This is a genomic window from Virgibacillus senegalensis, assembly GCF_000821245.2.
Lineage (GTDB): Bacteria > Bacillota > Bacilli > Bacillales > Amphibacillaceae > Sediminibacillus > Sediminibacillus senegalensis.
On record NZ_LN611423.1, the window covers coordinates 323,912 to 381,582 of the forward strand.

Below are 57,671 nucleotides of genomic sequence, written 5' to 3' on the forward strand. Positions count from 1 at the left end.
CATTCCAGATGGTGCCCAAGTTTCTTCCCCAGAATGTTTCTCAGGGGTTTTCATTTCCGGCTTTTGTTGGTCCCCTTCTATTTCCGGCCAACCATAATTATTCCCAGCTTCGATCTTATTGATTTCATCATGAGCATTGTTTCCATGCTCTGTTGCATATAATGTACCCTGGTCATCCCAAGCCAAACCTTGCGGGTTCCGGTGTCCCCAGCTATAAATGACGGAATGAGAATCAGGATTATCAGCGGGAATACTGCCATCCTGATTAATCCGCAGAATACTTCCTGCTAAACTTTTTAGGTTTTGAGCAGCACTTTGATTGGTAGCATCCCCCACCGTGACATATAACCTATCATCCGGCCCGATTTCGATTCTCCCGCCGTGATGAACTTGTCCTCCCGGGATTTTGTCGAGTAGTATATCCGTCTCTTTCCAGCCGTCTGCTTCTTCTTTGATCTTGGCTACCCGTTGATACACCTCTTGCCCGCTTGAGTAGGAATAATAAACAAAAGCTACTCTATCCTCTGAGAAAGAGTCCGGAAATGCAATTCCAAGTAAGCCGGCTTCAGGCTGTTCGGCCAAAGCTTCTTTCAGGTCGACTGGTTTTCTGGCTGCCCGTCCATCCCCCGGTAAAATCTCCACGATGGCTCCAGTTCGTTCACTTATAAAAATGCTGTCTTCCCATTTCACGATTTCCCATGGCTCTTCCAGTTCTGTAGCAATTGTCTCTACCTGTTGGCTGTCAGAAGATGGCTCGGCTGATTGATTATCCTGTGATGGTTTATTTTCAGGTCTGGCGGAATCTGAACAAGCTGCAGTTACAGCAACCAGGAAGAAAACCACTCCTGTTAACGTTGCTTTTTTCACGTCTATATCACCCCTTGAATGCAGTTGATCGTCTCCTCTTTTGTTCGACCCTTCCCGCCATTAACCCTTCCGGAAACCTGAAAAACCCTTCTATAAGGAAAGGGGTTCAGACAGCCATTTTCGGGAGCAGCATCGGACTTCTCGAGACTCCTCTATTGTTTGCGAAGAGTCTTTCCTTTCACTGACCCCTGCTTTCCGCCAGACCTGCGCCTTTTTTACGCATAAAAAAACAGCGGCTGAAGAGGAGGCCACTGAAAAAGTCCTTTTAATCTAAAGTGGCTGTTAACGCTCGTTGTTGATTCCGCGAATCGCTTGTCGGTGGATGCTTGCCGCGGGCACGGCCTCAGCTAACTTGGTCAAGAAGATCACTGACCAAGTGGATCTTCGGCTCGCGCTGTTCCCGCAGGCGTCACCACCGAACGCTCATCGTGGGATTACCAAGGGCCAATCGAAAAACGAATCGTTAAACTAATGAAGGAATAGAGGGCACAAATCATTGAAATTAGATAAAAAGCGGTCTGTATGGAAATTAAATTCCATACAGACCGCTTTTTTTAAATTCTACTTTTCAAAGACCTTCAGTTTTTCAGTGGCCTCCTGAAGAGCCGCTGTTTTTCCAGTCTTTTATTAAACGGTTTTTTTCTTTTTAGCCGCTTTTTCACGTTCGTTTTTGTTAAGGATTTTTTTACGAAGACGAATGGATTCCGGTGTTACCTCGCAATATTCGTCATCGTTCAAATACTCAATTGCTTCCTCAAGGGTTAGCGTACGTGTTTTACGGATAGTTGCTGTCTGATCCTTCGTTGCTGAACGAACGTTGGTCAGATGTTTCTCTTTTGTAATGTTGACAGTCAAGTCGTTGTCACGGTTGTGCTCGCCAACTATCATCCCTGCATATACATCGGTTCCGGGTTCTACGAAAATCGTTCCCCGGTCTTCCAGACCCATGATGCCGTAGGTGGAAGCTTTGCCGTTTTCCAATGCTACCAGTACACCCTGGCGTCTGCCGCCGACTTGTCCCGGAAGGACAGGCTCATAGGAATCAAAGGTGTGGTTGATGATGCCATATCCTCTCGTTTGCGTCATAAACTCTGTTGCATAACCAATCAATCCACGGGAAGGAACCTTAAATTCCATACGGACTTGTCCATTTCCGTGATTGGCCATATCCAGCATTTCACCTTTACGGGAACCAAGCGATTCCATGACAGCACCCTGATGTTCTTCTGGTACGTCGACTTGAACTCGTTCAACCGGTTCACACGGAACACCGTCAATTTCACGAATGATTACTTGCGGTTTCGAAAGCTGTAACTCATAGCCTTCCCGACGCATGTTTTCAATCAGGATCGATAAATGCAATTCACCACGCCCTGATACGGTCCAGGCATCTGGTGATTCTGTTTGTTCAACGCGCAAGCTGACGTCTGTTTCCAATTGAGTTAATAAGCGTTCTTCGATTCTTCTGGACGTAATATATTTCCCTTCCTTACCAGCAAAAGGACTATTGTTGACTACGAAGGTCATCTGCAAGGTTGGCTCGTCAATACGCGGAATCGGCAAGGCTTCCTGCTGATCCTGTGGACAGACGGTTTCTCCGACGTTAATGTCTTCCATCCCTGCCAGCGCGATAATGTCTCCAGCCTTCGCTTCTTCAATCTCAATCCGTTTCAACCCGATAAAGCCAAACAGCTTGGTCACGCGGAATGATTTAACGGAACCATCTTTTTTCATCAGTGCAACCTGCTGGCCAACTTTAATCGATCCGCGGAAAACACGGCCGACACCGATTCTTCCCAAGTAATCGTTATAGTCAAGAAGCGTTACTTGGAATTGCAACCCTTCATCAGAATTGTCGATTGGGGCCGGGATATGTTCCAAAATGGTGGAGAAAACAGGCTCCATCGTTTCTTCCTGTTCTTCCGGTTCATTACCGGAAGTCCCGTTCAATGCGGAAGCATAGACAACCGGGAACTCCAACTGGTCATCATCTGCGCCAAGTTCAATAAACAAATCCAGCACTTCATCAATGACTTCTGCCGGACGAGCATTCGGACGGTCAATTTTATTAAGGACAACAACCGGAGTCAGTTTTTGCTCCAGTGCTTTTTTCAATACAAAACGTGTTTGCGGCATACAACCTTCATATGCATCGACGACAAGCAATACACCATCGACCATTTTCATGATCCGCTCTACTTCTCCACCGAAGTCAGCGTGACCAGGTGTGTCCAAGATATTGATACGAGTATCTTTATAATTAATAGCTGTGTTTTTAGCTAAAATCGTTATTCCACGTTCTTTTTCCAAATCGTTTGAATCCATTGCACGTTCATCGACCTGTTCATTCTCACGGAAGGTTCCAGAATACTTCAACAGCTGGTCCACTAACGTCGTTTTCCCATGGTCAACGTGGGCAATGATGGCAATATTGCGAAGATCTTCTCTTAATTGCATAATGAATATACTCTCCTCTTTTGTATCGAATTCAACATTCCGACTACAACCAATCTATTGTAACACAAACAACAAGAAGATGGTATACCATTCCCTTTTTGCCACGTAAATAAAAGTATTAACTATAATTTTTGATATTATAAATAGATAGAGAACAACGCCCCACCGCTTTTGGAGGTACCGACCGTTATCCGTCCACCAGAGCGTTCGATGATCGCCCTGGAAATAGCCAAGCCCAAGCCTGTTTCGCCGCCCTCTCCTTTGACAAAACGATGGAACAGCTGCGGCATTAAGTCTTTCGGTACGCCGGGGCCGTCATCGGCTATTCTGATAATGACGTTTTCCGCTTTTTCCACACTGATGGTAACAACAGAATCAGCGTGCCTGATAGCATTAGCCACAATATTCATGGTCGCCTGCAGCAGCTTTTCTTTATCTGCCGTGAGCACGGCATCTTCTACCCTTGCCGTCTCCAGTTTCACGTTCTTCTCATTAGCCAGCGGAATTGCTCTCTCCACCGTTAGTGTGACTAATTCAGCAGCTTTTATGTTTTCTTCCTGGTAAATGTTTTCTTCACTATCCAACTTGGCCAGTAAAATCATTTCGTTTATGATCTTTTTTAATCTGCCGATCTCTGCCACCATCACATCAAGTCCCCGTTCCGATTCTTCCCGTTCGAATATACCGTCCCTGATCCCCTCGGCATAACCCTGGATGGTCATTAATGGGGTCTTCAGCTCATGGCTGGCATTCTGGAAAAATTGCCGCTGGGAGTGAATGTATCGTTCGAGTTCCTGAGCCATTTCCATGACACTTTCTTCCACTTCTTTTATTTCACCGCTTGCATTCACCGACTGAATCTCATGGAACTGGCGTTTTTCGATTTTTTTTACTTGGTCCTTCAGTCTTGTCAACGGTGTAACCAAACGGTTGGTCAGATAATAACTCAACAACACCGCTACCAGAATACCGATAGCAAATACAACGAGCAAGGTCCGGATAAAATTCCGCTGAACCGCCTGCAAATCATTGATCGGCGTCACCAGAATCAGTTCCCAGGCCGGATAGCGAGGAGAAAAACTCATCCTGGAAACTACATAACGATTGTTTCCCGCTTTCCACAACGGCTGTTCATTTTTCGATAAATCATAATTATTCACCCAGTTCTCTGCTACTTCACGGGGCAAATTGGTAATAATCATATCTTCTGATCCACCACTTCGGTAATAAAAGATGCCCTGCAGCTTCAAATCCTCCAACAGTCCCGATAACTGCTGCATATTGAGACTAGGTGATTCATTGATCATACTTGTAATGATCCTGCCGTTTTTCTCAAGCTGCGCTTGTTCATTGTGGATCAGTAAATTCAGGATAAGAGAATAAATGGTAAACGCAGCAACAGACATGATTACAACCAATAAAGTTGTGAAGGCAATATTAAGTTGGGATTGGAGCTTCATTTTGATTCCTCTTTCTCGATCTTTAACCGATAACCATATCCCCAAACCGTTTCAACCGGAAGTCCGTCCATCTTTTTCCGCAGCCGTTTAATCAAATCATCTACGGCACGGTCGCTGCCAAAGTAATCCTCTCCCCATACTTTGGTCAGCAATTCTTCCCTTGAAAAGGCGCGGTTTTGGTTGGTAATGAAGATATTTAATATTTCAAATTCTTTAGCGGTTATTTCCACCTCTTCCCCTTCCCATACGACCAGTCTTTCCACAGGGTATAAAACCAGACCGCCTGCATGAAGTGCTTCTTTTTTATCATTGGCTTTTTCCGGACGAATGCTGTCTACACGTTTGAATAGTCGTTTGACCCGGGCAACCATCTCTCTCGGACTGAACGGCTTGGTTAAATAATCATCTCCGCCTAATTCCAATCCCAGGATTTTATCCAATTCTTCATCCTTTGCTGAAATAATGATAATCGGTACTTCACTTTCCTGCCGGATGGTTTTGCATAATTCATATCCATCAATTCCCGGAAGCATGATATCGAGAATCCACATATCTGGCGGATCGTTTTTCCATATCGTCAATGCTTCCTCTCCACTTTCCACTTCTGTTACCTGGTAGCCATCTTTTCTTAAATAAGCAGATACGATGTTACGAATGTTTTTATCATCTTCCACTACCACAATGCTGTGCTTCATCCGAACCGCCTCCTTACTCGTTATATTGTCACATCTATCAGTCGATTGTCGATTCTCCTTTCATCATTCCACACTTTTTACACAATTTTACCAAAGGACTGCCGGAACCACTGCTTACAATAGGAAATGTAGACACAAAAGCAATATCCTTAACAAATAAATAGTACAGAGAAAGGTGTGATTTTACATGCACGAAAATGAACATCACCATAAGCATGAGTATGATCACGAACACGACCAAGAAAATGAAAAACAGCTATACATGGAAAAAGAACAAACGGTGAATATCCAGCCAGAAAAACCAGCAGGCAAACAGCCCCATAGTCACAATTCAAGCAAAAAAGGATATCTTATCAGCGGCATCACTGGCGGATTGATTGTCGCCATTATAGGTTTGTTATTAATCTATACCAATATTCTACCATTACAAGCCTTAAATTCTGAAAGCCAGAATGCCGATACGCAAACAGGCTCGGCATCCGCTGACAATGACAATATCACCTTGACGACAAACACGTCGGACGATCCGGAGGTGGAAAGCGCCCTTGAAAAATCTGCGTCAGCTGTTGTCGGAGTTTCCAACTTGCAGAAAACAACGGCAAATTTCTGGGAACAGCCTGATGACACACAAGAAGCCGGGACTGGTTCGGGCGTCATCTATAAGAAAGAAAACGGCAAGGCTTACGTGGTTACCAACAACCACGTTATTGAAGGGGCAAGCGAAGTAGAAGTGTACTTACAAGACGGCAGCACAGTCAACGCCAAGATTCTTGGAAGTGATGAATTGAGCGACTTGGCTGTCTTGGAAATCGACGGCAGCAAGGTCGATACAGTCGCCACCCTTGGGTCATCCGCTAACCTCAATGTAGGAGAAACCGCGATTGCCATCGGTAATCCGCTTGGCATGGAATTTGCCGGATCTGTAACCAAAGGAATCATCAGCGGGTTGGAGAGATCGGTTGAAATAGATTCTAATCAGGATGGGGTAGCAGATTGGACGACAGAAGTTATTCAAACCGACGCTGCCATCAACCCGGGCAACAGCGGCGGAGCACTAGTGAATGGAAGCGGGGAATTAATCGGCATCAACTCGATGAAAATTGCCCAAGGAGCAGTAGAAGGAATTGGGTTTGCCATTCCGATTGATACAGCCAAGCCAATCATCGAACAGCTTGAAACAGAAGGTTCCGTCTCCCGCCCATTTGTTGGAATAAGTGCCATGGATTTGGCCACTGTACCGGAGCAACATAAACAGGATACGCTGCATCTGTCTGAAGATATAGAAGAAGGAATCGTCGTTGCACAGGTACAAACTGGATCCCCTGCAGAAAAGGCAGGTTTGAAGAAATACGACGTCATCACGCATGTTAACGACCAAACAATCGGTTCCATGCTTGATTTGAAAAAATATCTCTATGATGAAACAGAAGTCGGCGACAAGGTGAATATCATCTATTACCGAGACGGCAAAAAGCAGCGTACTTCCGTAGCATTAACACAGCAGGACCAACAAGCCTGATCACAAGACAAACAAATCTCGGTGGCCACCTCCCCCGAACGCCGAGATTTTATATAGATTCCCCAGTCTGCTTGCTCAGGCTGGAATGCAAAAACATAATGATCCTCCTCTTCTTTTGAAAAAGCGGCATCTGCATAAAAGCAAATGCCGCTTTTTTATCTTTGTTGACTTTCCATTCGCTTAAGAACCGCAGTCAAAATGCCGAGACAAACAGCGATAAGCACAAACAGCAGAACAAACTGGAAAATCACCAATAGAAAAATACTTTCAACACGACCCGCAAGCCATTGCCCACCATAGTAGAAGGATATAAATGCTGCTGCAGCTGCCATCAAAAACAAGACAACAATCCCTGTGACCGCAAGTGGATGGGAACGCCGAATGGTTCCTCTATGTTTCATGAATAGATATACCAAACTGAGAACAAACAGCAACAATAAAAACAGGCTGCTCACGATGCAATCCCTCCGCAATTAAAATCCTTCGAATATTTTTCCCTTCGTTTCCGGGCCTCAAACCATCCACTTTCCTGTAACTTTGATACAATATAAGAAGAAGCAGGGGGGAGCATGATGGAAATCAACCACATTACGGACGATCAGGAAGCACCGATGGATTTACTTTTGCTGGCGGATCCAAACCAACAGCTGGTAGAGCAATACCTACAAAGCGGCCGCTGTTATACGGCCAATCAAAAGGATAGTATAATCGGCGTTTATATACTGGTGGAAAAGTCACCGGGAACGGCCGAAATTGCCAACATTGCTGTTCACCCGGACCGGCAAAACGAGGGGATCGGAAGAAAGCTGATCGACCATGCAATCGCCGAGTCCGAAAATCTTGGTTTTACCCAAATAGAAATCGGGACTGGAAATTCGAGCATTGGACAGCTCGCTCTTTATCAAAAGTGCGGTTTTCAATTGCAATCGATCATCCATAACTTTTTCACGGACCATTATGACCAACCGATTGAAGAAAACGGGATTATTTGCAAGGATATGATCCGTTTATCAAAGAAATTAGTACCAAGAGGATAAAACCAAGGGGGAAGGGTACATGGAAGTCGTAGTTGCAATCGAGGAAAGGATTTCGCGTGAGGAACTGGCCGGAGTGTTTGCCTCTTCGGGTATCAACCGTCCCTATCAGGACTTGGAACGTATGGATAAAATGATTGAACAAGCAGATTTGCTCGTTACCGCACGAAACAATGGCAAGTTGATTGGCATTGCCAGAGCCCTGACAGATTTTTGTTATTGCTGCTATTTGTCCGATTTGGCTGTCGACAAGGATTATCAGCACCAAGGCATCGGCAGACAGTTGATAGCACTAATTCAAAAAGCAATCGGCGAAGAGACCGCTTTGATATTACTATCCGCGCCCCCAGCCATGGAATACTATCCGAAAGCAGGATTTCAAAAAGCAAGCAACGCCTTTCTCATCCCACGGAAAAAATAAAAAGGAAAAGCCATTCCAGGGAAGAGGAATGGCTTTTCCTTTTTGATTCAGTTTGTTTCGTTTATTTCTGGCGAAAAAGCGAGGTTCGAACGAAATCCGCCGCTTTGCGCGGCAATGTCGAACCACTCCCTTTGCGGGGGCGCAGTTCCTACGTTGCTTCCGGGTGTTCTTCGCTCTTCTCTGCCCTACTAGTCGTAAAGGATGGAGTTGACTTCGTTTTCGTCGAGGTAGTCTTCGTATTTTTCGTGAACTGGGTTTACGCCGCTGAAATTCCCATGGATATCGGCTGTCAGGAAGTTTTCGATTTCTTCCGTAGCACTAACAAGCTCGTCGGAGTTGAAAAACATATCCTCGTAATCCTTTTCCGTGTCATAAAAGTCGGACGGGCTTTCGGATGAGCCATATTTGGCGACCCGCTGCCAGGAATCCTCTGCATCAAAGATGGTGGATTCTTCTTCCTCAACCTCTGTCTCCATTTCATTGACACTCGGATGGATGACATCCTCTTCTGCGGGCCGATCAGTGGAAATGTCTTCTTCGGCATGCTCCAGGCACCGGCTTGTCGTCGGCATTGCTTCCAGTCGTTCAAATGGAATTTCTTTTCCGCAAACTTCACACATGCCATACCGGCCTGCCTGAATGTTAGCCAGGGCATGATTGATATCCTTCATTTCCCGCTCTGCATGATCATTCAGGGCTATATCCTTTTCCCGTTCAAAAAGCTCTGATCCATGGTCGCCGGGATGGTTATCATAATTTGATAAATCTCCCATTGATTCCTTGATCAATTCATACTGTGTTCCATAATGATCCTCTAGATGGTCGGCCAAGTGTTTCTTGCGTTCAGACAACATCTTTTCACACTTTTGCAGCTGTTGTTGCGTCAGCACCATTATCGCCTCCTGCTATGAAAGACCATGCAGAACATTCTTAGTATATCCGAAAACAATCCCCCCACCGATTAAGATTATGGAAATTAGGGACTGACCCCCAACGATCTACCACGCTACTGTGGTATAGTGGTGAGCAGCATGTCGACGTGGGGAATGCCGTCGTCAAGGTAGACTTCTGATATTTCTTTGAATCCAAAGGAAGCATAAAAGTGGCGCAGGTATTCCTGTCCCTGGATTTTAATCGTTGTTTCCTGCCATTCTTCGGTAATATGGGAAATGGCTTTTTGCAAGAGCTGCTTGGCATAACCACTTCCCCGGTATGATTTATGTACCAACACTCTCCCGATGGAAGCATATTCATAAACCGTTCCCTTTGGGAGCAGTCGTGCATAGGCTACAATGCTTTCCCCATCCTTGCAAAACAAATGAACTGCTTGATAATCGTGCCCATCCAATTCAGGATATGGACAGTGCTGTTCCACGACAAACACATCGATCCTTGTGCGAATAATTGTATAAAGTTCTTCTGTGTCCAGCTCTTCGAATGATTTGCTGATCCAGTCCATCAAAGTCCTCCCTTGTTTAGCATGCTGCGAAGCAGCAAAGTATATGTGTACTGTACAGTAATACTTTCACCAATAAAAACACATTTGTAAAGCTTGATGGTTAAGAAAACATAAAGAAAATCCCTTACTGAGAATCAGCAGGGATTTTCCTTCGGATCGCATTACAAATCGTCAAACCCATTGTCGGTGTAATTTACTTTTGTATATTGACGGGACTTCTGCTCAAAGAAGTCTGATTTGCCCAAATCCACTTCCTCATACGCTTTAATCCACCGAAGCGGATTTTTGTCTATTTCCGGATAAGGCTTTTCATATCCGAGCTGCTTGCAGCGTGTATTCCCATAAAATTTGATGTAGTTTTCCACATCCTGCAAGAGAATACCATCAATTTTGTTACCGATTATATGCCGCGCCCATTCCGTTTCCAGCTGTACAGCTTGCTTGAAAGTATCGTAAACAAAGGTTTCCAGTTCCTTTGTGTTGTACTCCGGATGCTCAGCAAGTACTTCTTTGAAAATCCGGACAAACAAATCGACATGCAGTTGTTCGTCACGATTGATGTAATTGATCATCGTGGAAGTAGCCACCATCTTCTGGTTCCTTGCCAAATGATAGAAAAAGGCAAAACCCGAATAAAAGAACAATCCTTCCAAAATCACATCAAAGACCACCGATTTCAGCAGATTATCGACCGTCGGTTCCTCGGCGAAAGCCCGATAACCGTCCGTGATAAAGTCATTACGCTTTTCCAGGATCGGTTCGGTCCGCCAAAACTCGAATACTTCGTCTTGCTCTTGTTTGGACACAAGGCTGGATAATACATACGAATACGAATGATTATGAATAACCTCTTGCTGGGCAAGGATAATCATCAATGCATTCAAACTTGAATCGGTCAAATAGTCGGCCACCTTGCCCGCATAATCCGTTTGAATACTATCCAGCAGCGCCAACAACCCGATGATTTTCAAAAAAGCATCCTTTTCATCTTCAGACAATCCCGGAAATTGCCGCATGTCCTGAGACATGTTGATTTCGAATGGTGTCCAAAAATTTGAAAGCATCTTCTTGTATTTAGGATACGCCCACGCGAAACGTACATCATCCCAATTCAGTATATTGGAGCTTTTTCCATTAATAATGCTGGTTGAATTGTTCGGCGCTGTCTTGTCCATGATATTTCGTTTATTCAATGATACAACCATCGTCATTCCCCTCCCTTTAGCTTGAACATGATTCACAGTCAATCAATTCAGATGAAGTCGAACGTAAATAATAAGTCGTTTTAAGACCAGATTCCCAGGCGTCCAAGTGAAGGCTCAGCAATTCTTTGGCCTGAATCGTGTTGGGAACGTATATGTTGAAGGATACACTCTGGTCAATATGCTTCTGTCTTGCTGCGTTCTGCCTGATGCTCCAGTGCTGGTCGATAAAGTAAGCCGATTTATAATACCACGTGGTTTCGGCGTTCAAGTCCGGTGCAGTAACCGGGATCTTGTAATCCTTTTTCTCCTCGGCATAAAACTTTTGGAAAATCGGATCAATACTTGCCGTACTACCCGCGATAAGGGAAGTCGATGAATTCGGTGCGACTGCCATTAAATAGCTGTTGCGGATTCCGTGTACCTGTACCTCTTCCTTTAACAAGGACCAATCATGATTTGACTCCATATCAGCCGTATAACCCTTATTCTCAAAGTACTTGCCGGTTTGCCAGTCCGAGCCCGGAAATGCCGCAAAGGCACCCTTCTCTTTTGCCAGCTCCATACTTGCCCGGATGGTCAGAAAAGCAATCTTTTCATATAACTCGTCTGCGTAGGCAACCGCTTCTTCGCTTTCCCATCGAATACCTTTCAAGGCCAGGAGATGATGCCATCCAAACGTTCCCAGCCCTACTGCCCGGTATTTTTGATTGGTTAGCTGCGCCTGTAAAACCGGAATGGTATTCAAATCAATCACATTATCGAGCATTCTGACCTGGATGGGAATCAACCGTTCCAGCACATCTTCGGTTACAGCCTTGCCCAAATTTACTGATGACAAATTACAGACTACAAAGTCTCCAGGCTGTTTATTGATAACGATTTTTCCGTCCACTGTCTGCTGCTCTTCCATCACAGTCGGACTCTGATTTTGCGTGATTTCGGTACAAAGATTACTCGAATAAATCATGCCCAGGTGGCTGTTCGGATTTTGGCGGTTGACCTCATCCCGATAAAACATGAAAGGACCACCCGTTTCGAGCTGACTTTTCAAAATTCGTTTCATCAATTCAATGGCAGGGACTTCCTGCTTGCTAAGATGTGGATTGTTGACACATTCCCAATACTTTTTCCTGAAGCTTCCCTCGCCTCTCGATTCGTCAAAATAATCCTCAAGTGAATACCCCATTACCGCCCTTACTTCGTGCGGATCGAACAGGTACCAGCTTTCTCTTTTTTCCACTTGCTCCATAAAGAGATCCGGAAGGCATATACCTGTGAACAAATCATGGGTCCGGTACCGCTCATCTCCATTGTTCAACTTCGCATCCAGAAAAGACGAAATATCTTTATGCCAAATATCGAGATAGACACATATTGCTCCCTTGCGCTGGCCGAGCTGGTCGACACTTACCGCCGTGTTGTTCAACTGTTTCATCCATGGGAGAACACCGGAGGAAGCACCGCTAAAGCCTTTGATTGCACTTCCCCGGCTCCGGATTTTCCCTAGATAAACCCCGATTCCGCCGCCGTTCTTCGACAGATTGGCAATATCGGTATTGCTGTCGAAAATGCCCTGCAGACTATCATCGACTGTATCGATAAAACAACTGGACAGTTGGCCGTAGCTTTTTCCGGCATTGGAAAGGGTTGGTGTCGCAACGGTCATGTATAAGTTACTCAATGCCCAATATGATTCTTTGATCCGATTTATTCGTTCAGCTGCCGGTTCATTTTTCATCAAGGTCATGCAAATAATCATAAACCGTTCCTGAGGCAGCTCATACACCTTCCCGTGGTAATCCTTGGCGATATAGCGGTCTGCCAGTGTCCGTAATCCAATGTAGGTGAACAGCTTGTCTTTCTCTGGATCGATAGCTTGTTCGAGTTCCTTTATCTCTTGCTCACTGTACGTCTCAAGCAAAAAGCGATCATAAATACCGATATCGGTCAAATGACGGATAAGATCGACAAACGGGCCGTAATGTCTCGACGGATCATGTCCCCTGTTCGCAGCCGCCTCCTGATACAACTGCTGCAAATATAATGCAGCTGCTGCATAGGTCCAATCCGGGGCATTTTCGTCAAGATTAGCCAATGCCTCCAAAATCAGCTGGTGGATCCATTCATCATCCGGCAGCCACGGTTTTTGCTCCAAAACTTTGTCGCCGTGTTTAAACAAGGCTGGAATATCCAAATCCGGAAAGCGGTCGGCTATCCCCTTCGCCATCTCTTTTTTCCAATCGTTCCGTTTGATTTCTGTTTCAATCATTGCTTGCTCCTCCTTTATAATCCACTAGAATCGGGCGGAAGGTCGCAGTGATTCTTTCCGTGAAAGAGCTTGTCCTGATGACTGTTGCTGTATGTATGCCCTGCCTCCGGTAAAAGAACGTTTTAGCGCATTAAAAAACCGCCCATGAGACATGGACGGATTGAAAACGACAGCCACAAAATGGCATGAGAACAGCCACTTCTTCCCTATCGTTTTCACTCCCCAGTCCCCGAAGAAATGAAACGCTACAAGAAAAGGCAGGTCTCCTGACTTGTGCTTCTCCCTACTAGAGCCCTTCCCAAACCGGCGCCGTTAAGCAAATCGGTTTAGTGGAACTTCTCGTTCGTCCACACTTACAGTTGCGGGGACAGTTCCGGTTTTTCACCGGATTCCCTTTTAAGACAAAGGTGTCACCTAATCTTGCATAGAATCAATATATAGTATTAATTTTAAAATAAAACAACAATATATTGTGTTAATTAAACTTTATCATAATCCTTTTTTTCTTGCAATCCAAATTATCGGCCGGTTTATGATTGCTTCATGGATAAAGCCTGTCGTCATGCGGGAAAATGCAGATTTTAAATTTTTTTGTCGATGTATCTGCATTTCTTGAAAAGGAATTTTGGCTTTTTTATCGAATTGTGTTAAGGATAAAAGACAGAAAGGAAGGATGTTCATGGTCCTGACAAAAGAAACAGTCGTTGGTTTTATCGGTAGCGGCGTTATGGGGAAAAGCATGGCTGCCAACCTGCTTGATGCCGGTTATCAATTGAATATATATACACGGACAAAAGCGAAGGCCGCTGAACTTGTAGAAGCCGGGGCCGTCTGGAAGGAAAGTACTGCTGACCTTGCAGCCGAGTCAAATGTAATCATTACCATGGTCGGCTACCCGTCTGATGTAGAAGAAGTTTATTTTGGTGCCCACGGGATTTTAGCTCACGCCAAGGCAGGCAGCTTCGTCATCGATATGACTACTTCCAAACCAAAGCTTGCTGAAAGAATCAGCAGAGAGGCGGCTGTAAAAGGAATGGAGGCAGTGGATGCACCTGTCTCGGGTGGGGACATCGGGGCAAAAAACGGGACACTCGCCATCATGGTCGGCGGGTCTGAAGATACTTTCCAAGAATTAAAACCGATATTGGAGATACTTGGCAGCAATATCGTCCACCAAGGCCCCGCCGGATCCGGTCAGCATACAAAAATGAGCAACCAAATTACGATTGCTTCCAATATGATCGGGGTTTGTGAGGCGATCACCTACGCGGAAAAGGCTGGCCTGAATCCGGAACGAGTGTTAAGCAGTATCTCTACAGGAGCGGCAGGAAGCTGGTCGTTAAGCAACCTTGCTCCACGGATGATTGCCGGCGATTACGATCCGGGTTTTTATGTCAAACACTTTATTAAAGATATGAAGATCGCGCTCGAGTCTGCACAGGAGATGGGACTGCTTACCCCTGGATTGGAACTCTCGTTGTCTCTGTATCAAAAACTTGCCGAGTCAGGCGGTGAAGATTACGGAACCCACGCTTTGATTAAATTGTTCAGAGCTCAATAAAAAAGCAGTCCACCGCTTTCATGCGGGTGGACTGCTTCTATTCTTTTTCCCGTTTTTCCCGCTTTTCGATTTCCCTGTTCACGATAAAAGCCAAATCGTCATTTCCGAATAACTGCAACACGTTCAAAACAGTGGAGTCCGGTATATGTTCTGATTCCAGTTTCGGAACTAATAACTCCAAGGTCTTTTCCAATTCTTTATTATTGCTCTGAGCTGGATAGGCTTCACGATAAAGCTCTTCAGGCTGAAGATCGTTATTGATACACCATTGGGCAAAAACAAGGATCATCATGTTCTCATCCTGGCGATATTGCTCGATTATTTTTTCTTCCATCTCTTTCTTGTCCATCTCCGTCACCTCATTCCTTTTGAAACAAAAACAGCCACATAAAGCTCAATGCCTGTTGCAATTCTTCCGGTAAACTGGTTGCCTCTTTTTCAGATACACCCTTTTTATAGACGGGTTTACCACCGGTGGTCTTCCAGCCGATCTCCTCTTCCACGAGTCTTTTTAACTCCCACGGCATCATGGTATTACAAATGACCTTCTCTCCATATAATCGGGGATAACTGTTATTTCGAGGACCAGCTGTGGGACCCAACAAACCGATGCATACTTTTCCACCTGTTTTTAATACTCTATCTAACTCCTGCAATGCATGCAACGGATTCTCGGCCCATTCCAAAACATTGATTCCCATAATTCCGTCGAAACGTTCGTCCGCAAAAGAGAGATGGACGATGTCTCCCTGGACGAAGGATAACTGATTGCCGTCAACAAGCTGTTCTGCCTTAGCAATCATCTCTACTGATAAATCCATACCAATCACGTTGTATCCGGCTCGCATCAGTTTATAGGAACCATAACCATCGCCACAGCCAACATCCAAAACGGAAGCACCTGCATCCAAATATCGATCAAAAAATGGAATAATTTCCTTTCTGCTGCCTTCATCCCACATGGCTTTGCTGTTTTGATTCCAAAAAGATGCCCGGCCGTCCCATTGTTTCCCGGCTGCCTGATGCCAATCAAACGTCTTATCCTCCATTATTGGTCCTCCTCCGCCTTCACAGAATTTCTTATTCCACGAAACATATTTCTATTTTATCGCGTTTGCCCGATAAAGAAAACTTGCTGATTAGCGAGGCTGAAAGGACAGGTTAGTAGCCGGATTTATAGCCTCTTCCCTTAGACTTGCCCATAAAAAAAGTGCATCAGAAGATGCACTTTTTTGTGTGGTCCATTATAAAGGTTGAACATTAGCTGCTTGCGGTCCGCGGTCGCCCTCGACGATGTCAAACTCGACATCTTGACCTTCGTCCAACGTTTTAAAGCCCTCTGTCTGGATAGCAGAGAAGTGTACGAATACATCATCACCGTCTTCTCTCTCGATGAATCCAAAACCTTTATCGGCGTTAAACCATTTTACTTTTCCTGTCATGGAAAGACCTCCTTCTTACAAAAATGCAGGGTGCAAAAATCACTTTTCCCTTACATCTCTTTATTGTGAAAGAAATGGGAAAGAAATATTCAAATCCCATTTTCATTATTTTTCATTTCCACTTTTCCTTTCTTTTAAACCCTATGATTCCTAATGATTACTTTTAAAAACAAGTTGCTGTGAAATGTTTTTACATTTTACCTGCAAGTGACCATTCTAAACGGAAGATGTTGTGAATTTAATGGTAATAACCCTTGTTATTCAATAAAATCTGATAAAGCAAAATCAATTTCTGAACTAATGTACATTTCAATTTCCATAATCATTCAATAGTTTTGAGAAGATAGTAAGGAGTCCTTTTGTGATAGTCACTTGTTGCTACCACTTCCAGGTTTCTTTTGTTCTCCTGGTTCACTCATCATAAATTTCAAATTGTACATTCATACATATAAAAATGGGTTCAATTATCCACGCTTGTCCATTTCGAAATTCTTCATCCCACATAAGATGTACTATCCGTAAAAAGGTGGTGATAAGTATGGGATACCAAAAGCACAAGAAACACAAGAAACACAAAAAGCACAAAGTAAAGGTTATTTGTAAAAAATGTATCTTTAAAGACTAAAACTCTTGGTAATGTTTAAACTTATAACAAGGTAAGGGGAAAAAATACCCTTACCTTTTTTGTGTCTACAACACTTAGGTACCCCCTTCTTTGCTGCCACCAGTTCACCTCCAGCCGATAAATAATTAAAGTCGTCTCCAGGAATCGATTTCCAGTATGCAATTAGATCACGATATCCAACCAAAAGTCAGTTTTTAGGATAAATCTGGTTGCAAATCAATTATTACCAGCAACAGTGGGTTGAGTTTAGAGGTTAATCCGTGATAGAATTACGTCTGGCAAGAGTATAAACGAATAATTCACCTTAAACATTTATATCTTGCAAATATGAATTGATAGGTGGTAACAAAATGGAAAATCAAGAAAAGTACCAAGTATTGTTGTATTATAACTACGTGACAATCGATGATCCTGAGACTTACGCAGCCGAACATCTCAAGTATTGTAAAGAACTTGGATTGAAAGGTCGTATTTTGGTAGCCGAAGAAGGTATTAACGGCACGGTCTCTGGAACAGTGGAACAAACCAATAAATATATGGACGATATGCACGCTGATCCACGTTTTGCCGACATGGTCTTCAAAGTGGATGAATCTGACGGCCACGCGTTCAAAAAAATGCATGTGCGTCCGCGTCCGGAGCTTGTTACCCTTCGCCTGGAGGATGACATTAACCCGAATGAAACAACCGGTCAATATTTGAGCCCGCAAGAGTTTTATGAAGCGATGCGAGATGAAAATACGGTGGTATTGGATGCACGGAATGATTATGAGTATGACCTCGGTCATTTCCGCGGCGCTATCCGTCCCGATATTGAAACATTCCGGGAACTACCTGAATGGGTGAAAGAAAATAAAGACAAGTTGGAAGGCAAAAAAGTCCTTACCTACTGTACCGGCGGTATCCGTTGTGAAAAATTCTCCGGATGGCTGGTAAAAGAAGGCTTTGAGGATGTCGGCCAATTGCACGGCGGAATCGTTACCTATGGTAAAGATCCGGAAGTACAAGGCGAGCTATGGGACGGTCAGCTTTACGTATTTGACGAACGAATTTCCGTACCAGTCAACCGCAAAGAACATGTAGTGGTAGGAAAAGATTTCTTTGACGGTCAGCCATGCGAACGCTATGTAAACTGTGCAAACCCTGAATGTAACCGCCAGTTCCTTTGCTCGGAAGAAAATGAACACAAGTACATGCGCGGATGTACACACGAATGCCGTGTATCTCCACGAAATATGTATGTAGAAGAGCACAATTTATCCGAAGAGGAAATCCAAGCAAGACTGGAAAGAATCGAACGTGAAGATGGAGTAGCCCATCAATAATAGATTTTTTAAGACGGCCTTTTCGGCCGTCTTTTTTGTATGCTAAAAGGCGATAAATTGTCGGAACATGGACAAGTCCGTTATTTACTCCCTATGTTCCTCATGAACCCGGTTTTCTTTTTACATATTGAGCATTCCTTATCAGATTGGCAAAGGTTTATGCTATCCTACAATAAAGGAGGCGTCTACGGATGAATATATATGATTTTTCTGCCACTTCGATTACTGGCGAAGACATCTCACTGGAGCATTACAAGGGACAAGCAATGCTGATTGTCAATACTGCAAGTAAGTGCGGCTTCACTCCTCAGTATCAAGGGCTGCAGCAGTTGTATGATACCTATCGGAACCAAGGGTTTGTCATATTGGGATTTCCAAGCAACCAATTCATGAATCAAGAACCCGGAGACGAGAAAGCCATCCAGGACTTTTGCCAGATGAATTATGGGGTCACCTTCCCGATGTTCAGCAAGCTTGATGTCAAAGGAAAAAACGCCCATCCGCTATTTACCTATCTAAGTGAGCAAGCCCCCGGCGTCCTTTCCGGACAGATCAAATGGAACTTCACCAAGTTTTTAATCGATAAAAATGGGAATGTCATCAAACGGTATGCCCCATCGACCAAACCGGAAAGCATCGAATCTGATATCCAACAGCTTCTCACTTCCTAAAAAAGCTGCGATCCCCCCCTGAGGGAGTAATCGCAGCTTTTGAATTATTGATCCTTTTCTTTTTCTTCTTCGGTTTCAATATCTTTATAGGAAGTCGTTTTCTTTCTGTCCGCTTTTTCATCTTTTTCAACTAAATCGACTGGAAAGTCTTCCTGCGGTTCGGCAAACGTATCGCGTTCGTCCTGTTTTTTCTTCGACTCCTTGAACTTTATTTCTTCTTTCTGGTCCGGGAGCAAACTACCCCGTTCACGTTCTGACTTGTCCATCACAACCATCCTCCTCTTTGTTAGAAATCTTACTTAACTGTTCCCTTCACAGGGAGGATGACAAACCTTTTTCTAATCAATCAACATTTAACGTGGTGGCTTCGCTCCGTGTTTCCTTTATCTCCTGCGAAACAGCGGAAGTTCGAACGAAAACCGCCGCTTTGCGCGGCAATGTCGAACCACCCCCTTTGCGGGGGCGCAGTTCCGTACGTTGCTCTCGGGTGTCCTCCGCTTTTCTATCTATCAATATGCTTTGGCCCAGTAGACTAGTTCTTTTGCTGGTTTTTGGCAGCATACGCAGGTGTCAGCGACTTTTTCTTGTTCAAATGGGATACAGCGGGAGGTGGCGGTGGTTTCTTCTTTTATCTGATCCTCGCATTGCTGGTCTCCGCACCACATCGCTTTGATAAAGCCTGGGTTTTGGTCAAGGTTCTGTTTGAACTCTTCCATGTTTTTGGCAATGCTCGTTTTCTCTTCCCGATGCTGCTTAGCTTTCTCAAACAAGCTTTGGTGAATATCCTCGAGCAGTTCCGGAATCACGACTTCAAGCTCATCGATTGGCGTAAACTGTTTTTCTCCGGTATCTCTGCGAACCAGTACGGCTTGCCCTTTTTCGATGTCTTTCGGTCCGATTTCCAAGCGGATTGGAACACCCTTCATTTCGTATTCATTAAACTTCCAGCCAGGCATTTTATCACTGGCATCGATATCGACCCTGGCGATTCCGCTAAGCTGTTCTTTCAATTGATAAGCTTTATCGAGCACCCCTTCTTTATGTTGAGCGATTGGTACGATCATCACTTGTTTGGAAGCAATCCGCGGTGGTACTACCAAACCTCTGTTATCACCGTGAACCATGATCATCGCTCCGATAGATCTAGTTGTGAACCCCCATGAGGTTTGATGAACAGGCTGCAATTCACCTGCTTCATCGGTATACCGAATATCGAATGCTTCGGCAAATCCGGTTCCTAAATGGTGGGAGGTACCAGCCTGCAGCGCTTTTCCATCATGCATAAGGCTTTCGATCGTCAATGTATAAGCTGCCCCTGCAAATTTTTCTTTTTCTGTTTTCTTCCCTTTCAAGACCGGAATTGCCATATAGTCCTCAAATACACTGGCATATACATCAAGCATTTGCCTTGTTTCCTTGGCCGCATCCTCATGTGATGCATGACAGGTGTGCCCTTCCTGCCAAAGGAATTCTAGCGAACGTAAGAATGGCCTGGTGGTTTTCTCCCAACGGACTACGTTGCTCCATTGATTGTACAGCTTGGGAAGATCCCGGTAGGAATGAATAATTTTCGAATAATGCTCAGCAAAAAGCACCTCAGAGGTCGGACGGACAACCAGCCGTTCCTGTAATTCTTCATCCCCGCCATGCGTTACCCAGGCTACCTCCGGCGCAAATCCCTCAATGTGGTCTTTTTCCTTCTGCAGCATGCTTTCTGGAATAAATAAAGGAAAATACATGTTTTCGTGTCCCGTTTCTTTAATTTTTGCATCGAGGATATCCCGAATATTTTCCCAAATCGCATAACCCTCTGGTCGGATGATCATCGAACCTCTGACTGGACCATAATCGACTAGATCAGCCTGTTTTACGACGTCGGTGTACCATTGTGCAAAATCCTCTTCCATTGCGGTGACTTTTTCAACAAATTGCTTATTTTTCTTGGCCATATGCAACCACCTTTTCTATTCATCATTTTATATTTGTCCTTACATAAATAAACCCGTCTGACTATCTTCTGCTTTCATTGATCAAAATCAAAAACAGAAAGGTATATCCCAACCCTAATCCCAAATAAAATACAAAAAACCCCGATCCCTGTAAAAGGGACCGAGGTTTGGTGGTACCACCCTTGTTCGCAGGCTACCCTGCGCACTCTTTTTGATAACGGATGTCTCCGCTTGTATCTTTATCGATACCGGGCTCGGAGGCAGGTTCCTGGACAGCCGCATGGAAATTCTCACCAACCATTTCCTCTCTGAAAACCGCTTATCTCAGTACTAATCCTCGTCATCGCTTTTTTTACAAATTCAAATGTATAAATACTATATGGATTTACCGGCCCCTTGTCAAGTTGTCCCCGTTTGGGAAGCCGAAAATCAGGCTCCGTGTGGTATATTCAATACAACGACGCCGATTACAATCGCAGTCACCCCAACCAGCGTTTGAACGGAAAACTGTTCTTTCCAAAAAATAATGCCAATCATCACCGTCATAACCGTACCGATGCCTGCCCACATAGCATACGTAAGCCCCATCGGCAGGCTTTTCAATGCCAATGCCAGAAAGTAAAACGATGCACCATAGCTCGCGATTGCCGTTACAGCAGGGATTACCTTCGTAAATCCTGCTGACATTTTAAGCATGGAACTACCGATTATTTCGCTGATAATCGCTCCTGCCAATAGTAAATATGCCATCCTGCATACCTCCTGCCTACTAGATGATGGTATCTTCCTAAAAAAACACGGAAACTCAAAACGTTTCTATCGTTTACTCAGCCAAAAAGGAAAGAATAAAAGCACCTATCTTTTATTCTCCGGAATCAGTCCGTAAAGTAAAATATCGACTATTTGGGACAAAGCCTCTGCCACGGTAATATTATTTTTATTAAAGAAATGCTGGTCTAATGTCGTATTGATTGCTTCAACCAATACTTTCATAATAACGGAAACGGAATAGTCAGAAGAGATTTCTCCTGTTTCCATCCCCTGTTCAATCAATTGCTGCAAATCCTCCCAGTCTTCTTGGAGTGCTTCGTCAATCTTCACCCATAAATCGGGATAATACCGTTTCATTTCATCCAGTACCGGCCGATCGTAGATTTGGTGATATTCAGGAAGCACTTGCATGAGCTGCTTGATTTTATCGATGAATGGAATAGCATCATCTGCTAGCAATTGATTCGTCTTCTGATCTGTCTCTTCTAAAATATTGTCTACAATGGTTTGGACAATCTCTTCTTTCGAGGAAAAATGTTCATAAACGGTTTTTTTACTAATCCCAAGTTGATTGGTGATATCATCAACCGTGAAACGCATCCCGCTTTTCTGTATTTCCTCGACAACCTGCTTGATAATTCTCTCTTTCACAATAGGTCCCCTTCTAAGCCATTTCCACTGAGTAAATCACGGAAACTCATTTAGTTTTTCTGGTTTCCATTCTATAGCAGGCCTTATTATTTGTCAATCTAGCGCTTTTTTATACTAAACCACTACCTGACCGCCATATCTCTCGGCAACCTGTTCGGCCATTTCAGGGATAAGTTTTAGATTCCACTCTGCCTTACGATTATCCGCTATTTCCAGTGAAATCCTGCCGTGCTTTGGCCAATAGGTGACTTCCAGAACTCCTTTCTGTCTGCCCTTCTTCGTGTGCCAATGGTAACAACCTTTCTTCGTACTTAAGGTGGTTCTTTGGGTAATGGTCAAAGCGAAGTGCTCGATCAATTCTTCGATTTCCTCGCACAAAAGCTCTTCATCCATAGGCTTTACCTTGCTCACATCACTATCAACTATTTCATACGTGATCATGGAACCCCTCCTCTATATGGTTACCTTATCATAAATTGAAGTACATTTCCTTTTCTTGGCTGATATGGAAAATGCTTTTCCAACTTACTCTTCTATCGCATAATGAAAAGACATAAAAACCGTGCATCCTTCAAGGTCTGGATGCACGGCATTCGGTCATTATTGGGAATTAGGAAAGGTTTTTTAACAGGTTGGCCATTTCAATGGCTGAAACGGCAGCTTCTGCCCCTTTGTTGCCGGCTTTGGTTCCGGCTCTTTCGATTGCTTGTTCGATGGTGTCGGTCGTAAGCACGCCAAATATGACTGGCAAATCTTCCTGCATGGATACATTCGCCACTCCTTTTGATACTTCACTGCTTACATAATCAAAGTGTGGCGTGGAACCTCTAATCACTGTACCTAACGCGATAACCGCATCGTATTTCTTAGATGCAGCCATTTTTTTCGTAACAAGGGGAATTTCAAAAGCGCCTGGAACCCAAGCGATCGATACATTTTCTTCCAGTACTCCATGTCTTCTCAATGCATCCTGTGCACCGCTTAATAATTTGTTCGTGATGAATTCGTTGAACCTTCCAACTACGATTCCAATCTTTAAGTCTGTACCTACCAGGTTTCCTTCATAAATGTTTGTCATTATTATATCCTCCTTAAGATCAGTTGCTACTGTGAAAATTAAATAAATGATCCAGCTTCGCTTTTTTCGTTTGCAAGTATTTTTCGTTGTTCTTATTTGATTCTATTTGAATGGCTTCTCTCTCTGTCACTTCCAAGCCATAATCGTTCAACCCGGAAATTTTTCTTGGGTTATTGGTCAAGAGCCGAAGCTTTCGGACTCCAAGATCCTTTAACATTTGTGCGCTTACTGCATAGTCGCGCAGGTCTGCCGGAAAGCCAAGCTGATGGTTTGCTTCGACAGTATCAAAACCTTGTTCCTGCAGCTTGTATGCTTTCAACTTATTCAGCAAGCCTATGCCTCTGCCTTCCTGACGCATATAAATCAAGACGCCTTTTCCTGCTTCCTCGATTTGTTGCAAGGCCCGTTCAAGCTGCGGGCCGCAATCGCAGCGTTGGGAACCAAAAACATCACCGGTTAAGCATTCTGAGTGGATGCGAACAAGAACCGGCTCGTCCGGTTGAATCTCCCCTTTATACAAGGCAAGATGCTCTTTGCCGGTAAACTTTTCCGTAAAAGCAGCCAATTTAAATTCCCCATAGGCTGTCGGTAGATTGATCGTTATTTCTTTGTTGATCAATACATCATTTACTTTGCGGTAGGTAATTAAGTCTTTTATCGATATCAGGGATAAGTCAAATTGTGCTGCCATCTCCTCCAGCTCCGTCAGCCTTGCCATGGTGCCATCGGGGTTCATGATTTCGCAGATAACACCTGCAGGTTTCGAACCGGCAAGCCTGGCCAGATCGACCGCTGCCTCTGTATGACCGGGACGTTCCAGGACCCCTGCCCGTTTTGCCACCAATGGGAATACGTGGCCCGGACGTTTAAAGGAAGCAGCCTCTGTTTCCTCATCGATCAATTTTTGAATGGTCAATGCGCGATCGTAAGCACTTATTCCAGTATCGGTTTCCTCGTGGTCGACACTGATGGTAAACGCCGTACCAAAGTTATCACTGTTTTCTTCGACCATAGCCGGCAGGTGCAGTTTGTCGGCCAGCTCTTTGTCCATGGGAGTGCAGATAAGCCCTCTGCCTTCCTTAGCCATGAAATTGATGGACTCGGGGGTGGCATGCTCGGCAAGCATAACGAGGTCGCCCTCATTTTCCCGGTCTTCATCGTCTACCACAATGATCATTTTTCCAGCCTGCAAGTCTTCTAGTGCTTGTTTTATTGTTTGGAACATAGCTAGTCCTCCTAATCTAAAAAACCAAATTGCTCTAATTTTTCCGTCGTGATATTCGCGGAAGATCCTGCAGCGGGCTGATATTTTGCCGTCAACAGGCGATCGATATACTTTGCGAGTACATCGTATTCAATGTTCACGGTTTCTCCTGTCTGTTTTTCAGCGAGAATCGTCGCCCGTTGGGTTTCAGGAATCAAAGATATCGTAAAACCGGAAGCATGCACGGCGAATACGGTCAAAGAAGTGCCGTCCACTGAAATCGAGCCCTTTTCCGAAAGGTAAGGAAGACCTTCTTCCGGGACTTCAATGGTTATATATAAGGCATTTGCCTCTCGCCACTGTTTCACGATTGTCCCGACAGCATCCACATGGCCGGAGACAAAATGGCCTCCAAACCGATCACGGGCTCGCATTGCCCGCTCCAGATTCACATAGGATCCAGTGGTCACTCCGGACAAAGAGGAGGTGCGGAATGTTTCGGGGATGACATCTACTGTAAAGCCATCCTCTTGATAAGACGTTACCGTCAGACATACTCCGTTTACGGAAATACTGTCACCAATACTTACGTCTTCTGTTACCGTGACAGCCGCTATACTCATGGTCAGCGACTCCCGCTTACGCTGGATTGATGTAACTTTTCCCTTTTCTTCCACAATGCCGGTAAACAATTACTCCGCCTCCTTTTTCGGTGTGGCAATGATCTTGAGATCGCTGCCGATCCGTTCGACTGATGTAAAGTCAAGCTGCTTTGCTTGTCCCATTCGCTCCGGCGAAATGCCGCCAACCGCTGGAAAAGCATCACTTCCACTAAGCAGAAGCGGCGCTATATACCAATGGCACTCGTCGAACAGTCCAGCTTTTACAAAAGATCCATGAAGGGTGCTTCCACCTTCCACATAGACCGACTGAATCCGTTGCTCACCCAGTAATGTTAATACGGAGATGAGTTCTATTTTCTCGGTATCCAGCTGCCAAACTTTCACGTGTGGTTTTGCCAGCTTGGACTGCTTTGTATCCGCAGTTGATCCGCATATGATCCAGGTGGGCGCTTCCGGGCTAGTTAGTAGATTGCTGTCGGCAAGGATGCGCAAATCATTGTCCAGCACGATCCGAACCGGCTGTTTACCGCCTTCTGGCAGTCTGACTGTCAAATGTGGGTCATCAGCCAAGACCGTTCCAATTCCGACAAGTACAGCATCGTGAAGATCACGCTGCCGATGAACGTCCTCTCGTGCTTCTTCCGATGTTATCCAGCGGCTGTCCCCGGTACTTGTAGCAGTTTTTCCATCAAGGGTCATTGCCGCTTTCAAGGTAACAAATGGAAGCTTCTCCCTGATTTGCTTGAAGAACCGGCGATTCAGGTGGATAGCCCTTTCCTCTCTTAAGCCAACCTCGACCTCGATTCCTGCCTGGCGCAGTTTCTCTGCTCCACGACCGGCCACTTCCGGATTAGGATCCAAACAAGCAATATAAACCTTCGCTAATTGATGTTCGATGATTAAATCTGCACACGGCGGTGTTCTGCCATGATGGGAGCACGGTTCCAGGGTCACGTACATGACTGCCCCCGCTGCCGCTTCCCCAGCTTGTCTCAAAGCATGGACCTCGGCATGGCCACTACCTGCCTGTAAGTGGCTCCCCATCCCGATAACTCTACCGTCCTTCACGACTACAGCACCGACAGAAGGATTCGGGCTGGTTTGGCCGAGAGTTACTTCTGCCAACGCCAATGCTGTATCCATATACGTTTCATTCGATGCCAAATCTTTCACCCTCTCGTTTCCTGAGGCCTGCAATTCCTTTGCCACGGTTTTAATTTTATATTGGCGATTTTCTTCGTTTGCATTCTAGCTCAAAATTACTTAACACTTTTCAGTTAAACTTTTTACTGCCTGAAGATACAAAAAAGCCCCGGTGGTTGCCGGGGCTTATCATTCAATAACGGGAAGCTGAGACGGTCCCAAAGAATACGGCAAAGAAATGCAGCGGCATGCTTATGCCCCGCAGCTTCCTTCCGCACCTTAAACACACGTCACAACAGTGCTTATTCACTTCCTTTTCCCATCCAGACTTTAACTGTCGGCTTTGGAATCTCACCAAATCCACCGCTGCTTGCGCAAGCGGGTCACGGACTGAGGACAAACAATGTCCATCACCGTCGGTCGGGAATTACACCCTGCCCCAAAGGAATTTTTTATTAAGTTAAGGTCATCATAGCATGATTCAAAAAAAATTGCATCCGACAAAGCTTATCCAAAAATATCCGAACAAAGCTCTTAAAATAGAAGGTCTCTTCCCTTCCTGCCTTTAAGACAAACAAAAAGACAGCAGGTTCCATGAATGGGTTCTGCTGTCTTGACTTCAATTTTTCTTTATTGATTGTACGGTTTCTGCATCGGCATCTTCCCCGATAATTTTCACTTCTCTTTCCAGAAATACCCCGAATTTTTCTTTCACTGTTTTTTGTACCAGTTCGATCACCGAAATATATTCGGTCGCCGTCGCATTGTTTTTGTTGACGATAAATCCTGCATGCTTCGTCGAAACTTCAGCGCCTCCCACTCCTTTGCCTTGCAGCTCACTGTCCTGGATCAACTTGCCGGCAAAATAGCCTGGCGGGCGTTTGAAAACACTGCCGCACGAAGGATATTCGAGAGGTTGCTTGGATTCCCTTTTATACGTCAGATCGTCCATCACCGCTTTAATTTCTTGATAATTACCCGGTTCAAGCTTGAACTGGGCTTCTAACACGATATATCCTTTATCAGGTATGTTGCTAGTGCGGTATTCAAGATCGAGATCTTCAGCCGCAAGCGTCAATAATTCTCCCTCTGGATTGACGACAACCGCTTTTTCCAAAACATCCTTGATTTCCCCGCCGTAAGCGCCTGCATTCATAAACAAAGCGCCTCCTACTGTTCCGGGAATCCCGCAAGCAAATTCCAAACCAGTCAATTGCTCCTTTAATGCACGGCGCGATACCTCGATGATGGCAGCCCCGCTCTGGGCATAAATGGTCTGATCGTCCACCCTGATTTCCTGAAAGCGTTTCTGGCTCATCACGATTCCGCGAATCCCGCCATCCTTCACAATCATGTTAGAGCCATTCCCCAGAAGGGTGAATGGAATATTGTTCCGTTTGGCCAGCTTGACAAGCTGCTGAACCTCGGAAAATGTTTCCGGCGTAACCAGAATATCCGCTTTTCCGCCAAGCCGGGTGTACGTGTGGTTTTTCAGTAATTCATCCAGCATTATATTTTCTTCAGACGTTATATGGGCTATTTCCTGATAAACATGTTGGATATTTATCAAATTAAATCATTCCTTTAAAATTCCTCTTCGTTGATGGGACTAACAATACAAAATCCCTTTATTCCATAACTTCCATTATAACAGTTGCCCTTGCCAGCGCCAATACCGACTTTGCAAGCCATACATTAATCCATTAAAATTTTATGTCTCCACTCCTGCATTGGTGTCTGACCAACCATTACTCCCTATCACCTACCCGCTGATCAACCAGTCAAACATCGGCCAGTTTTTGTTCTCCCATTAAACACAACGTTAAAGCGAGCAAAAAACAACCTTTCAAACGCTAGTATTGATAGTTACGCTTCAGCTTCAATCCCCTTCATAATAAAGCTGATGATATTATCTACTTCCTGCTCCTCATCCCACTCTGCGTCTGGATTCAAGATAAAGCGGGTAATGATGAAGCCTAATATGGGAGAGACAATACATCGGACCATCGTTTTAAGCGGCATTTGCTTCAGCCTTCCTGCTTTCTGGAACCCTGTAATCGTCTCCTTAATCTTCGGGTAAACCTGTTCGAGAAAGGATTCCTCTACGGTCTTCTTTATTTCAGGATGAAAAGCAAACTCCTGCAGCACGATCCGCAGAATCGCCACATTCTGTCTGGCAAAATCCAGCCGGTTATAAATGAATACGCTTAGTAAGTCTTCAAAACCATCAAACTCCCGATTAAATATATGTTCAACCATGTTACTGGCAAACACAGGGACAGCAAACTTTAAAACGCCTGGTTTCACAATCGCCAACAATAAATCTTTTTTGGCCGGGTAATGGCGAAAAATCGTTCCTTCCGCTACCCCGGCGCGTTTGGCGATTTCACTTGTGGCTGTTGCCGCATACCCTTTTTCAGCGAATATTTCGATTGCGGCAGCCAGTATGTGTGCTTGCTTTTCGGTTAATCGGATTTCCTGATCATCCACTTTCAATAATTCGTGTAAATACGATTCCTGCATATACGGACCCCCGCCTCATGATTATTTTCGGTATGCTCTAAGTGTACTAAGATTTAAAAGAATAAATAATAGAGAAAAGCCGAGAATGACATACATATCTACCTGTACATCTGGCAATCCGTTTCCTTTGATCATGATTTCCTTGAGAGCATCGGCACCATAAGAAATCGGCATGATATATTCCAAATAAGCTACCCAGTCAGGTGCGTTTTCCAGACTAAACAAGCCGGAGAAAAACGCTTGCGGTACGATGACAAGCGGGATGAATTGAATTAGCTGAAATTCGTTTTTGGCAAAGGAAGACAACAGAATGCCAAGCGTCAGTGCACTCAAAGAAAGCAGCATGGTAATCAGGATAACATGCCACAAAGATCCGTTGAGTGGAATTCCCAAAACATAAACGGCATATAACGCGACGATGAACGATTGAATCACTGCGAAGAAACCGAAACCGCTGATGTATCCGACAATGATCTCCCATCCCTTTAGAGGCATGGCAAACATCCGCTCCATTGTACCCTGGGACCTTTCTCTTAAAAAAGAAATACCGCCTACTAAAAAAACGAAGAAAAACGCAAAGAATCCAATTAGCACCGGTCCTGTATAGTCAAATGTTGTTTCTGCCAAGTCTTCGTACAAGTAATCAATGGAAATTTCCGCAGCCGGTCCATTCGTTTGAGATGCCAATACCTGTTGCAGACCCATTTTAACCGCCTCTGTTTGATTGGGTTTGCTGTTGTCTGCTATGATATGGATACTATTTTCTTCTACACTAAGAATGGCATCGATTTCCGAATCGGCAAGCTTCTGCTCTGGATCGTCCACATCCACTATTTCCAATTCGCTCTTTTCTATCACTTCTTCCAGCTGCTCAGGAACATCTTCCAGCGCAAGCTTCGGTTGATAAGTCTCCTGGTCGAGTACCAGCCAAGTCAAGGTCAATATCAACAAAGGAGCTGCAATCATCAATGCGAGCGAACGCTTATCGCGCTTAAATTGACGGAGAATCCGGACAAATATTGCCTTTATTCTCATATTCTCTCCCTCCCATACACCAAGAAAGCCTGCTCAATCGAATCTGTACCGGTTTCCTGTTTTAACGTGTCAGGAGAACCATGCGCCATAATATGTCCGTCCCTTAGCAAGCCTAGCTGGTCACATCGGTCCGCTTCGTCCATCACATGGGTGGTCACAATAATGGTGGTCCCTTGCTGTTTTAAATCGGCAAACTTGGCCCAGATTTTATTGCGCAATACCGGGTCAATTCCAACCGTTGGTTCATCAAGTATCAACAGCCTCGGGTGATGGATTAATGCAGCCGCCAAGGATAAGCGCCGCTTCATGCCTCCGGAGAATCCTTGCACTACTTTTTGTTTGCTGTCTAATAAATCTACATCTGCAAGAACTTGTTCGATGCGGATAGCTGCCTGCTTTTTGGGAACGCCGTAAACGGAGGCGAAAAAAGCAAGATTTTCCTGAGCAGTCAACTCGTGATAGAGCGCATCGGCCTGGGCCATATAACCTATAGAGCCCATCGTTTGCAAAGAAGGCATCCTTGTCCCGGATACATACACTTCCCCTTTGTCAGGGGTTAACGTACCAACAATAGATTTTACTAGAGTCGTTTTTCCAGATCCTGAAGGTCCAAGCAACCCAAAAATTTCTCCAGTTTGTATTGAAAGGTCGACATTCAGCAAAACCTTTTGTTTTCCGAATGCATGTGTTACTTGCTGCAATTCCACGATTTCCATTTTCTCCACCCCTTCTGGTGAGTGATTACTCACTTACATACTATGGGATTCTCCATCCGTTTACAACATTTACTTCTCAAGTAGGACCGAAAGCACCCTATCAATTTTAACTTCCCATGCATTTTGGTATAATAGAATCACCAACAAAGAAGTAATTAATATCTTTTTCACATCATTCCCATTTATGGAAAGGAAAGTGAATTATTTTGGAATGGCATTACGAGGAAGGAATGGAAATCAAAGATTTTCTTACCCTTAACAGACCAATATTTGAGAAAAAACTGCTAAATGAAGCAGTGAATGTCCGCGATAAGATTGAAGAAATCCGTGTTATCGGTAATATCAACCTTTTGGATAACGCCCTCAAGATTGTCCTCTATGTCGTAGAAGACAAAAAAGATGAAGTGGTGGCATTTGCAAAACAGGAAGGAATTGCATGGGCCAATTATTCCTTGACACTGGCATTCAAACTCGAATGGGTGCAGGCCATCCGCAGAACCTTGTGGGTTGCCTTACAAGAATATGAAATACAAGCTGGATTAGAAGTGAACCGGGAACGATTCTACTACACGGAGAGCAAAATCAATGCATTGATTGACGAATTCCTAAACGGCTTTTTCATCAGTTACTCCAAATATAAAGACGAATTGATTGAAGCTCAACGTGAATTGGTCGCAAATCTCTCTGTTCCGATCATACCGGTTACGCCGAATGTATGTATTTTACCCTTGATAGGAGAAATTGACTTTTCCCGTCTCAACACAATTGAAGAAAAAGTATTAATGGAAATCGGCAGACTGCGCATTCGTACGCTTATTATGGATTTGTCAGGGATATTGCAAATGGAAGGCGAGATTGCACCAAACTTTTTGAAGCTTTTGGACGGCATCAGCATGATGGGTTGTACACCTGTTATTACAGGACTTCGCCCGGAAACCGTTCGGAAGATGATGGAATTAAACTTAGTTTTCGAACGCAAAGCAGAAATTAAAGGAACTTTACAGCAGGCGCTAGATGAGTATTTGGTAAGTACTATTACTTGAGTACATATCCAGATGTCTGGTTAGCAGGTCTTTTAAATCAGAGGGGTACCCAATCAATTGCATCATTGATTGGGTACCCCTTTAGTTTTCCCTATTAGAATTTCATAACAATCTTTTCCATCTTGCAACTTTAATCCCGAAAGACTATCTATTTTCCCATCAGGGCAGTCAGTAACGCTTTTTGCGCATGGAGCCGATTTTCCGCCTGTTGGAAAACGACAGACTGTTTTCCGTCGATTATTTCCGCTGTTACTTCTTCCCCGCGATGGGCAGGAAGACAATGCATAAAAACGGCATCAGGATGGGCTAGATCAAGTAAATCCTTGTTTACCTGGTAATCGGCAAAAGCTAATTCACGTACCGATTGCTCACTTTCCTGCCCCATACTTGCCCAGACATCCGTATAAACGACGTCCGCCTGGTCAACAGCAGCTTGAACATCCGAGGTGACTTCAATCTTACTTCCACTATGTTTTGCGATCGATTGGGCATTTTGGATGACAGGTGTTTCCGGCTGATATTTATCCGGGGCAGCTACACTAACATTCATCCCCATGATTGCGCCACCTAGCATCAAGGAATGGGCCATGTTGTTACCGTCACCGATATAAGCGAGTTTGACGCCATCGAGACCACCTTTGACCTCCTCTATAGTCTGCATGTCTGCCAACACCTGGCACGGATGATAGCTGTCGGTCAATCCGTTGATGACTGGAATCGAAGCATTTTCAGCCAGTTCCTCGACTACTTGCTGAGAAAAAGTACGGATCATGATACCGTCCAGATAACCAGACAATATTTTTGCTGTATCCGAAATCGGTTCTCCTCTGCCGATTTGGATGTCATCCGAACTTAAAAACAATCCCATTCCGCCTAATTGATACATGCCTACTTCAAAGGAGACGCGGGTACGGGTGGAGGACTTTTCAAAAATCATTCCCAGGGTTTTGCCCTGTAAGGGCTTTTCTTCCTTCCCCTGTTGACGTTGCTTCTTCAAATAAGCAGCCAATTCTAGCAAATAATTGATTTCCGGTTTGCTGTAATCAGCAAGCGTTAAAAAATCCCTTCCCGCCAGCCGCTGCTGCATGCTGATTTCTTTCGTCAATCCCATCCTTCACACACGCTCCTTTGCTCTGTTTACCCCTTCACTCATCAAGAGATATTCCTCGATTGCATTCGGTGCTTCGCTGGTTTGAGCAGAAGCTTTCAAATATGCTGTCAACGTTTCGGCGGAAGTAATGCATAGCGTATCGGTTTTCAAGGCATCTTCTCGAAGCTTTCTATGACTGTCAGCTTCCGAGCCCTGCTGCAGATCGCAGACCAATGCAAACGTATTGTCCAAGCATTTGTTTCCAGCATCGGATGGTGAAAGAACCTCGCTGACCGTAATATCCTGGCTTTCAAGCATTTCAGTTGTATCCTGATCAGCGATGATCGTCACCGGTAGCCTATCCAGTAAGGATAGCAATGCAGCAGGCAATCTGCCGATGTCACTTCCCAGGGATAAATATATTTGCTGATCGCCTTCAAGCTCCAGCAGATAGTTTTCCTTCCAACCAAACGCTTTGGCCATTGCCGATTCCACCGTCAAGCCGAGGCCAATCGCTTCCCCCGTGGACTTCATCTCTGGTCCGAGAAATGGATCGACACCTGGCAGCTTATTGGTAGAAAAGACCGGCACCTTTACGGCATAGTAACCGACAGGCTGATGAAGGCCTGTGTTCCAACCCATTTCTGCCAGTTTTTCGCCCATTTGCACACGTGTAGCCAAGTCGATCAGCGGAACACCTGTCACCTTGCTGGCGATCGGTACCGTCCGGGAAGCCCGAGGGTTTACCTCGAGTACATAAAGATCCTGGCGGTCCTCGCTAATGACAAATTGAATGTTGATGATCCCTTTCACATTCAATGCTGCAGAGATTCTTTTTGTATATTGTTCGATCGTCTTCTGCTGCGTATTTGTCAAACATGGTGCCGGGAACACAGCGGTACTGTCTCCGGAATGGACCCCCGCTTTTTCCACATGCTCGAAAATTCCCGGAATCAGTACATCTTCTCCGTCGCATACCGCATCGATTTCCACCTCGTATCCGGGGATGAAGCGATCGATCAGTAACGGAAAAATCCGCGAGTCCGGTGCTTCCTGTTTCAAGCTGTCAATATAGCTGAGCAGTTGACTGCGATCCTGGATCACGACCATTCCGCGGCCGCCGATCACATAAGAAGGGCGAAGCAAAACAGGATAACCGATGCGGGCGGCGATTTCCTCCGCATCTTGTGTGTCCATCACCGTTTCACCAGGTATGTGCGGAATCTCAAGCCGCTGTAACAAACGGTAAAATTGGTCCCTGTCTTCTACGGTTTCAATCGCAGCCAGTGAGGTACCGTAAATTTTCACCCCTGCTTTTTCCAATCCTTCCGCCAGGTTAACGGCTGTTTGACCGCCGAATTGCACCATTACCCCATCAGCCTCTTCTTTCTCCAATACATGAAGAACATCTTCCTCTGTCAATGGTTCAAAATAAAGATGGTCTGCTGTATTGAAGTCGGTACTGACAGTTTCCGGATTATTATTGATGACTATCGCCTTGATGTCCTGCTCCTGCAAGGACATGGCTGCATGGACTGAGCAATAATCAAATTCCACTCCTTGGCCGATCCGAATTGGACCTGAACCGAGTACTGCCACTTTCTTATGGCCGTTGATTGCTTCTACCTCATCGCTCTCTCTCCAGGAACTATAATAGTAAGGCGTCTCGGCTGAAAATTCAGCAGCACAAGTGTCCACCATTTTATAAGCCGGGGTTAATCCAAGCTCTACAAAGCGTTGATGTACTTCCAGCTGGCTTATTTGATAAATGTCGGCTAGCAGCCGGTCGGAAAACCCGTAATACTTCAATCTGCTCAGCTTCTCCTTATCCAAAGACTCCCAACTCTGTTTGCGAAGGTCGATTTCCGTTTGGATCATCATTTCCATTTCATTTAAAAAGTAGTTATTGATTTCGGTCAATTGATGAATTTTTTCTACCGAGTATCCACGACGGAAAGCTTCTCCAATCACAAATATCCGCTCGTCTGTTGCCTCGACAAGCGCTGATTCGATTGCAGCATCCGACCATTCGGCATGCGCCGGCCAAGCCAAATATTCTGTTCCGATTTCAAGCGAACGGATGGCTTTGTTCAAAGCAGCCGGAAAATTTCTGGCAAGAGCCATGACTTCCCCTGTTGCTTTCATCTGCGTACCAAGCAGCCGGTTCGAATCGGCAAATTTATCAAATGGCCAACGCGGAATTTTTACCGCAATATAGTCGATGGCCGGTTCAAAGCTGGCATAAGTGTGTCCGGTAATCGGATTGATTACTTCATCCAGCTGATAACCCAATGCCAGCTTGGCAGCAATACGGGCTATCGGGTAACCGGTGGCTTTGGAAGCTAGTGCACTGGATCGGCTGACTCTCGGATTAACCTCGATGATTACGTACTCATCACTGTCCGGGTTAAGGGCAAATTGAATATTACAGCCACCGACGACTCCCAATTCCCGGATTACTTTGCAGGAGGTAGAACGAAGGAGCTGGTATTGCCGATCGTTCAACGTTTGTGAAGGAGCAACGACGATACTGTCGCCGGTATGGACGCCTACAGGGTCGATATTCTCCATATTGCAGACAATAATGCAGGTATCATTGGCATCCCGCATTACTTCATACTCGACTTCTTTCCATCCTTTCACACTTTGATCCACCTGGACTTGGCCGATAGGGCTGGCATGCAGACCATTTCGAACAATTGCCTTCAGTTCGATTTCATTGTTGGCAATTCCTCCTCCTCCGCCTCCTAACGTATAGGCGGGACGGATAATCATCGGATAACCAGCAGTATCTGCAAACGCAACTGCTTCTTCCACGGAGCTGGTGGTAATGCTTTCCGGGACGGGTTCGTCGATCGACTTCATCATCGATTTGAACATTTCCCGATCTTCTCCCTTTTGGATAGTGTCGAGCGGTGTTCCGAGCAATTCCACCCCGTATTTTTCCAACGCTCCGGATTGCGATAAGGAGACTGCCAGATTCAGTCCTGTCTGTCCCCCCAATGTCGGCAGAATACCATCCGGTCTTTCTTTTTCGATAATTGCTGTCAAAGAAGCACAAGTCAGCGGTTCGAGATACACATGGTCGGCAATGTTATGATCGGTCATAATTGTAGCCGGGTTGTTGTTGACCAGCACCACTTCAATCCCCTCTTCTTTTAAAGCGAGACAAGCCTGGGTACCAGCATAATCAAACTCGGCAGCCTGACCGATGACAATAGGTCCCGAGCCGATAACCAGAACTTTTTTGATATGCGAAAACTTAGGCATGCTGTTTCTCTCCCTTGTTCGAAATCATCTGCAGAAAGTCTTGAAAAATTTCATAAGTATCAATCGGGCCAGGATGGGCTTCCGGATGAAATTGGACGGTCAAAACAGGCTTATGGCGATGAATGAGCCCTTCAACCGACCGATCATTGACATTGATATGGGAAACTTCCCATTCCGAGAGTTTGATCGAGTTCTCATCGACCACATAACCGTGGTTTTGCGAAGTGATAAACACTTTTCCTGTAAGCAAATCCTTGACCGGATGATTGCTGCCCCGATGTCCATAAGGAAGACGTTCTGTTTTTCCACCATAAGCCAGGGCTATCAGTTGATGTCCTAAGCAAATCCCCAACGTAGGATATGTCTCTGTTAGCTGTTTGATATTAGAACGTAATCCTGCTAAGTCTTCCGGATCTCCAGGACCGTTGGACAATACCACTCCATCAGGATTCAGATTGTTCACGACCGCCGGATCGGTATCATAAGGGACTACTGTCACGTTGCAGCCAAGCTCCGTCAATGTTTTCGTGATGGAATGTTTATAACCATAATCAAACAACACGATGTGTTTGCTTTCGTTCTGGTTAAAGGAAGCAGTTTTCTTTGCTGCTATTTTGATCATTCTGTTGACCGACACCTGTTTGACGATTTCCGGATCGACTTTTTTGTTTACCGGTAAATCCTCTGGTTCCGTGGTGATCTTACCATATACCACTCCGCTTTCACGGATGATCCGGGTAAGGGACCTAGTGTCGATATCATACAAGGTTGGTACCTTATACTGCTCCACCATTTCCTTAATCGTATATTTCGCCTGATAATGTTCTGGCGCCTGACAAGCGGAGGATATCACCAGTCCAGCCAGAGCTGGTTTGAAGCTTTCGTGATCTATGTCGTTTACTCCATAATTCCCAATTAGCGGATATGTCATGGTAACAATCTGACCTGCATAAGAAGGATCCGTCATCACTTCCTGATAGCCTGTCATGGCTGTGTTAAATACCAATTCCCCTTCTACGGCCATTTCTGTGCCCAGCCATTTCCCTTCCAATACATCTCCCGTACTCAGTACAAGGTAGCCTGGTGTTTCAATCATTGTTCCACTCCTCTCATGGCTTATTAATATTTATTCACTTAAAAGTATATTTATCCATAAAGGTTGAAAAATTCGGCCTGCTTCCATGTGTCTGGAGCAAGCCGTCACCTAAAATTTTTATAAAGGCTGTTTTCGTAAAGACTGTGGTTCTCATGAAAGATACAATCTGCGAACTAATTTCGGGTGACTACACTACATTTTATCCTTGCTGCGGAAATACCCTGCGCTTTCCGCGGGCGGCTGGTGAGCTTCCTCGAGCTAAAGCTCTGCGGGATCTCACCGAGGCCTTTCCTCCCGCTGGAGTCATCGGGTATTTCCTCCGCCCATAAACACCTTCTTGTTTCTAACCGAAGATACTCCCAAGGAATCCTTCAGGCAGGGAAGAAGCTGATTCATGCAGTTCCTTGGCTGCAGCGTCCCAACAGAAAGCGAGTGTTTTTCCGTAGCAAGGAAGGACTAGCACTACCTGTTATAGCTTGAAAACAGTAAAGTTTGAGAAAAGAGCCTTTATAAAAAATAGATTGCTAGCTTATTAACTGTTTATGTTCTTCGATCCATTCCATGTTTATTTGGAAGAGCTGGCTTGCTGTGGCCATCTGTTCCTTCACCCGTGATTGTGCTGTACCGCCAACGACATTTCTGGCATTGACGACAGCCTTAGGGGCCAAAACCTCGTATATGTCCTCTTCGATTAGGGAGGAAAACTGCTGAAACTCTTCTAGTGATAAATCCAGCAGGAATTTATGTTGGTTGATACTATACAAAACTGTCTGCCCGACAACAGCGTGTGACTCCCGAAAGGCCATTCCCTTTCCAACTAAATAATCTGCCAGATCGGTGGCATTGGAATAATCCTTTTCCACGGCTTTATACATGTTGTCTGCTTTGACATTCATCGTTTCAATCATTGGAGCAAAAAGTGCCAGCGCCCCTTTAAGGGTTTCAACCGTGTCAAACATTCCTTCCTTGTCTTCCTGCATATCTTTATTATAAGCAAGCGGCAAGCCCTTCAAGGTTGTCAGCATACCCATCAAGTGTCCATACACTCGGCCCGTTTTGCCTCTGACCAGTTCAGCGACATCCGGATTTTTCTTTTGCGGCATCATGCTGCTTCCTGTGCAAAAGGCATCATCCAGTTCGATGAAATTGAATTCAGCACTCGACCATTGGACAAGCTCCTCACACAGTCTGGACAAATGAGTGGAAATTAGTGATGAATTGGCCAAAAATTCAACGACAAAATCCCGGTCACTTACGGCGTCCAGACTATTTTCACAAACTCCGTCAAAATGAAGTTTATCGGCAACATACTGACGGTCGATCGGAAAAGTCGTTCCAGCCAGCGCCCCGGCACCGAGCGGTGATTGATTGACACGTTTCCAGCTGTCGGATAGTCGTTCCATATCCCGCTGAAACATAAACACGTAAGCCATCATATGGTGGGCAAATAAAACAGGCTGGGCGCGCTGCAAATGGGTATAACCCGGAAGCACCGTTTCTAAATTAGCTTCCGCCTGTTTGTGCAATGCCTTTTGCACATCCAGCAGCAGCTGACTGATTGTCACCAATTCCTCACGCAAATACAAGCGCATATCCAGGGCGACCTGGTCGTTCCTGCTTCTGCCGGTATGAAGCATGCCCCCGACAGGTCCGATTTCGTCGATCAGCAGTTTTTCTATATTCATATGAATATCTTCGTTTTCTTCACTAAGCACCGCTTCACCAGATGCAATTTTGTCCCTTACGGTTTTGAGGCCATCTGTTATGGCTGCGGCATCTTCTTCCGATACAATCCCGCACACCTTCAACATTTCTACATGGGCAAGGCTCCCTTGTACGTCATGTACTGCAAGTTTCTTATCAAAATGAATAGATGCTGTATATTCATCGACTAGTTCATTTGTCGGCTTGGTGAACCGTCCGCCCCATAGTTTCATTGTTTAACAGCTTCCTTTACATCGACGACCACGTTTTCAACGGAAGAGTCCGTTACTGCTTTGGTTTGGTTGACTGCGGCATGGACTTTTGTTGGCAGTCCCCAAAGCTTGATAAAGCCTAGTGCAGCATCATGATCAAAAGAGTCTTCCGGGTTATATGTTGCCAGGTCAAAATCGTAAAGCGATTGTGCAGATTCTCTGCCGATGACCTGTGCTTGGCCTTTGTATAGTTTTACCTTCACTGTTCCAGAAACATGGTCCTGGGTTTGTTCAATAAATGCTTGCAACGCTTTGGTCAACGGGGAATACCATAAACCGTCATACACGGTCTGAGCCAGCTTCTGTTCCACCGTCGGTTTGAATTGAGCCACTTCACGAGGCAGTGTCAATGCTTCCAATTCTTGATGGGCGGCAATCAGTGTCAAAGCAGCAGGGGCTTCATAGATTTCCCTTGATTTGATTCCGACCAACCGATTTTCGACATGGTCGATACGTCCCACACCATGCTTACCGGCGATTTGATTCAACTGCAAAATCAACTGGGAAAATTCCATTTCCTCTCCATCAAGCGATACCGGTTTTCCCTGCTCGAAGGTGATCTGGACGACCTGCGGCTGGTCAGGTGCATCGACTGGATCTGTGGTTAAATCATAAGCGCCTTTTGGCGGTTCGGCCCACGGGTCTTCCAATATGCCACATTCATTGCTCCGTCCCCACAAATTCTGGTCGACGCTGTATGGGTTATCGATATCGACAGGCACAGAAATACCATTTTCCTCCGCATAGGCAATTTCCTCATCTCTCGACATAGCCCATTCCCGTACTGGTGCGACAATTTTTAAATCCGGATTCAGGGCGGTGAAGGCTATATCGAATCTTACCTGATCGTTTCCTTTACCAGTACAGCCATGCGCTACCGCGACAGCCCCTTCTTTTTCGGCAATTCCTACCAGCACCTTGGCAATCAAAGGCCGGGATAATGCGGAAATCAATGGATATTTGCTTTCATACAATAGATTCGCCTGTAGTGCAGGGAGGACATATTCATCTGCAAAAAGTGATTTAGCGTCCACTACATAGGATTTTATTGCTCCAACATCGAGCGCTTTGTTTTTAACAAAGTCCAAATCCTTTCCTTCTCCAACATCTAAGGCGACAGCAATCACATCAAAGTTATATTTATCCTGAAGCCATTTGATAGCGACAGAAGTATCAAGACCACCTGAGTATGCCAAAACAATCTTTTCTTTTTTCATTTTATTAACGCTCCCCTTCTGCTTATTATCTATTAAAAGATAGAACATGTTTTGTTGTGTATGAATTATTATGCACTATTTGGTATATTAATTCAAGAGAAAATGATCAGTTTTTTTAGAAAAATATAATCACTCTTCTACTTCAGCCACCAAACTGCCCTGTTTTCACCATTTAACATCGATCCATACTGTAATTTTATGATAGGCATTCACAGTTGTGATGGTAGCCCACCGCCCAATTTCCTTCGTTACAGGATGCATATTCTGCACTCGTTTATGCGTTTATACATACATATCTATACAAAAAGCCGAAACTGTTTGTAACTTTTGTCACTCGACGACGTCTACATAAAAAACTAAAGGGTGGTCAAAAAATGAATAAGAGGTATTCGCTTGTATTGATACTCTGTTTTGTCATGCTGCTGGCAGCTTGCAGCAACGGCTCCCAAGAAAGCGCTGACACCTCTATGGAAATGAGCAGCTCCGACACAGAAAACAGCCAGGAAAGTAAAACTTTGAGCGACGAGATGGCAGAAGGAAACGCAGGAGGTGAAGCAGAAGAGCAACAGGCAGAAAATTCGGGAGCAGCCGTTGAAAAGGCAGATCAAATGGTGCGGAAAGTGATTTATCATGCAAATTTGCGGATTGAGGTTAAAGATTATCAACAGACAGTCGACAACATTCAGTCACAGATTACAGAAGCCGGTGGTTATATTGTCGAAGCGAGCACTTACCAGAACCCTCAAGATGACCTTACATCCGGCCATATTACAGCAAGGGTACCGCAGGAACAGTTCCGGCCTTTCCTAGATTTTGTGGAGAAGGGAAGCAGCAAAGTTCTCGAAAACAATATATCCGGACAGGATGTCACGGAAGAATACATCGATCTGCAATCCAGGCTCGAGTCAAAACAGGCTGTCGAGAAACGGTTGATGGCATTTATGGAGGAAACGAATAAAACAGAGGATTTGCTGAAAATATCCGAAGACTTAGCCGGCGTACAAGAAGAAATCGAGACGATCACGGGTAGAATCAATTACCTGGAAAATAAAACTGACTTGGCTACCGTCAATATTGACATCCAGGAAAATGATTTGACGATTTCCGGAAGCAGTGGCGACACCACCACTTGGCAGAAAACAAAGGAACAGTTTGTAAAGAGTGTCGATCTCCTCCTTTCCTTCTTTTCCGGTTTCGTTGTATTTTTAATTGGAAATCTGCCCATTCTGCTTTTGCTGGCCGTTCTTGCCTTTTTGGGGATTTTTATTACAAGAAAAGCAATCAAAAAAACAAAGGATATAGAGAAGGACTAAGAACTGGCACTTGAAAAAATGGAAGGGCTGTGGCAAGGTTAAATAGTAATAACGTATCAATCCAATTGAATCACTTTACATGTAGGGGGACCAGTTACTGCTGGTTGAGATTGTATCCGTAAAGATACTGACCCTTGGAACCTGATCTGGCTGACACCAGCGTAGGGAACATATTTGAACGGTAGAATGCGATGATATGCACCCTAGGTATGGCCTATGGTGCATTTTTTGTTGCCTTCTCATGGTCTGCCTTCAACAGAATCATATGTTATTTTTATTCACTTACTTGCATATGCTTCCTGTTCCCTATTTCAGTCCCGCATTGTCTAAGTGTTTCATCAATAACTGCTAGGAGGAAATAGGATGAAAAAAGTATGGATTATGCTTACTGCACTGCTGCTTTTGGCAGCCGGTTGCAGCAGTGAGGAGAACACCGGTTCACAAGAAAAGGATTCCACAAAGAAAGTGTCCCTTGTTTTGGATTGGACACCAAACACGAACCACACCGGTATATATGTAGCGCAGGAAAAAGGATATTTTGAGGAGGAAGGGCTTGATCTGGAAATTCTGATGCCGGGAGAAGCTGGAGCAGACCAACTGGTTGCATCCGGCAAAGCTGACTTTGGAATCAGTGCTCAGGAAGCATTGACGGAAGCACGTGTTCAGGATATCCCGATTGTCTCGATTGCCGCTATTATTCAACATAATACTTCCGGATTTGCTTCGCCAAAAGAAAAAGAAATCACTTCCCCAAAGGATTTTGAAGGCAAAACGTATGGCGGCTGGGGTGCCCCTGTGGAAAAAGCGGTAATCGAATCGCTGATGAAACAGGAAAAAGCTGACGTGGCCAAAGTCGATATGGTTAATATGGGAGATACAGACTTTTTTACGGCCGTCGAACGAGATATCGATTTTGCGTGGATTTACTATGGCTGGACCGGCGTGGAAGCAGAGCTCCGGGGGGAAGAACTGAATATGCAATACTTGACCGACTACTCCGAAAAGCTGGACTACTATACACCTGTACTTACCACGAGTGAGCAGAAAATCGCAGACGACCCGGAAATAGTCGAAGCTTTCGTGGCTGCTGTTTCCAAGGGATATCAGTTTGCTGCAGATCATCCGGATGAAGCTGCAGACATCCTGACTGAAGCAGTTCCCGATTTGGATGCCGAACTTGTGAAAGCCAGCCAGCAATGGCTTTCCCCTAAATACCAGGATGATGCTCCGCGTTGGGGCGAACAACAACAACAAACCTGGGAAAACTATGCTGACTGGATGTATGAAAATGACCTGCTTGACCAAGAACTGGAAGCAGAAAAAGCCTTCACCAACAAATTTTTACCGGACGGAGGAGAAAAAAACAATGGCTGATTCACTCGTAAGTATTCAAATCATCCCAAAAACAAAAAACGGCGAAGATGTGATTCCCTATGTAGATGAAGCAATAGCTGTGATTGAGGAAGCCGGGGTTCGATACCAGGTACATCCGTTGGAAACGACCATGGAGGGAGATTTAAGCGAGTTGTTTGCTGTCATCGAAAAAATGAATCGACGGATGATAGAACTCGGCAGTCCTAACGTGATTTCCCAAGTCAAAATTCTTTACCAACCAAGCGGCGCATCCATGGATAAACTTACGGAGAAATACAGCAAATGAAGCGGATAATGACAGGATGGCGCCCAGCTGCAGCCATCCTGGTATTGTTGCTGGTTTGGGAAGCAGCAGGCAGCCTTGCAAATGTACCTGCCTGGCTGCTACCTTCACCATCGCAAATTTGGCTGGAGGCAGTGTCCGGCTGGGCAGATTACCAGCAGCATTTGTTCTCGACGATCAAACTTACCCTGCTGGGATTCTCGATTGGTACAAGTATTGGAATTGGATCTGCAGTCTGTTTGCATTTGCTGCCCAAGCTCAGAGAAACCGTCTATCCATTAATGATCCTCTCGCAAAACATCCCGATTATCGTCCTTGCGCCTCTTTTGGTTATCTGGTTTGGGTTCGGGGTTCTGCCAAAGTTGATCATCATCACGTTGGTTTGTTTTTTTCCCATTGCCGTTTCCACTCTCGATGGTTTCCGTCAAACAAGTCCGGAATTGCGGCACTATTTAAAAATGGCTGGTGCGGATAAACGGCAAATATTTTCAAAGCTGGAATGGCCGACAGCCCTTCCGTCGCTATTTTCCGGATTGAAAATCTCCGCTACCTACAGCGTGATGGGAGCTGTGATATCCGAGTGGCTAGGAGCCCAACGGGGAATCGGTGTCTACATGACACTGGCATCCTCTTCCTTCCGGACCGACAGGGTATTCGTCGCGATATTCTTTATCATGGTGCTTTGCCTTCTTTTTTTCGTTGCCATTGTCACCATAGAAAAGCGAGTCATTCGATGGAAAAAGGAAGGAGAGGAACAGCATGGCTGAGTTATCATTAATCGATATTTCCAAATCATTCGATGGCAAGCAAATATTAGAGCGGATTTCCCTGTCCGTTTCAGATGCCGAATTTGTATCCATTGTCGGTCCTTCGGGAAGTGGCAAAAGCACGTTATTCCATTTAATCGGAGGATTATTGGAGCCGGATAGCGGCGATATCTATTTGGATGGCGAACGATTGAATGGAAAAAGAGGGACAATCAGCTACATGCCGCAAACCCCTTCTTTGATGCCATGGCGTACTGTATTAGACAATGTTGTCCTCGGCGCAGAACTGATCGGCAGGAAAAATGGGAAGAAAGCCATCGAAATGTTGGCCAAAGCAGGGTTGGCAGGATACGAAGAAGCTTATCCAAATCAGCTGTCAGGCGGAATGAAGCAGCGTGTCGCTTTTATACGGAGCATGTTGAGCCCGCAGTCTTTCATTTGCCTGGATGAACCCTTTTCGGCACTGGATGAATTTACACGATTGGACATGCAGCAATGGCTGCTTTCCATGTGGGAAGACCATCGCCGCTCGATCCTGTTCGTCACCCACAACATCGAAGAGGCTCTTTTCCTTTCCGACCGGGTCATCGTCTTATCAAGCGGACCAGCCCGGGTAAAAGCTGATTTCACCATTCCTTTTCCCCGTCCACGCAAGGAATCGGTAGTCTTGTCACAAGAATTTTTAGAGTGGAAAAAAACAATCTATCAAGAGTTGCAGGTGATAACATGATGCAGCCGATTATCGATGCCCATATTCATCTTGACCTATACGGAAGCAGACAGCAACGGCAGCTGCTTCAGGAGATGGAAAGGTATCAGACAGAGGGTTTGATCGCGGTATCGAACCACCTTTCCTCAGCGGAACGGACGCTGGAGCTTTCCCAGGTTGATCAGCGTGTCCATCCAGCATTTGGGTACCATCCGGAACAGAAGCTTCCGGCACCTGACGAGCTAAGCGGACTTCTCGCCTTTATGGAAAATCACAAGGAAACCATGAAAGCAGTGGGAGAAGTCGGCCTTCCATACTATTTGCGTAAGGAAGAACCGACAATAAGCATGGAACCATATAAGGAACTTTTGGAGTTGATGATTGTTCATGCTGTACGCTGGGGAAAGCCAATTGTTTTACACGCTGTATATGAAGATGCCCCGGTTGCCTGCGAATTATTGGAGAAGCATTCCATCCGTCAAGCGCATTTTCACTGGTTTAAAGGCGACAAAAACACTGTCCAACGGATTGTCGCTAATGGATACAAACTTTCCGTAACACCGGATTGTGTGTATGAACCGGAGATACAACGCATGATTCAGCAAGTCCCTCTAACAGCATTGATGGTCGAAACAGACGGACCATGGCCTTTTCACGGACCATTCCAGGATGTGATGACCCATCCAAAAATGATTCATGCCAGCGTCGCCAAGATAGCTGAATTGAAGCAGCTTTCTGTGGCGGTCGTTTACGATCAGCTGTTGAAAAATACAAAAGGTTTTTACCAGTTCTGAATTACCATACAGGTTGTCTTAAAGAAGAGGTCTTCAGACTCTCTTGTATTAAGTTGTGTCTTTCGTTTTCTTACCCGAATGAAAGGGTATTTGCCTATATATAATGAAACTAGGAAGTTTGTTATAGTAGGAGAAAAAAGGAGGCAGAACTGGAATATGGAGCCGTTGACCGTACAGGAGCTTGCCAGTCGTATGTTACATCAGGAGGATGTTTTCATTTTGGATATCCGCCGGCAAAAGGATTATCAAGACTGGAAAATCGAAGGAAGGAATATTGATTCGATCAACATTCCGATGGACGAACTCAAAAAGACACCGATAGAAGCAAAACAGCAGCTTCCACAAGACCAAACCGTTTATATCGTTTGCTATAGAGGAATATCTGCTCAGACGGCTGCTGCCCTTCTGCAACACGAAGGCATGAGTAACATTACATATTTAATCGGCGGAATGACGGAATGGGGAGAACACCTGGAGCCTGTGCTAGCAGGAACATTACCGCACGGAGGATGCATCTATCAATTCATCCGTTTTGGAAAAGGCTGTCTCTCTTATATGATAGAGAGCGGCAATGAAGCCATGGTTATTGATCCAAGCCGGTTCACAGAGGTCTATCAATCCTTTGCTGAAAAGCGCGGTTGGACAATCAAGCATGTAGCCGACACCCATCTGCACGCCGACCATATTTCCGGAGGCAGAAAACTTGCCGAAGCAACCGGTGCTGTCTATTGGTTCCCTCCAGAAGATGATGAAGGTGCTTCTTTTCCTTATACCCCGCTGGAAGACGGTAAGCATATCGATTTGGGAGGCAGCCAACGGATTACCATCCTATCATCGCCTGGCCATACGATCGGTAGTACAAGCTTTATCGTCGATGACGATTATTTGTTAACTGGGGATACATTATTTGTCCAATCAATCGGCCGACCAGACCTAGCTGGAAAAGCGGATGAATGGGCGAAATTTTTACGTCATACTTTATATAATCGGTTCCCTTCTTTATCTCAGGAACTCGTTGTACTACCGACTCATTTTAGCAGTAGTAATGAATGGTCGGACGATGGAAAAATCCAACGTACCTTGCAGGATTTATACCGAAACAACCAACGTCTGAATGTAGACTCAGAAGACCGTTTCATTGAGTTGGTAACCGAAAGCCTCCCGCCACAACCAAACAGTTATCAGGAAATTCGGCAGGTCAATTTGGGGCTTATACAGCCTGAGTCTAGAGAGCAGCAGGAGATGGAAGCAGGACCGAACCGTTGTGCCGTCAGCTAAAAACAAAGAAGCGGAAGCCATCATTCCCCTTCTGCCGTTTGACTACCGCCGTGCCGAATTTGACAATTTCCACGGGCTTTTAAAAGACTGGTTTATAGAAAAAAACCAGTCTTTTTGCGTCTAGTAATCAATTAAATAAGTTTAGCTTCGCTATCCGGTCAGCGGCTTCCTCCAACCGTTCTTCCCTGTCCAGCAGGCCAACACGGATATACCCTTCACCGCTTTCCCCGAATCCGTTCCCAGGAGCCACAGCAACATGGGCTTTTTCCAACAACAAATCGGCAAATTCTTCAGAATTGAATCCGACTGGTACCGGCAGCCAGGTAAAGAAGGTACCTTTCGGCATATCTACCTCCCAGCCGGTTTCACGCAACCTATTGATAAAGCGATCCCTGCGTTTTTGATAGTTTTTCACCAGTTCAGATACTGCGGTTTGATCACCCGTAAGTGCCTTCGCAGCAGCATGCTGAATCCCACCGAACAAACTGACATACATATGATCCTGCAACAAGTTGATCTGTTCTATCACCGAACGGTTCCCTACTGCAAAAGCCACTCTCCACCCTGCCATGTTATAGGTCTTAGATAGTGTATATATTTCGACGCCAACATCCTTTGCCCCTTCGGACTGCAAAAAGCTTTGCGGTTTTTCTCCGTCAAATCCCAGTGCGCCATAAGCAAAATCGTGGACGACACACACATGGTACTTGTCTGCATATGCAACCGTCTCGTCAAAGAAACGCTTGCTTGCAATTGCGGAAGTCGGGTTATTCGGATAATTCAAAAACAGCAGTTTGGCTTGTTCCCAAGTCTCGGCATCAATCGTCTGATAATCCGGCAAAAACGCATTTTCTTTCAACAATGGCATACTGAAGGTCTCAGCATCAGCCAAAGCGATGCCTGACATGTAATCTGGATAACCTGGATCAGGCAGCAAGGCAAGATCTCCTCGATTAAGCAGACATTGGCTCAATTCCACCAGCCCCGTTTTTGCTCCAAACAAAACCGCAACCTCTGTTTCGGGGTCAAGATCCACCTGATATTCCCTTTTATAGAAGTCTGCTGCCGCCTGCTTTAAAAACGAATAGCCGCGAAATGGTGAATACTTGTGATTGGATGGGTTTTCCGCAGCGTCCTGCAGCTCTTTCACAATAGCTTCGGGAGTCGGTAAATCCGGGTTCCCCTGTCCCAAATTGATGACATCGTATCCTTTTTCCACCAAGTTTTTTACCTTTGCTACAAGACTGGCGAAAAACTGGTCAGGAAGTCTNCAAAGAAGCGGAAGCCATCATTCCCCTTCTGCCGTTTGACTACCGCCGTGCCGAATTTGACAATTTCCACGGGCTTTTAAAAGACTGGTTTATAGAAAAAAACCAGTCTTTTTGCGTCTAGTAATCAATTAAATAAGTTTAGCTTCGCTATCCGGTCAGCGGCTTCCTCCAACCGTTCTTCCCTGTCCAGCAGGCCAACACGGATATACCCTTCACCGCTTTCCCCGAATCCGTTCCCAGGAGCCACAGCAACATGGGCTTTTTCCAACAACAAATCGGCAAATTCTTCAGAATTGAATCCGACTGGTACCGGCAGCCAGGTAAAGAAGGTACCTTTCGGCATATCTACCTCCCAGCCGGTTTCACGCAACCTATTGATAAAGCGATCCCTGCGTTTTTGATAGTTTTTCACCAGTTCAGATACTGCGGTTTGATCACCCGTAAGTGCCTTCGCAGCAGCATGCTGAATCCCACCGAACAAACTGACATACATATGATCCTGCAACAAGTTGATCTGTTCTATCACCGAACGGTTCCCTACTGCAAAAGCCACTCTCCACCCTGCCATGTTATAGGTCTTAGATAGTGTATATATTTCGACGCCAACATCCTTTGCCCCTTCGGACTGCAAAAAGCTTTGCGGTTTTTCTCCGTCAAATCCCAGTGCGCCATAAGCAAAATCGTGGACGACACACACATGGTACTTGTCTGCATATGCAACCGTCTCGTCAAAGAAACGCTTGCTTGCAATTGCGGAAGTCGGGTTATTCGGATAATTCAAAAACAGCAGTTTGGCTTGTTCCCAAGTCTCGGCATCAATCGTCTGATAATCCGGCAAAAACGCATTTTCTTTCAACAATGGCATACTGAAGGTCTCAGCATCAGCCAAAGCGATGCCTGACATGTAATCTGGATAACCTGGATCAGGCAGCAAGGCAAGATCTCCTCGATTAAGCAGACATTGGCTCAATTCCACCAGCCCCGTTTTTGCTCCAAACAAAACCGCAACCTCTGTTTCGGGGTCAAGATCCACCTGATATTCCCTTTTATAGAAGTCTGCTGCCGCCTGCTTTAAAAACGAATAGCCGCGAAATGGTGAATACTTGTGATTGGATGGGTTTTCCGCAGCGTCCTGCAGCTCTTTCACAATAGCTTCGGGAGTCGGTAAATCCGGGTTCCCCTGTCCCAAATTGATGACATCGTATCCTTTTTCCACCAAGTTTTTTACCTTTGCTACAAGACTGGCGAAAAACTGGTCAGGAAGTCTGTTCAGTAAATCCGATTGCTCAAAATTCTTCACTGTGTGTCACTCTCCCGATTAATCGATAAAATTATAGTATTTAATCTTAGCTACTATTCTGTCATTTGTAAAGCTGGACTGTCGGTCGTGTCCTTGACAGGCACTGATGCGGGTGGGATAATGCTACCAATTAAATAAATCTTAATCTCTTATCAAGAGAAAGTGGAGGGAATGGCCCTTTGAAACCCGGCAACCGGTGAATGCCTCATACGGTGTTAAATCCTGCAGCACAAGATTTTTTCGCGGCTTGCTTCTTCATGGAGAGGAATCTTGGGAAGCAGTTATGAGGAAAGGAGATTATTGATGAAACAAACCTATGCGCTTATTCAAATGGATATTGCTTTTGGTGACCCGCAAACCAACTTCCGGCATGCAGAAGAATGGATTAGAAAAGCGGTAAAAACCAGTACAGCCGATACCATTCTCCTACCTGAGCTGTGGACGACTGGTTATGATTTAACACGGCTCGATGAAATTGCCGACGAAGAAGCTGCGGTGACTATTACTTTTTTGAAAAGGTTGGCCAAAGAACTCAACGTAAATTTGATTGGCGGTTCTGTAGCAAATCGGGTCGGCCAGGCAACAACCAACACCCTGCTTGTTGTATCAAGAAAAGGGGATGTCATCAAACAATATAGCAAAGCCCACCTTTTCCGATTGATGGACGAAGAAAAATACTTGACAGAAGGAAATATGGATGGCCGTTTTGTGTTGGATAACCAAAAAAGTGCGGCGGTCATTTGCTACGACATCCGTTTCCCGGAATGGATCCGGACCCACATGGTTGATGAAACAAAAGTTCTCTATGTCGTAGCAGAATGGCCAAAGCAACGGATCGATCATTGGCGCGCTCTTCTGATCAGCAGGGCTATCGAAAACCAATGTTTTGTGGTTGCCTGCAACCGGGCAGGTACTGATCCAAATAATGAGTTTGGCGGGAATTCGATGATTATCGGACCGTGGGGTGAAATCATTGCAGAAGCAGGGCAAACGGAAACGATTTTAACCGGCACAGTTGATGTGGAGGAAGTAGAGAAAATCAGAGCGACCATTCCGATCTACAGCGATCGGCGGACTGACTTATACAAACTGCAATAAATGGATTTCAAATAGAAACAAGGGGACTGGGACAAAAACATTATGACCAAATATAAAATCCGAACGATTCCAATCGTTCGGATTTTGGTTAAAAAAAGCATCCTCTAACATTCACTTTTAAAAAGAGCTCCAATCCACTCCGGCAAGGTACTTCACTTGCCAAGTGGATCTTCAGCTTGCGGTCATCTTGCTGGAGTATGCGTACCTTGCTTCCGTTGGTGTGAGATACTTTCTCTTTTGGCATGCTTTCCGTGTTATCATTGTCGTTACGGATAGAAAGCGAAGCCACATGAGAACAAGGAGTACTTCTTTATCCTTTTTATGCTGTTGGTCCGCCCCTCCAATTTTCGAAAAATAAAGGTCTCAGTGACTAAGACGAAAAATGAATATGTGGGGCGGTTTTGTGCATTTTGGCTTGATCATGCGGAAAGTCAGACCGTGAAAACGTAGTGAAGGCAAGATGCGGAGACTCCTACGGGAACAGCACGAGCTGAAAAGACCGCAAGAAAGCGTTTGGTGCTTTCTGAGGAAGTTGACGCTGTGCCCGTGGAAAGCGTAGTATCTTGCCGCAGCGATACAAAGCACGCATCAAACAGGCTATGCTTTTTTCCCGGCCGCTTTGTCCTGACAATCCTATTTAGGCTGTTATTGGTGTTTGGGGTTTTCTTACCAATGCCACAATACCAGCGATTAAGTATAACAGTGCTGGAATCAGACTCATTCCCATAAACAGAACGAACGTCAAAACAGCGGTAATAATCAATAAGATACCTGCTGTTTTTGGTTTTTTGTTTCCCTTCAAGAATACAACAGCAACGATTCCAAGAATAACTGCCAGCAGAGAAACGATGATTAAATACCAGCTTCCACTAGCAATCATTTGAGAAATATCTCCTCCCATATTTTCCATCCCTTGCTCTGCAAACGCATTTTCCATTTCCTGAATAAACGCTTCATTACCTTTCAACGTCATCAAAACGATACCAAAGAACGTGAAAAGAGCATACAATACCGCCCCGATAACTCCAAGTACGATTTCTGCCGTTCGTTTCATTAACGATTCCTCCTTTTATACCTCTTAATGGCCTGCTACATCCCGTTTCGTGAAAAACAACCAGGACAGGACCATGAAAATAACATAGTAAACTATCAGCACACTAATTGAAAATGACAGCGTCATTCCTTCTATTAGGGGTGTACCTCTATAATACTGTTCTAAGTTCGTGTTTGCGAATAAAATATATTTTGCCCAATCGTACTGCATGAAAAATCCTATGATTGAATTTCCCGCCATCATCAGGAAAATGGCAAACCCTATTGCCAGCCCGCTGTTCCTGAAAATCGAAGAAATCATGAAAGCAAAGGTGGCCATCATCACTAGATTGACTAATTTCAGACCATAAGACCGCCCCATTTCTGCCCAGGCAGACACTTGAATATAGTTATCCTGATTGCGAATCACCAACAACGGATTCCAGCCATCCACACCAAAAAATAATACTCCCGAAATCCAGGAAAACAAAAGCAAGAATACAAGTGCCGTCAAAGCAAATAACAAGATGGCTGCATATTTTGCAAACAGGATTTTCGTACGGGCAACCGGCCTGATTAATAACAGCTTGATCGTCCCCCAACGAAATTCATGCGCGATAATTCCCGCCGCTACAATGATGGTAAACAGACTCAACAGGGATGACAACATGGCATTATCGATCACGAATTGCCAGACATCATAGCCTCTGGGTTTTATGTCATTATTCAAATAGTAGTTATTTTCCTGGATGCCCCAATGGTTAACGACTGCTTCCTCACTATTTCCTTCTGCATAATTGGCGTTTTCTTGCTCTAGCTGCTGACGCCAGTCGTCGCCATACTGAGGTTCGTCCAAATCACCGACTGTTTTACCGATAATCGCGATCCCCAAAATAATCGCTGCAAGAATGCCGAACATGATCCAAGTAGACTTTCTGGCAAAAAGCTTAGCTTGCTCATTATATACGAGCCCTAAAAAATTACTCAATCGCGTTCTCCCCAATCACGTCTAAAAATTTCTCCTCAAGTGTCGAGCTTCGCACTTGAACACCAAAAACATCCACTTCCCCTTCTACAAGGCATTTTACGATTTTCGGAATTTCCCCACGTTTAGCTGTCAGCTTGACAGTCTCTCCTTCGATGGTAGTTTCGATTTGGAATGCCTCCCGGATAAGCTCTTTTGCCCTGTTAGCCGGCACAGCTTCAATATGTATCCGATCTTCTTCTGTCTTGGTCAGCGCTTTGACCGTCTCGATAGCAATTAGCTCCCCGTTCTTAATAATGCCGATACGGTCGCACATCATTTCTATTTCGGAAAGCAAGTGACTGGATACAATCACAGCTACATTTTCTTTTTCCGCCAGATTCCGGATATATTGCCGCACTTCCCGAATCCCATGCGGGTCAAGTCCATTAGTTGGTTCATCCAGGATCAAAACGGACGGACGATGTAATAATGCTTGGGCAATACCCAATCTTTGACGCATTCCAAGAGAATATCTGCCCGCTTTTTCATGAATCGGTTTCTCCAATCCAACCAGCGAAACCACTTCTTTGATTCGATCCTCGGTAATACCCGGTATCATCCTTGCATAATGGAGAAGATTCTTCCAGCCACTCATGAAGGGGTACATTTCCGGATTCTCCACAATGGCACCAACATGCCGAATGGCATCCTTGTAATTGGATTTGATACTGTCCCCCTTGATCAGCACGTCCCCTTCTGTTATTTTCATCAAACCAACCATCATCCGGATTGTTGTCGTTTTCCCTGCCCCATTTGGACCCAGAAATCCAAACACTTCTCCTGGATTTATATCAAACGTCAATCCTTTGATGATTTGCTTTTTTCCAATACTTTTCTTTATATCGATTAACTGCATTGCTGGCTCTGCTGCCACTAGCTGACCACCTCCGTATTTTTTTCCTTATCCTCTATACGAAACGGGCAGGAAAGATGTTTCATTCACGATTACTTTTCTAACGTCCGGCAGCGGCGACTACCCCGGTGGCTTGATCAAACGTTTGTTCAAAAAACATCAAAAGAGGCTGCGCACTGGTTCTGAAAACTGACCTTTGCGCAGCCTCTTCCTTTTTAGAAGCTTCTTCACCATTTCTTAAAGTTAAATTCCGAATCAACGAATACGTGGATTTACTTTGTCCCTTCTGTTTTATCACGTGACAACAATTCTCCAACCATACGCTTCTAGCCTATTAACGATGTTGAGAGATTCGGTATGCAGCATGATAGGTGGAACCAATTCCTTTTCCGAAATCGAGTGCATGCTCGATTGCAGCAGTGACATAGGATTTGGCCGTGCTCACCGCTTCCTTCATGGATGCTCCTTTGGCAAGCTCCGCCGTAATCGCCGCAGAAAAACTACAGCCGGCTCCACTTGTGTGAATGGTATTGATGCGCGGCTGTTCCCACTCGATAAATTCGCTCCCATCATACAATATATCGACCGCCTCTTCCTTCAATGCTCCGCCTTTCACCACGACATAGTCTGATCCAAAACGGTGAAGCGATTGTGCCGCCCGTTTCATTTCTTCTTTATTTGTAATCGGGCCACGCTCCAATATTCTTTCTGCTTCATGGAGATTCGGGGTAATGACGGTGGCAAGAGGAAACAACCTTTCCCTCATTTCTTCTATTGCATCATCCTTTAAAAGCTGTGACCCCATTTTACCGATCATGACAGGATCAACTACTAAGCTTCGGGGCTGGTTCTCTTCCAGCAGCCCGACAACCAGGCTGATAATTTCTTTTGTAAACAACATCCCCGTTTTGGCAGCATCTACTCCGACATTTTTCACAGCAGTATAAAATTGTGCTTCAACGGCTTCAAGCGAATTGGTGAACATCCCCTGACTGGTGACTGGATTGTTGGCGACGATGGCTGTGATAGCGGCCATGCCATATACATCCCGTTCCTGGAATGTTTTTAAATCTGCCTGGATTCCCGCACTTCCCTGGGCGGCGGATCCAGCAATCGTCAATACCCTGGCAATCATGTTGGAAACTCCTTTCACTTCCTTAATTTCCTTCTTCATCACGCATCCATACATTGATAATAATGCCGGCACCAAGGGAAAAAACCCCTGCGAAAAAGTAGTTAAAAACCCTTCCATACAAAAATTGCTCGACAATGACAAACAAGAAATAAACAACACCTGCTGTCAATAACGTAACAGCCGTCCGATACCTCGGCATGCCTTTTCTTATGTACCTTAATTCCACTAAAAACACGATCATGCCAATTAACAGGATGATAAGTGCTCCCGCTGCCGCGTTGGTAGTAAGGTAGCTAGTCACTCCAAAAACGATCAAAAAAGTTGGCAGAATCAACGGTATTATATTTTTCAAACCATTCTCTCCTCTGCTAGATGAAATATTCATGTAGATCATGGCAATCTATAGTGTAGCATCCTTTTATCTATTATACTAAAAATGAAAAAACTGTAAGGGATGGAGGTAGTCTATGTTGAACTCCCCGATCAGACTGTTCCGGATATTCGGCATGATTGAAGGAACTTCTCTTGTCGTTCTGCTGTTTATTGCCATGCCACTTAAATACATAGCAGGGTTTCCTGAGGTGGTCACCCTTATTGGCTCACTTCACGGATTTTTCTTTATCGTCTACCTGCTCGTGATTGCCTATACGACCTTGAAAATCCGCTGGGCCTTTCGATGGTTGTTCGGCTCGGTATTAGTTGCCTTCATTCCGTTTGGCAACTATGTATTGGATTATCGCTTACAGAAATCGCGCTATGTATAAAGGAAAGCAGCCTCCTTCGCCACTGGCAGGGATAGGCTGCTTTTTCCTAAACGGATGAATCTGTAAGCAAGACAGAAGTTTTGTTAGAGGTTTCTCTTAGATGGCAAAGAAAAACCAGATAATCATTATCAACTGAATTACGACTTTGGCCACAGCTCCACCCAGAAATCCCATCAACGAACCTAGTGATGCCCTCCATGCTTGTCCAGTCGTTTTCTGCTGTATGACTTCCGTCACGAACACAGCGGCAAATGGAACAAGGATAATGCCGAATGGCGGAATAATAAAGGAACCAATAATCACTGCAACAGCAGCAACTCTTTCTCCCCATTTTGAACCGCCATATTTTTTCACGAAATAACTATTGGCAATAATGTCTGACACAACCAGGATGACAGTAAGCACCACCATCGCGAGCCAGAAAACCATCGATAATTGGCCGTCCATAAAGAAAAAGTACAGCAAAAAGCCAATCCATAGCATTAAAGGAGCTGGGATCAACGGAAAAATGATACCGGCAAAGCTTAATAGAAAACAGGCTGCGATCAACAGCCAAATGATGATATCCATTCTGATAACCTCCCTCTCCGTAACTGTCAACTTTTGCTAAGGTGACCAGTTATGTCTCTTCCATTCATTTTTCTATTAGATCTACATTCGATTCCCTGACAAGGGACGAAAAAAGAGCTGCACAACAATTTGTACAGCCCGCTTACTATCAGGAGTCGGCAAGTAAATCGGCAAACTCCTTCATATATGGAGGTAAATCCGGCGGACGGCGGCTGGATACGATGTGGCCATCGACTACTACCGGCAGGTCTTGCCAATTACCGCCTGCGTTGACCATATCATCTTTGATTCCAGGCGTACTGGTGACATTTCTTCCCCTGACAATGTCGGCGGAAATCAGCACCCAGCCAGCGTGGCAGATTTGACCAATCGGTTTTTCGTAATGATCCATATGGCGAAGCATTTCCAATACTTCAGGAAAGCGACGGATTTTATCCGGAGCCCAGCCTCCTGGAACAAGAATCGCATCATAATCTTCTGCTTTCACGTCAGCATAGGCATAATCGGAGACCGCAGGCACTCCATATTTCCCAATGTATTCTTCGCCGGCTTTTTCACCGACTAAATGCACAGTCGCTCCCTCTTCCTGAAGACGAAGAATAGGATACCACAGTTCCAGATCCTCAAAATCGTGGGCAACGAGTGCAATGACTTTCTTGTCCTGCAAGCGCATGTTGCAACCTCCTTCAAACATTCTGCCCTTTTAGGCAGCTTATCTATCTTACAGTTTATCATCAAACGACAAAAATGCGAAAGGAATTACCTATCTTGGGAAATTGGAAAAAGCAACCTGTTTCACGTGAAATCACCATACCAGCCGCTGCAGGATTAGGTTTTCGTTATCCGTCGCTTTAACCGCTGCGCTGCTTCCAAAGGATTGTCCGCCTGGCTGATGGCTGAAATAATCGAAATGCCGTCTGCTCCGGATTCCATTACAGAAGCCGCATTCCCCTCCTGTATCCCGCCTATGGCAGTCAACGGTGTACTGCCGATCAACCGTCTTATTTCTGTAAGACCTGTCAGACCGATTGGTGTCTTGGCATCTTGCTTGGTGGAAGTGGCATAAACAGGGCCCGCCCCAATGTAATCAGCGCCTGCAGCAGCGGCCTCTACCGCCTCCTTTTGATTGGTTGCCGAAACCCCGATGATGAAGTGTTCCGGACAGCGCCGGCGAACCGAACCAATCGGTTCATCTTCCTGTCCGATATGAACTCCATCCGCCTCTACTTTAATAGCCAGATCGACATCATCGTTTACGAAAAACGGAACATGATGCCGGTGGCACAAATCTTTCATCCGAGAAGCAAGCTCTTGCTTGTCTGCTCCTGTTTTGGCACCACGGCCTTTTTCTCTGAACTGAAACATGGTAATGCCGCCAGCTAATGCCTGCTCCAGTACGTGTAAAGGATTGCCGGCACCATTATTGCTTCCCATTATAAAGTAGACTTGCAAGGACTGACGGATGTCCATTCTATTCTTCCACCCTTTTTAATTGGATTTTTTCCAGCCAATCTTCTTGGTTCAACTGATACAAGGCATCAAGAAATTTGGATTGAAAACTTCCTGGCCCGGCGCTTTGTAATGCTGCGATTTCGGCAGCAGTACCATAGTAGCTGACAGCCGCGGCTGCAGCTGGCAGTTTGTTTTTCTCTACTGCCAAGAAGGCAGCAATCACTGAACTGAGCAAGCATCCGGCCCCAGTGATTTT

The 57,671-nt window shown here is 45.1% G+C and carries 56 protein-coding genes, 1 pseudogene, 3 riboswitches and 1 other annotated feature (2 of these 61 running past the window's edge); of the genes and pseudogenes, 16 read left to right on the forward strand and 41 right to left on the reverse strand.

The features are described from left to right. The 4 genes from BN1067_RS03045 to BN1067_RS03060 all read right to left on the reverse strand — a co-directional run. A protein-coding gene (locus BN1067_RS03045) for a PQQ-dependent sugar dehydrogenase (protein WP_053217438.1) crosses the window boundary here: on the reverse strand, positions 1-867 show its 5' portion. It extends 222 nt beyond the left edge of the window; the window shows 867 of its 1,089 coding nt (coding positions 1-867); the start codon lies at positions 865-867; its stop codon lies beyond the left edge, outside the window. 627 nt (positions 868-1,494) lie between these two features. Then, on the reverse strand, positions 1,495-3,324 hold the full coding sequence (gene typA / locus BN1067_RS03050; protein WP_053217439.1) for a translational GTPase TypA: 1,830 nt from the start codon (positions 3,322-3,324) through the stop codon (positions 1,495-1,497). A 137-nt stretch (positions 3,325-3,461) separates the two neighbouring features. Then, positions 3,462-4,784 (reverse strand): sensor histidine kinase, encoded by a 1,323-nt coding sequence (locus BN1067_RS03055; RefSeq protein ID WP_053217440.1) that lies wholly within the window; start codon positions 4,782-4,784, stop codon positions 3,462-3,464. Continuing rightward, a complete protein-coding gene (locus tag BN1067_RS03060) occupies positions 4,781-5,479 on the reverse strand; it encodes a response regulator transcription factor (protein ID WP_053217441.1) in 699 nt (232 codons plus the stop codon). Before BN1067_RS03060 ends, BN1067_RS03055 begins: the two co-directional genes overlap by 4 nt. Before the next feature lie 187 nt (positions 5,480-5,666). Between BN1067_RS03060 and BN1067_RS03065 the strand changes: the two genes are divergently transcribed. Continuing rightward, positions 5,667-6,998 carry a S1C family serine protease gene (locus tag BN1067_RS03065; RefSeq protein WP_053217442.1) on the forward strand — a complete coding sequence of 444 codons (1,332 nt, stop codon included), beginning with the start codon at positions 5,667-5,669 and terminating at the stop codon, positions 6,996-6,998. 155 nt (positions 6,999-7,153) lie between these two features. Here the strand turns inward: BN1067_RS03065 and BN1067_RS03070 are convergent, their stop codons facing one another. After that, complete coding sequence (locus BN1067_RS03070) at positions 7,154-7,453, reverse strand: hypothetical protein (RefSeq protein WP_053217443.1); 300 nt, start codon at positions 7,451-7,453, stop codon at positions 7,154-7,156. Positions 7,454-7,570: 117 nt separating this feature from the next. Here BN1067_RS03070 and BN1067_RS03075 point away from each other — a divergent pair, with 117 nt between their 5' ends. Together BN1067_RS03075 and BN1067_RS03080 are read left to right on the forward strand one after the other, a co-directional pair. Then, a complete protein-coding gene (locus BN1067_RS03075; RefSeq protein WP_053217444.1) occupies positions 7,571-8,035 on the forward strand; it encodes a GNAT family N-acetyltransferase in 465 nt (154 codons plus the stop codon). Between the two features lie 19 nt (positions 8,036-8,054). Continuing rightward, positions 8,055-8,453, forward strand: a complete 399-nt coding sequence (locus BN1067_RS03080) for a GNAT family N-acetyltransferase (RefSeq protein WP_053217445.1) — start codon at positions 8,055-8,057, stop codon at positions 8,451-8,453. Positions 8,454-8,641: 188 nt separating this feature from the next. Here BN1067_RS03080 and BN1067_RS03085 read toward each other — a convergent pair whose 3' ends face one another. The 4 genes from BN1067_RS03085 to BN1067_RS03100 all read right to left on the reverse strand — a co-directional run bounded on the left by BN1067_RS03085 (position 8,642) and on the right by BN1067_RS03100 (position 13,386). Next, positions 8,642-9,346, reverse strand: a complete 705-nt coding sequence (locus BN1067_RS03085; RefSeq protein WP_324777788.1) for a TraR/DksA C4-type zinc finger protein — start codon at positions 9,344-9,346, stop codon at positions 8,642-8,644. Positions 9,347-9,459: 113 nt separating this feature from the next. Then, the gene (locus BN1067_RS03090) at positions 9,460-9,912 is read right to left on the reverse strand and encodes a GNAT family N-acetyltransferase (RefSeq protein ID WP_053217446.1); all 453 of its coding nucleotides are present in this window, start codon (positions 9,910-9,912) and stop codon (positions 9,460-9,462) included. Between the two features lie 161 nt (positions 9,913-10,073). Further along, the gene (locus BN1067_RS03095) at positions 10,074-11,117 is read right to left on the reverse strand and encodes a ribonucleotide-diphosphate reductase subunit beta (RefSeq protein ID WP_053217447.1); all 1,044 of its coding nucleotides are present in this window, start codon (positions 11,115-11,117) and stop codon (positions 10,074-10,076) included. A gap of 16 nt (positions 11,118-11,133) precedes the next feature. Further along, the gene (locus BN1067_RS03100; protein WP_053217448.1) at positions 11,134-13,386 is read right to left on the reverse strand and encodes a ribonucleoside-diphosphate reductase subunit alpha; all 2,253 of its coding nucleotides are present in this window, start codon (positions 13,384-13,386) and stop codon (positions 11,134-11,136) included. A gap of 239 nt (positions 13,387-13,625) precedes the next feature. Continuing rightward, positions 13,626-13,819: riboswitch (cobalamin riboswitch) on the reverse strand. 246 nt (positions 13,820-14,065) lie between these two features. Here BN1067_RS03100 and BN1067_RS03110 point away from each other — a divergent pair. Further along, positions 14,066-14,947 (forward strand): NAD(P)-dependent oxidoreductase, encoded by an 882-nt coding sequence (locus BN1067_RS03110; RefSeq protein WP_053217450.1) that lies wholly within the window; start codon positions 14,066-14,068, stop codon positions 14,945-14,947. Positions 14,948-14,984: 37 nt separating this feature from the next. Here BN1067_RS03110 and BN1067_RS03115 read toward each other — a convergent pair whose 3' ends face one another. From BN1067_RS03115 to BN1067_RS03125, 3 genes are all read right to left on the reverse strand, one after another. After that, the gene (locus BN1067_RS03115; protein WP_053217451.1) at positions 14,985-15,296 is read right to left on the reverse strand and encodes a hypothetical protein; all 312 of its coding nucleotides are present in this window, start codon (positions 15,294-15,296) and stop codon (positions 14,985-14,987) included. 10 nt (positions 15,297-15,306) lie between these two features. Beyond that, positions 15,307-15,996, reverse strand: a complete 690-nt coding sequence (locus BN1067_RS03120) for a class I SAM-dependent methyltransferase (protein WP_053217452.1) — start codon at positions 15,994-15,996, stop codon at positions 15,307-15,309. Between the two features lie 195 nt (positions 15,997-16,191). After that, entirely contained in the window at positions 16,192-16,389 is a 198-nt protein-coding gene (locus BN1067_RS03125; protein WP_053217453.1) for a cold shock domain-containing protein, read from the reverse strand. Between the two features lie 975 nt (positions 16,390-17,364). Between BN1067_RS03125 and trhO the strand changes: the two genes are divergently transcribed. Both trhO and BN1067_RS03135 read left to right on the forward strand, forming a co-directional pair. Next, positions 17,365-18,339 carry an oxygen-dependent tRNA uridine(34) hydroxylase TrhO gene (gene trhO / locus BN1067_RS03130; RefSeq protein WP_053217454.1) on the forward strand — a complete coding sequence of 325 codons (975 nt, stop codon included), beginning with the start codon at positions 17,365-17,367 and terminating at the stop codon, positions 18,337-18,339. Positions 18,340-18,530: 191 nt separating this feature from the next. Then, positions 18,531-19,010: a glutathione peroxidase gene (locus tag BN1067_RS03135; protein ID WP_053217455.1), complete on the forward strand. Its 480-nt coding sequence runs from the start codon at positions 18,531-18,533 to the stop codon at positions 19,008-19,010. 44 nt (positions 19,011-19,054) lie between these two features. On the opposite strand, the gene BN1067_RS03140 is transcribed toward BN1067_RS03135, so the two are convergent. The 13 genes from BN1067_RS03140 to BN1067_RS03200 all read right to left on the reverse strand — a co-directional run bounded on the left by BN1067_RS03140 (position 19,055) and on the right by BN1067_RS03200 (position 30,703). Further along, positions 19,055-19,276: a hypothetical protein gene (locus BN1067_RS03140; RefSeq protein ID WP_053217456.1), complete on the reverse strand. Its 222-nt coding sequence runs from the start codon at positions 19,274-19,276 to the stop codon at positions 19,055-19,057. A gap of 243 nt (positions 19,277-19,519) precedes the next feature. After that, positions 19,520-20,959: a proline--tRNA ligase gene (gene proS / locus BN1067_RS03145; protein ID WP_053217457.1), complete on the reverse strand. Its 1,440-nt coding sequence runs from the start codon at positions 20,957-20,959 to the stop codon at positions 19,520-19,522. 152 nt (positions 20,960-21,111) lie between these two features. Beyond that, positions 21,112-21,312: a binding site (T-box leader), on the reverse strand. A gap of 76 nt (positions 21,313-21,388) precedes the next feature. Then, positions 21,389-21,709, reverse strand: a complete 321-nt coding sequence (locus BN1067_RS03150; protein ID WP_053217458.1) for a DMT family transporter — start codon at positions 21,707-21,709, stop codon at positions 21,389-21,391. A 105-nt stretch (positions 21,710-21,814) separates the two neighbouring features. Beyond that, complete coding sequence (locus BN1067_RS03155) at positions 21,815-22,381, reverse strand: TetR/AcrR family transcriptional regulator (protein ID WP_110943279.1); 567 nt, start codon at positions 22,379-22,381, stop codon at positions 21,815-21,817. Positions 22,382-22,495: 114 nt separating this feature from the next. Further along, complete coding sequence (locus tag BN1067_RS03160) at positions 22,496-22,822, reverse strand: hypothetical protein (protein WP_053217459.1); 327 nt, start codon at positions 22,820-22,822, stop codon at positions 22,496-22,498. Positions 22,823-22,991: 169 nt separating this feature from the next. Then, positions 22,992-23,459: a 6,7-dimethyl-8-ribityllumazine synthase gene (gene ribH / locus BN1067_RS03165; protein WP_053217460.1), complete on the reverse strand. Its 468-nt coding sequence runs from the start codon at positions 23,457-23,459 to the stop codon at positions 22,992-22,994. 19 nt (positions 23,460-23,478) lie between these two features. Further along, on the reverse strand, positions 23,479-24,684 hold the full coding sequence (locus BN1067_RS03170; protein WP_053217461.1) for a bifunctional 3,4-dihydroxy-2-butanone-4-phosphate synthase/GTP cyclohydrolase II: 1,206 nt from the start codon (positions 24,682-24,684) through the stop codon (positions 23,479-23,481). An 11-nt stretch (positions 24,685-24,695) separates the two neighbouring features. Beyond that, the gene (locus BN1067_RS03175) at positions 24,696-25,355 is read right to left on the reverse strand and encodes a riboflavin synthase (protein ID WP_053217462.1); all 660 of its coding nucleotides are present in this window, start codon (positions 25,353-25,355) and stop codon (positions 24,696-24,698) included. Beyond that, a complete protein-coding gene (gene ribD / locus BN1067_RS03180) occupies positions 25,356-26,459 on the reverse strand; it encodes a bifunctional diaminohydroxyphosphoribosylaminopyrimidine deaminase/5-amino-6-(5-phosphoribosylamino)uracil reductase RibD (protein ID WP_324777789.1) in 1,104 nt (367 codons plus the stop codon). Positions 26,460-26,736: 277 nt separating this feature from the next. Continuing rightward, positions 26,737-26,880, reverse strand: a riboswitch (FMN riboswitch). A 168-nt stretch (positions 26,881-27,048) separates the two neighbouring features. Then, a complete protein-coding gene (gene murB / locus BN1067_RS03185) occupies positions 27,049-27,999 on the reverse strand; it encodes a UDP-N-acetylmuramate dehydrogenase (RefSeq protein WP_234400608.1) in 951 nt (316 codons plus the stop codon). Positions 28,000-28,295: 296 nt separating this feature from the next. Then, the gene (locus BN1067_RS03190) at positions 28,296-28,952 is read right to left on the reverse strand and encodes a TetR/AcrR family transcriptional regulator (protein ID WP_053217463.1); all 657 of its coding nucleotides are present in this window, start codon (positions 28,950-28,952) and stop codon (positions 28,296-28,298) included. A gap of 21 nt (positions 28,953-28,973) precedes the next feature. Further along, positions 28,974-29,987: an ABC transporter permease gene (locus tag BN1067_RS03195; RefSeq protein WP_053217464.1), complete on the reverse strand. Its 1,014-nt coding sequence runs from the start codon at positions 29,985-29,987 to the stop codon at positions 28,974-28,976. Continuing rightward, complete coding sequence (locus BN1067_RS03200) at positions 29,984-30,703, reverse strand: ABC transporter ATP-binding protein (protein WP_053217465.1); 720 nt, start codon at positions 30,701-30,703, stop codon at positions 29,984-29,986. Before BN1067_RS03200 ends, BN1067_RS03195 begins: the two co-directional genes overlap by 4 nt. A 206-nt stretch (positions 30,704-30,909) precedes the next feature. Between BN1067_RS03200 and BN1067_RS03205 the strand changes: the two genes are divergently transcribed. Continuing rightward, entirely contained in the window at positions 30,910-31,746 is an 837-nt protein-coding gene (locus tag BN1067_RS03205) for an STAS domain-containing protein (RefSeq protein ID WP_053217466.1), read from the forward strand. 148 nt (positions 31,747-31,894) lie between these two features. On the opposite strand, the gene argF is transcribed toward BN1067_RS03205, so the two are convergent. The 5 genes from argF to BN1067_RS03235 form a co-directional block, all read right to left on the reverse strand. Next, positions 31,895-32,857, reverse strand: a complete 963-nt coding sequence (argF, locus tag BN1067_RS03210; protein WP_110943280.1) for an ornithine carbamoyltransferase — start codon at positions 32,855-32,857, stop codon at positions 31,895-31,897. A gap of 3 nt (positions 32,858-32,860) precedes the next feature. After that, on the reverse strand, positions 32,861-36,106 hold the full coding sequence (gene carB / locus BN1067_RS03215; RefSeq protein WP_053217467.1) for a carbamoyl-phosphate synthase (glutamine-hydrolyzing) large subunit: 3,246 nt from the start codon (positions 36,104-36,106) through the stop codon (positions 32,861-32,863). Then, a complete protein-coding gene (locus BN1067_RS03220; protein ID WP_053217468.1) occupies positions 36,099-37,202 on the reverse strand; it encodes a carbamoyl phosphate synthase small subunit in 1,104 nt (367 codons plus the stop codon). The genes carB and BN1067_RS03220 overlap by 8 nt, the downstream gene beginning before the upstream one ends. A 524-nt stretch (positions 37,203-37,726) precedes the next feature. Beyond that, entirely contained in the window at positions 37,727-39,139 is a 1,413-nt protein-coding gene (gene argH / locus BN1067_RS03230; RefSeq protein ID WP_053217470.1) for an argininosuccinate lyase, read from the reverse strand. Continuing rightward, positions 39,136-40,395: an argininosuccinate synthase gene (locus BN1067_RS03235; protein ID WP_053217471.1), complete on the reverse strand. Its 1,260-nt coding sequence runs from the start codon at positions 40,393-40,395 to the stop codon at positions 39,136-39,138. The genes argH and BN1067_RS03235 overlap by 4 nt, the downstream gene beginning before the upstream one ends. 374 nt (positions 40,396-40,769) lie before the next feature. On the opposite strand from BN1067_RS03235, the gene BN1067_RS03240 reads away from it, so the two are divergent. The 7 genes from BN1067_RS03240 to BN1067_RS03270 all read left to right on the forward strand — a co-directional run bounded on the left by BN1067_RS03240 (position 40,770) and on the right by BN1067_RS03270 (position 46,913). Next, on the forward strand, positions 40,770-41,708 hold the full coding sequence (locus BN1067_RS03240) for a DUF4349 domain-containing protein (RefSeq protein ID WP_053217472.1): 939 nt from the start codon (positions 40,770-40,772) through the stop codon (positions 41,706-41,708). Positions 41,709-41,781: 73 nt separating this feature from the next. Further along, positions 41,782-41,893: riboswitch (TPP riboswitch) on the forward strand. A 178-nt stretch (positions 41,894-42,071) separates the two neighbouring features. Continuing rightward, positions 42,072-43,082: an ABC transporter substrate-binding protein gene (locus BN1067_RS03245; RefSeq protein ID WP_053217473.1), complete on the forward strand. Its 1,011-nt coding sequence runs from the start codon at positions 42,072-42,074 to the stop codon at positions 43,080-43,082. Next, positions 43,075-43,368: an MTH1187 family thiamine-binding protein gene (locus BN1067_RS03250; RefSeq protein ID WP_053217474.1), complete on the forward strand. Its 294-nt coding sequence runs from the start codon at positions 43,075-43,077 to the stop codon at positions 43,366-43,368. The genes BN1067_RS03245 and BN1067_RS03250 overlap by 8 nt, the downstream gene beginning before the upstream one ends. Then, entirely contained in the window at positions 43,365-44,132 is a 768-nt protein-coding gene (locus tag BN1067_RS03255) for an ABC transporter permease (RefSeq protein WP_053217475.1), read from the forward strand. The genes BN1067_RS03250 and BN1067_RS03255 overlap by 4 nt, the downstream gene beginning before the upstream one ends. Continuing rightward, a complete protein-coding gene (locus tag BN1067_RS03260) occupies positions 44,125-44,862 on the forward strand; it encodes an ABC transporter ATP-binding protein (protein WP_053217476.1) in 738 nt (245 codons plus the stop codon). The genes BN1067_RS03255 and BN1067_RS03260 overlap by 8 nt, the downstream gene beginning before the upstream one ends. Next, entirely contained in the window at positions 44,820-45,635 is an 816-nt protein-coding gene (locus BN1067_RS03265; RefSeq protein WP_324777790.1) for a TatD family hydrolase, read from the forward strand. The genes BN1067_RS03260 and BN1067_RS03265 overlap by 43 nt, the downstream gene beginning before the upstream one ends. A gap of 156 nt (positions 45,636-45,791) precedes the next feature. Further along, positions 45,792-46,913, forward strand: coding sequence for an MBL fold metallo-hydrolase (locus BN1067_RS03270; protein WP_053217478.1), 1,122 nt, complete (start codon positions 45,792-45,794; stop codon positions 46,911-46,913). A gap of 127 nt (positions 46,914-47,040) precedes the next feature. Here BN1067_RS03270 and BN1067_RS03275 read toward each other — a convergent pair. Both BN1067_RS03275 and BN1067_RS03280 read right to left on the reverse strand, forming a co-directional pair. After that, positions 47,041-48,192 (reverse strand): annotated as a pseudogene (locus tag BN1067_RS03275) (aminotransferase class I/II-fold pyridoxal phosphate-dependent enzyme); the annotation flags it as partial. Between the two features lie 116 nt (positions 48,193-48,308). Then, positions 48,309-49,484, reverse strand: coding sequence for a pyridoxal phosphate-dependent aminotransferase (locus tag BN1067_RS03280; protein ID WP_053217479.1), 1,176 nt, complete (start codon positions 49,482-49,484; stop codon positions 48,309-48,311). A gap of 303 nt (positions 49,485-49,787) precedes the next feature. Between BN1067_RS03280 and BN1067_RS03285 the strand changes: the two genes are divergently transcribed. Beyond that, positions 49,788-50,582, forward strand: coding sequence for a carbon-nitrogen family hydrolase (locus BN1067_RS03285; RefSeq protein ID WP_053217480.1), 795 nt, complete (start codon positions 49,788-49,790; stop codon positions 50,580-50,582). Between the two features lie 637 nt (positions 50,583-51,219). Here the strand turns inward: BN1067_RS03285 and BN1067_RS03290 are convergent. The 5 genes from BN1067_RS03290 to BN1067_RS03315 all read right to left on the reverse strand — a co-directional run bounded on the left by BN1067_RS03290 (position 51,220) and on the right by BN1067_RS03315 (position 54,981). Further along, positions 51,220-51,636 (reverse strand): DUF4064 domain-containing protein, encoded by a 417-nt coding sequence (locus BN1067_RS03290; protein ID WP_053217481.1) that lies wholly within the window; start codon positions 51,634-51,636, stop codon positions 51,220-51,222. Between the two features lie 24 nt (positions 51,637-51,660). Next, positions 51,661-52,602 carry an ABC transporter permease gene (locus BN1067_RS03295; RefSeq protein ID WP_053217482.1) on the reverse strand — a complete coding sequence of 314 codons (942 nt, stop codon included), beginning with the start codon at positions 52,600-52,602 and terminating at the stop codon, positions 51,661-51,663. Continuing rightward, positions 52,595-53,497, reverse strand: a complete 903-nt coding sequence (locus BN1067_RS03300; RefSeq protein ID WP_053217660.1) for an ABC transporter ATP-binding protein — start codon at positions 53,495-53,497, stop codon at positions 52,595-52,597. Before BN1067_RS03300 ends, BN1067_RS03295 begins: the two co-directional genes overlap by 8 nt. Before the next feature lie 331 nt (positions 53,498-53,828). Continuing rightward, entirely contained in the window at positions 53,829-54,668 is an 840-nt protein-coding gene (thiD, locus tag BN1067_RS03310; protein WP_234400609.1) for a bifunctional hydroxymethylpyrimidine kinase/phosphomethylpyrimidine kinase, read from the reverse strand. Then, positions 54,652-54,981 (reverse strand): hypothetical protein, encoded by a 330-nt coding sequence (locus tag BN1067_RS03315; protein ID WP_053217484.1) that lies wholly within the window; start codon positions 54,979-54,981, stop codon positions 54,652-54,654. The genes thiD and BN1067_RS03315 overlap by 17 nt, the downstream gene beginning before the upstream one ends. A gap of 115 nt (positions 54,982-55,096) precedes the next feature. On the opposite strand from BN1067_RS03315, the gene BN1067_RS03320 reads away from it, so the two are divergent. Then, on the forward strand, positions 55,097-55,393 hold the full coding sequence (locus BN1067_RS03320) for a DUF3817 domain-containing protein (protein WP_053217485.1): 297 nt from the start codon (positions 55,097-55,099) through the stop codon (positions 55,391-55,393). Between the two features lie 96 nt (positions 55,394-55,489). On the opposite strand, the gene BN1067_RS03325 is transcribed toward BN1067_RS03320, so the two are convergent. From BN1067_RS03325 to thiM, 4 genes are all read right to left on the reverse strand, one after another. Next, complete coding sequence (locus BN1067_RS03325; protein ID WP_053217486.1) at positions 55,490-55,963, reverse strand: DUF456 domain-containing protein; 474 nt, start codon at positions 55,961-55,963, stop codon at positions 55,490-55,492. A 148-nt stretch (positions 55,964-56,111) separates the two neighbouring features. Further along, on the reverse strand, positions 56,112-56,636 hold the full coding sequence (locus BN1067_RS03330) for a type 1 glutamine amidotransferase domain-containing protein (RefSeq protein WP_053217487.1): 525 nt from the start codon (positions 56,634-56,636) through the stop codon (positions 56,112-56,114). A gap of 155 nt (positions 56,637-56,791) precedes the next feature. Then, entirely contained in the window at positions 56,792-57,433 is a 642-nt protein-coding gene (gene thiE, locus BN1067_RS03335) for a thiamine phosphate synthase (protein ID WP_053217488.1), read from the reverse strand. 1 nt (position 57,434) lies between these two features. Further along, positions 57,435-57,671, reverse strand: the end of a protein-coding gene (gene thiM, locus BN1067_RS03340) for a hydroxyethylthiazole kinase (protein WP_053217489.1). 561 nt of this gene lie beyond the right edge of the window; 237 of the gene's 798 nt are visible here — the last part of the coding sequence; its start codon lies beyond the right edge, outside the window; it ends in the stop codon at positions 57,435-57,437.

Bases quoted from the DNA above. Each gene is read 5' to 3' on its own strand.
- typA (WP_053217439.1), bottom strand. From the start codon at position 3,324: ATGCAATTAAGAGAAGATCTTCGCAATATTGCCATCATTGCCCACGTT.
- BN1067_RS03055 (WP_053217440.1), bottom strand. From the start codon at position 4,784: ATGAAGCTCCAATCCCAACTTAATATTGCCTTCACAACTTTATTGGTT.
- BN1067_RS03060 (WP_053217441.1), bottom strand. From the start codon at position 5,479: ATGAAGCACAGCATTGTGGTAGTGGAAGATGATAAAAACATTCGTAAC.
- BN1067_RS03065 (WP_053217442.1), top strand. From the start codon at position 5,667: ATGCACGAAAATGAACATCACCATAAGCATGAGTATGATCACGAACAC.
- BN1067_RS03075 (WP_053217444.1), top strand. From the start codon at position 7,571: ATGGAAATCAACCACATTACGGACGATCAGGAAGCACCGATGGATTTA.
- BN1067_RS03080 (WP_053217445.1), top strand. From the start codon at position 8,055: ATGGAAGTCGTAGTTGCAATCGAGGAAAGGATTTCGCGTGAGGAACTG.
- BN1067_RS03085 (WP_324777788.1), bottom strand. From the start codon at position 9,346: ATGGTGCTGACGCAACAACAGCTGCAAAAGTGTGAAAAGATGTTGTCT.
- BN1067_RS03090 (WP_053217446.1), bottom strand. From the start codon at position 9,912: ATGGACTGGATCAGCAAATCATTCGAAGAGCTGGACACAGAAGAACTT.
- BN1067_RS03095 (WP_053217447.1), bottom strand. From the start codon at position 11,117: ATGGTTGTATCATTGAATAAACGAAATATCATGGACAAGACAGCGCCG.
- BN1067_RS03100 (WP_053217448.1), bottom strand. From the start codon at position 13,386: ATGATTGAAACAGAAATCAAACGGAACGATTGGAAAAAAGAGATGGCG.
- BN1067_RS03110 (WP_053217450.1), top strand. From the start codon at position 14,066: ATGGTCCTGACAAAAGAAACAGTCGTTGGTTTTATCGGTAGCGGCGTT.
- BN1067_RS03115 (WP_053217451.1), bottom strand. From the start codon at position 15,296: ATGGACAAGAAAGAGATGGAAGAAAAAATAATCGAGCAATATCGCCAG.
- BN1067_RS03120 (WP_053217452.1), bottom strand. From the start codon at position 15,996: ATGGAGGATAAGACGTTTGATTGGCATCAGGCAGCCGGGAAACAATGG.
- BN1067_RS03125 (WP_053217453.1), bottom strand. From the start codon at position 16,389: ATGACAGGAAAAGTAAAATGGTTTAACGCCGATAAAGGTTTTGGATTC.
- trhO (WP_053217454.1), top strand. From the start codon at position 17,365: ATGGAAAATCAAGAAAAGTACCAAGTATTGTTGTATTATAACTACGTG.
- BN1067_RS03135 (WP_053217455.1), top strand. From the start codon at position 18,531: ATGAATATATATGATTTTTCTGCCACTTCGATTACTGGCGAAGACATC.
- BN1067_RS03140 (WP_053217456.1), bottom strand. From the start codon at position 19,276: ATGGACAAGTCAGAACGTGAACGGGGTAGTTTGCTCCCGGACCAGAAA.
- proS (WP_053217457.1), bottom strand. From the start codon at position 20,959: ATGGCCAAGAAAAATAAGCAATTTGTTGAAAAAGTCACCGCAATGGAA.
- BN1067_RS03150 (WP_053217458.1), bottom strand. From the start codon at position 21,709: ATGGCATATTTACTATTGGCAGGAGCGATTATCAGCGAAATAATCGGT.
- BN1067_RS03160 (WP_053217459.1), bottom strand. From the start codon at position 22,822: ATGATCACGTATGAAATAGTTGATAGTGATGTGAGCAAGGTAAAGCCT.
- ribH (WP_053217460.1), bottom strand. From the start codon at position 23,459: ATGACAAACATTTATGAAGGAAACCTGGTAGGTACAGACTTAAAGATT.
- BN1067_RS03170 (WP_053217461.1), bottom strand. From the start codon at position 24,684: ATGTTCCAAACAATAAAACAAGCACTAGAAGACTTGCAGGCTGGAAAA.
- BN1067_RS03190 (WP_053217463.1), bottom strand. From the start codon at position 28,952: ATGCAGGAATCGTATTTACACGAATTATTGAAAGTGGATGATCAGGAA.
- BN1067_RS03195 (WP_053217464.1), bottom strand. From the start codon at position 29,987: ATGAGAATAAAGGCAATATTTGTCCGGATTCTCCGTCAATTTAAGCGC.
- BN1067_RS03200 (WP_053217465.1), bottom strand. From the start codon at position 30,703: ATGGAAATCGTGGAATTGCAGCAAGTAACACATGCATTCGGAAAACAA.
- argF (WP_110943280.1), bottom strand. From the start codon at position 32,857: ATGGGATTGACGAAAGAAATCAGCATGCAGCAGCGGCTGGCGGGAAGG.
- carB (WP_053217467.1), bottom strand. From the start codon at position 36,106: ATGCCTAAGTTTTCGCATATCAAAAAAGTTCTGGTTATCGGCTCGGGA.
- BN1067_RS03220 (WP_053217468.1), bottom strand. From the start codon at position 37,202: ATGATTGAAACACCAGGCTACCTTGTACTGAGTACGGGAGATGTATTG.
- argH (WP_053217470.1), bottom strand. From the start codon at position 39,139: ATGAAACTATGGGGCGGACGGTTCACCAAGCCGACAAATGAACTAGTC.
- BN1067_RS03235 (WP_053217471.1), bottom strand. From the start codon at position 40,395: ATGAAAAAAGAAAAGATTGTTTTGGCATACTCAGGTGGTCTTGATACT.
- BN1067_RS03240 (WP_053217472.1), top strand. From the start codon at position 40,770: ATGAATAAGAGGTATTCGCTTGTATTGATACTCTGTTTTGTCATGCTG.
- BN1067_RS03245 (WP_053217473.1), top strand. From the start codon at position 42,072: ATGAAAAAAGTATGGATTATGCTTACTGCACTGCTGCTTTTGGCAGCC.
- BN1067_RS03250 (WP_053217474.1), top strand. From the start codon at position 43,075: ATGGCTGATTCACTCGTAAGTATTCAAATCATCCCAAAAACAAAAAAC.
- BN1067_RS03255 (WP_053217475.1), top strand. From the start codon at position 43,365: ATGAAGCGGATAATGACAGGATGGCGCCCAGCTGCAGCCATCCTGGTA.
- BN1067_RS03260 (WP_053217476.1), top strand. From the start codon at position 44,125: ATGGCTGAGTTATCATTAATCGATATTTCCAAATCATTCGATGGCAAG.
- BN1067_RS03270 (WP_053217478.1), top strand. From the start codon at position 45,792: ATGGAGCCGTTGACCGTACAGGAGCTTGCCAGTCGTATGTTACATCAG.
- BN1067_RS03285 (WP_053217480.1), top strand. From the start codon at position 49,788: ATGAAACAAACCTATGCGCTTATTCAAATGGATATTGCTTTTGGTGAC.
- BN1067_RS03290 (WP_053217481.1), bottom strand. From the start codon at position 51,636: ATGAAACGAACGGCAGAAATCGTACTTGGAGTTATCGGGGCGGTATTG.
- BN1067_RS03300 (WP_053217660.1), bottom strand. From the start codon at position 53,497: ATGCAGTTAATCGATATAAAGAAAAGTATTGGAAAAAAGCAAATCATC.
- thiD (WP_234400609.1), bottom strand. From the start codon at position 54,668: ATGAAGAAGGAAATTAAGGAAGTGAAAGGAGTTTCCAACATGATTGCC.
- BN1067_RS03320 (WP_053217485.1), top strand. From the start codon at position 55,097: ATGTTGAACTCCCCGATCAGACTGTTCCGGATATTCGGCATGATTGAA.
- BN1067_RS03325 (WP_053217486.1), bottom strand. From the start codon at position 55,963: ATGGATATCATCATTTGGCTGTTGATCGCAGCCTGTTTTCTATTAAGC.
- BN1067_RS03330 (WP_053217487.1), bottom strand. From the start codon at position 56,636: ATGCGCTTGCAGGACAAGAAAGTCATTGCACTCGTTGCCCACGATTTT.
- thiE (WP_053217488.1), bottom strand. From the start codon at position 57,433: ATGGACATCCGTCAGTCCTTGCAAGTCTACTTTATAATGGGAAGCAAT.